We start from the raw sequence: 57,435 nt of genomic DNA on the forward strand, positions 1-57,435 counted from the left end.
CTCAGGTGATCCGCTGCCCAGACCGGCTCCCACGGTGTCAGGTAATCCTTTGAAGCCCGCCGCAATGCGCACCAGGTATTGAAATCGGAATGTACAGGCGGGCGCATGCTGAGCCGCGCGGTTTCGAGTTTCAGCTTGCGTCTGCCCAACAGCATCACGCCGCCCGCCTCTCCTGCAGTTCGGTCAAGCTCGGCGCGCCAGCCACAGGCCCATAAAGCGCCAGAGCTGCCGGAGCCTGTACAGCCATGGTTTCTGCAAATGCTTTCACATCTTCGGTGCCGACCGCATCAATCTTGGCAACGGTATCCTCTAGCGAAGGCACCCTGCCCCAGATCTGCACCAGCCGCGCCAGACGTTCGGCCCGGTTTGAAGGGCTTTCCAATCCCATCAGCATCCCGGCCTTCATCTGAGCACGGGCGCGGGCAACCTCTTCCGCGCTCATGTCCTCGGCCGCGCGCTTCATCTCATCAATGGCGATTGTCGCCAACTCACCAACCTGATCCGCCGAGGTTCCCGCATAAATCGTGGTTGTACCAGTATCAGCGTAAGCACCGGTCTGAGCAAAGATTGTGTAGCACAGCCCGCGCGTTTCTCTCACCTCCTGGAACAAACGCGAGGACATGCCGCCGCCCAAAGCCGTCGAATAAATCTGCGCCGTATAAATCGCATCGTCGCGGTACCCGGGGCTTTCCAGCGCCAGGGCAAAGTGCGCCTGCTCCAACTCTTTCTCTTGCCGTGCCTCACCCCCGGTGAACCGTGCAGCGTCCGGGATCAGGCCCTTGCGCGGTTGCAGATGGCCAAACATCTCTTCGGCCATTTTCATCAGCGCATCGTGATCCACGGCACCGGCAGCCGACAGGATCATCTGCTCGGGGCCATAATGCTCGGCTACAAAGCCCGACAGATCCTCGCGTGAAAACGCACTGACCTTTTCAGTTGGCCCCAGAATAGTGCGGCCCAGGGGTTGGTCGTGATAGCTCTGCTCTTGCAGCCAGTCAAAGATCACGTCGTCCGGCGTGTCATAGGCCTGACCGATTTCTTGCAGGATCACCCCACGCTCGACCTCGATCTCACGCGGATCGAAAACCGGGTTCAGAACGATGTCGCCGATCACATCCATGGCCAGCGCGACGTCGTCTTTGAGAACACGCGCGTAGTAGGCCGTCACCTCGCGCGAAGTATAGGCGTTGATATAGCCGCCCACATCCTCGATCGCTTCAGCGATTTGCAGCGCAGAACGACGCTCGGTTCCCTTGAACGCCATATGTTCAAGGAAATGCGCGATGCCGTTTTGTTCGATCCGCTCATGCCGCCCACCGGCGGTCACCCAGATGCCGATGGCCGCTGATTGCAGCCCCGGCATATGTTCACTGACGATACGAAAGCCGTTCTTCAGTTGGTCTTGTCTGACTGTCACTCAGCGATATGCCTTCTGATATGATCCTCAAGGGTACCCAGTTCGTTTGCAATGCGGGTCACCCGTTCCGAACGTTCATACAGATCAGACATGCGGGATGGAAGAGGCGGATGTACGTCGCTTGCCTTCTCGACCGCCGCCGGGAACTTGGCGGGATGCGCCGTTGCCAAAGTGATCATAGGTGTATCGGCGGCGCGGTGGTCTTCCCCAACCTTGACCCCAATAGCGGTGTGGGGGCAAACCAGCTCCGCACTATGCGCCAGCGTATGCTTGATCGTTTCCAGCGTCTCGTCTTCGGACACGCGACCCGAATCGAAACTCTCGCGCAGTGCCTCCATCGCGCCCTGGCTGACGTTGAAGCCACCATTCTTGAGCTCGTCCATCAGCTGCGCCACAGCGCTACCGTCCTCGCCATAGGCGTAATACAGAGCCCGCTCAAAGTTCGAGCTGACCTGAATATCCATCGACGGGCTGATCGACGGGATGGTGTCGCCCTTGAAATATCCCTCGCCTGACAGACAACGATGCAGAATGTCATTCTGGTTGGTTGCCACCACCAAACGGTCGATGGGCAGGCCCATACGTTTGGCCAGATAGCCCGCGAAAATGTCACCGAAGTTCCCGGTCGGCACGGTGAAGCTGACCTTGCGATGCGGCGCGCCGAGACTGACGGCGGCAGAGAAATAATAGACAATCTGCGCCAGAACGCGGGCAAAGTTGATCGAGTTCACACCCGCCAATTTCACCCCATCGCGGAAATCAAAATCGTTGAACATATCCTTCAGCGCGGCCTGGCAATCGTCGAAGTCTCCGTCGACGGCCAGAGCGTGAACATTGCTGTCCGCAGGCGTTGTCATCTGACGGCGCTGCACCTCGGATACACGGCCATGCGGAAACAGGATAAACACGTCTACCGCATCCAGCCCCCGGAAAGCTTCGATAGCGGCAGAACCCGTATCACCGCTGGTCGCACCCACGATGGTTACACGGTCGCCACGGCGTTTCAGAGCCACCTGGAAAAGTTGGCCAATCAACTGCATGGCAAAATCCTTGAAGGCCAGTGTCGGGCCGTGGAACAGCTCTAGCAGAAAATGGTTTTCGTTGAGTTGCTTCAGAGGCGCGCGGGCGTCGTGGCCGAAACCCTCATAAGCGCGGGCGATGATCGCCTTGAACTCTTCCTCGGTAAAGGAGCCGCTGACATAGGGCCACATCACGCGAAAAGCGATCTCTTCATAGGGCAAGCCCGCCAGCGCCGCGATCTCGTCTTGCGACATCACCGGGATCTCGGCGGGCAAGTACAAGCCACCGTCTCGGGCCAAACCCGTCAGCATCGCCTCTTCAAAAGTCAGTTCGGGCGCCTGCCCACGGGTCGAGATGTATTTCATATCGTGTCACTCTCAGAATTGGCACGGCTGCGCCATAGGAAGTACCCGGTCATTGCGGCCCAGACCAGAGCCAGACCAAACCAGGTGATTGCATATTGTAGGTGATCGTTGGGAATGCCCGCCGTATCTACCGGCAAAGGCGTAATGTTTGGGTCCGTTTCCGACCGGGCGATCAGAAGCACAGGTTCGGCACCCAAAGCTGCGGCCAAGTTCGGCACGTCGCGAGCAAACCAGATATTGGCGTCAATGTCGGCTTCGGGCGTATAGCTGTCGATCTCGTCCGGCCAGTGCAAATTACCGGTGATCTTCATCGGGCCGGTCAATCGCTTTGCGTCTTTGGCAGTTGTTGGAACAAAGCCCCGATCCACCAATATTGTGCGGTCCCCGGCGGTGAAAGACTGAATGATGCGGTACCCTGCGCCAACCTGCTTTACGGAAACCAGAACGTGGATTTCCCCGGGCTCCATATCGCCCGAAATGGTGACTGGCAGGTATTTGTCAGTGTCTTCTGACACCCGCCCCGGCAAGTCCACAGGATCCGCCGAGATACGGCTTTCAATCTCGGCCAACACCTCTTGTTTCCATGACAGACGCTGCACCTGCCAAATGCCCAGCGACAGCAGCACACCCAAACCGGCGAGGCCGAAGATCAGCAGAAACAGAATGCGGCGCATGGCAAGATCAAACCTCGTTGCAGGAACCGGCGCCTTGTTAAGGGCGGAGCGGTCGAAAACGCAACCACACAATTGTATTGGGTGCAATCTTGCGCCGGGAAAAGCAAAAAGCCGCCCCCAGGGGCGGCTTTCGCAATCGGCTCATTTGACCGGTTTTACATCAGCGGAGCTTGGCCCCAGATGTAGACGGCAAAGAACAGGAACAGCCAGACTACGTCAACGAAGTGCCAGTACCAGGCCGCGGCTTCAAACCCGACGTGCTTCTCGGGTGTAAAGTCGCCCTTAAGCGCCCGTATCAGACAGACAGTCAGGAAGATGGTGCCGATGATCACGTGCGCGCCGTGGAAACCGGTTGCCATGAAGAAGTTCGAATAGAACTGATCACCACCGAACTCCCAGCCTTCATGGGCCAGCAGCTCGTAATATTCATAACCCTGCAGGAAGGTGAACAGCACGCCCAGAACGATACCGATGGCCAGACCGTTTATAAGCGCCTTGCGGTCATTGTCATGCACCAGCGCATGGTGGGCCCATGTGATCGCGCAGCCCGACAGCAGCAGGACCAGAGTGTTGATCAGCGGCAGGTGGAAAGGGTCAACCGCGTGGATGTCTGGCTGAATGTATTCGGTGCCCGCATAGTCATACATCGGGTACATGCGATGCTTGAAGAACGACCAGAACCAGGCAAAGAAGAACATCACCTCGGACATCACAAACAGGATAAAGCCGTAACGAAGACCGATGCGGACGACAGGTGTGTGATCGCCTTGACGGCTTTCAACAACCACTTCAGACCACCACGCGAACATGGTGTACAGCACCGCGACCAATCCAGCCCAGAACATCCACGGCGTAATGCCATGCATCCAAAGGACGGCTCCGAGCAGCATCACAAAGCCACCGACGGCTCCGATCAGAGGCCAGATCGACGGGGCCAGAATGTGATAATCGTGGTTTTTAGCGTGTGCCATCAGCGTCCCTCACCTACAGGCGTTAGTTCGTGTTTGTGTCTGCCTGCGTTTCAAGGGCGGCATAGCCCTCGGGCAGGTCGATTTCGTAGAATGTATACGACAGAGTGATCGTATGAACATACTTTGCTTCAAGATCCTCGACCAGTTCCGGGTCGACGAAGAAAGTTACTGGCATTTCAACCCGTTCGCCGGGTTGCAGCACCTGCTCTTCAAAGCAGAAACAGGCGATTTTCTGAAAATACCCACCGGCCGAATATGGGGCAACGTTGTACGAGGCCTGCCCCGCGATGGGCCGGTCGGTTGGGTTATATGCTTCGTAGAATGCCAGACCGGTCTCGCCGATGCGCACTTCCATCTCGCGTTCAATCGGCTTGAACTCCCACGCCATGCCTTTGGCCTTGGACGCGTCGAACCGAACGGTGATGGTGCGGTCCAGAATGTCTTCGGGCGCTGCTTCGGCTACACCCGTGGTGCCGCCAAACCCCGTCACCCGACAGAACCAATCATAAAATGGCACAGCCGCCCAGGCCAAGCTGCCCATCAGAACAACCACACCCACAGTCTGAACAACCGTTTTCTGGGGACCAGTCAATGCCATCAGTTCTGAACCTCCTGTGTTGCCATACCGAAATCCGTGCCCGACACCTTTACGACCGTCAGCCCAAAAATGATCACGATAAAGGCGGCCAGTGTCAGGCCAACCCCCAGATTGCGGCTGAATCGCCGTTGGTGCAGCTCGTGGTTCTTTCGAAGGCTCATGACCAGCCTCCCAACCCATAGGGTTTCAGCAACGCCTCAACCAGAATGGCGCCGAAATGCAGGAAGAGGTAGAGCAGCGAAAGCTTGAAAAAGCTGCGCTCGACCTTGAAATTGTCGGCTTCCGAGTCCTCCTCGGTCCGGCGTGAAATCCGCCATGCTCCGTGTAGGAACAGCGCGTTCAACACCAAAGCAACGGTCAGGTAAACTGGGCCACCGATACCAGAGAATGCGGTTCCCAATGCCAAAATGGCCAGCAGTGCCGTGTAAACCAGAATATGTACCCGCGTCGCACGGCGACCATGCGTCACGGTCAGCATCGGGACACCCGCATCGTCGTAATCTGAGCGCATGAACAGAGCCAGCGCCCAGAAATGCGGCGGCGTCCACATGAAGGTCAGGGCGAACATCAGCCAAGGTTCAACTGACATCGATCCGGTTGCCGCAACCCAACCAATGACGGGCGGGAAAGCACCTGCGGCGCCACCGATCACGATGTTCTGCGGCGTCGAACGCTTCAGCCACATCGTGTAAACGACAACGTAGAAGAAAATGGTGAAGCCCAAAAACGCGCCTGCAAACCAGTTGGTTGCGAGACCCAGCATGATCACCGAAAGGCCCGAAAGCGCCAGCCCAAGCGCCAGCGCCTCACCCTCTTCCACTTTGCCGGAAGGGATCGGACGACCCTTGGTGCGTTTCATAACGCGGTCGATATCCGCGTCCCACCACATGTTCAAAGCGCCAGAGGCACCGCCTCCAATGGCAATGAACAGAATGGCGCAAAAACCCACAAACGGATGCACGGAAACAGGTGCCGCCAGCAAACCCACCAGCGCCGTGAAAACAACCAGAGACATCACGCGAGGCTTCAGCAGGGCGAAGTAATCGCCAAAGCTGGCCTCGTCCGCCTGAGCGGTCGCAGTGCTGGCATTGATACTTGCGTCGGTCATTTCCGGTCCCTTTGGGCGAAAGCTGCGCGATCACGCGCGCAGCCTGCGTCATGTCTTAGGCTGGGTCTACCCCGCCCATGTCGCTTCGATTAGTTCGAGGCAACCTGATAGTTTTGCGGCAGACCCGCATATTCATCGATCGCGCCCTGCAGCCATTCGTCGTAGGCTTCCTGGCTGACCACTTTGACAGTGATCGGCATATAAGCGTGGTCTTTGCCGCAAAGTTCAGAACACTGACCGAAGTAGACGCCCTCTTTCTCGGCTTCGAACCACAGTTCGGCCAGACGTCCGGGCACACCGTCCTGCTTCACGCCAAAGGACGGAATGGTCCAGGAATGGATCACGTCAGAGGCGGTAACCTGCATCACGATGACCTTGCCGACAGGTACGACAACCGCGGTGTCGGTGGCCAACAGCCATTCGTCATCGCTGTACCCGGCATCGGCCAGCTTGGCACGCATGGCGTCATCCAGAACAAACGGGGTCACGTCCGCATCTGCTGGGCGCGCACCTTCATCCAGAGTTGCCGGGTGGCCCAGAAGATAGCTGTCGAAGGCAAAATCGTGATCAACATATTCGTAAGTCCAGTACCACTGGTTGCCGACGACTTTGATGGTGATGTCACCTTCTGGAATTTCCTGTTGCTTGAACAGAACCGGCAGCGAGAACGCACCAATGAAGACCAGAATCAGGATCGGACCGAGGGTCCAGGCAATCTCGACCGGGGTATAGTGCGAGAACCGAGCCGGTGTCGGGTTTGCGCGCTGGTTGTAACGCACGATGCAGTAAAGCAGCAGGGCCGCAACAAACAGACAGATCACGGTGATGATCACCAGAATCATTGTGTCCAGCCGCTGAATTCCATCGGCCAAGCTTGTGGCCGCAGGCTGGAAGCCCATACCGCCGTCGACCGGCTTGCCAATAATCTCTAGCTCCTGAGCCATGGCGGGAAGGCTGGAGAGGGCTGTCATAAACCCTGAAAGCATCAAAGCATTCTTCATTTTCTGTCCTGATCGTTTGATCTTTGCGTCCCTGGCGAAAAGGTGTGAATCGGTCGCACCTCTCCCGTTGTCTTTGGCCGCGTTAAAAACCATATTCCGTCGGGTAGATAAAGCAAAATGCTTGCGTCAAACAGACGCTATTTTTGATCTGGATCAAACCCGAAAGGTCACAACTCATGTCCGACGCCCCATTTCGCCCCTTTGAAAGCGCTCTTGCGCATGACGAAGCGCTGTCTGTATTGCAATCGGCGACCGCTGGGGCCGAGGACGGAGAACTGTTTGTCGAACGTCGAAAATCCGAGTCACTGGTGTTTGATGACGGTCGGCTGCGCACCGCATCTTACGACGCTTCCGAAGGATTTGGCCTGCGCGCGGTTCAAGGGGAAGTCGCTGGTTATGCACATTCTACTGATGTTTCCATTCCCGCGCTGAAACGGGCAGCCGAGACCGCGCGGCTGGCCGTTGGGGATGGCGGCGGAACCCTTGCCGAAGCACCTCGATCCACCAACACACGTCTTTATACCGACGAAGATCCCATCGATTCTGCCGCGTTTCCTGTCAAGATCGAAACCCTGCGCGAGATTGATGCATTTGCCCGCGATCTGGATTCACGCGTTGTTCAGGTCAGCGCAATGATCTCGGCCGCCACTCAGGAGGTCGAAATACTGCGACCTGATGGAGTGATGGTGCGCGATGTTCGCCCGATGACACGCGTGAATGTTTCAGTGATCGTGGAACAAAATGGACGCCGCGAAAGCGGTTCGGCGGGTGGCGGCGGTCGCGTGGGCCTGAGCGGATTGATTGATCCGGCAGACTGGCAGGCCAAGGCCCGCGAAGCCTTGCGCATTGCGCTGGTCAATCTGGACGCGATCCCGGCTCCCGCGGGTGTGATGGAGGTGGCGCTTGGCCCCGGCTGGCCCGGGATTTTGCTCCACGAGGCCATCGGCCACGGGTTGGAAGGGGATTTCAACCGCAAAGGAAGTTCTGCCTTCGCCGGTCTGATGGGGCAACAGGTCGCTTCAAAAGGCGTAACCGTGGTCGATGATGGCACGATCGCTGACCGGCGCGGCTCGATCACTGTAGACGATGAGGGCACGCCCAGCTCACGTACGGTGCTGATAGAAGACGGCATCCTCACCGGATATATGCAAGACCGTCAGAACGCGCGTCTGATGGGCGTTGCGCCCACAGGCAACGGGCGGCGGCAAAGCTATGCGCACAAGCCGATGCCGCGCATGACCAATACAATCATGCTGGGTGGCGAGTCCGACCCAGCGGCCTTGGTCGCAGATATCAAAGACGGCATCTGGGCCGTGGGATTCGGCGGCGGTCAGGTGGACATCACCAATGGCAAGTTCGTCTTCTCCTGCACCGAAGCCTATCGCGTTGAAAACGGAAAAATCGGCGCCCCGGTCAAAGGCGCGACGCTGATTGGCGATGGGCCATCCGCTTTGAAACGGATCCGGGGGCTTGGCAACGACATGGCGCTGGATCCCGGTATGGGCACCTGCGGCAAGGACGGGCAATGGGTGCCGGTGGGCGTCGGACAACCCACCGTTCTGATGGATGGACTGACAGTTGGGGGGTCGGCAACCTGAGTCGCAAAAGACCAAGTTACACGGGCGCATGGTTAACCTTGCGCCCATGCGTAAAGCGCCCAAACAGTTGAAAATCCCTTTGCATCAAAAAGGCCGATTTTTATTTTTCCTTTTATTTCATAAGCATGCTTCTGCTGGATAGAACAAGTTCGAACAAAAACACATCTAATTTTCCACGATTTACAAGCTGTTAACCCGCCCGCCTGTAAACCAGTTTTGCAACAAGGCGGAGCAACGGATGACCGAAGAGCAGCTTTCTTCCAATCACCCCCCACTCCCACCCACCACGGAAGAGGACCGGTTTTCGTGGCTTCGCCTTTTGCGTTCTCGCAAGGTCGGTCCGGCGACGTTTCGTCGGCTTCTGCGGGAACATGGCTCGGCGCAGAACGCGCTGGCCGCGTTGCCGGAAATGGCACGCGCTGCCGGAATAGAAGGGTATGAAATCTGCCCCCCCGGCGTGATTGAGGCGGAGCTCAAGGCCGCAAAAGCCGCAAAAGCGCGGCTTTTGTGCCTTGGGTCCGCCGATTTCCCAGCAGCTCTGAGTGATCTGAATGATGCGCCCCCTATGCTTTGGGCAATCGGTGACGTGTCTCTCTTGCAAAAACCTGCGGTTGCAATGGTTGGTGCACGGAATTGTTCTTCGCTCGGTGCTCGAATGGCCCGGGGTTTGGCGACTGACTTGGGCAGCAAAGGCTATGTGATTGTCTCAGGCCTGGCGCGCGGCATTGATACGGCGGCACATATAGCGACCCTTACATCCGGCACCATTGCCGTCATGGCCGGCGGCGTGGATGTCGTCTATCCAGTCGAGAATACAGAGCTGGCTCATGACATCGCTTCCAACGGGTTGCGCGTGTCGGAACAGCCGATGGGCGTGACACCGCAGGCTCGGCACTTTCCCCGCCGAAATAGGATCATCTCTGGCCTTGCGCAAGCTGTTGTCGTGGTCGAAGCCGCAGCAAAATCTGGCAGCCTGATCACGGCACGCGATGCCTTGGATCAGGGGCGCGAGGTTCTGGCCGTACCCGGCCACCCCTTCGATGCGCGGGCCGCCGGGTGCAATCTGTTGATTCGGGATGGGGCTATCTTGGTCCGGTCCGCGGAGGACGTGGTTGAAGCCTTGCCCCACAAGGACAACCTGCCTTCACACCGCCCCCAGCAGCCACCTACCCCGGTCGCACACCCTGCCCAAGACTTACACATTCAAATCCTTGAACGACTTGGCCCCTCACCCATCGCGGAAGACCAGTTGCTGCGAGACATCGCGGCATCGGCTGGCGAGCTTGGCCCCGCATTGGTCGATCTGGAACTGGATGGACGAATCCAGCGCCAGCCCGGGGGTCTATTGTCCCTGGCAGGCTGATCGAACCACTTCCATGAAACATGGTGTCGGCCCTTCCAGAGACACGGCACCTTGAATAATGACCTGAAATTAAGGCGTTTTTCGACCTGCAAAAGGAACGCATTGACAATTCCCGCTTGCCCCACACATTTTGCACCACCATAGAAGGCGCCAAATTCGTCGAGCGAGGTTTCCCCTTAAATGCCTGTAGTTGTTGTAGAATCTCCGGCCAAAGCAAAAACTATCAATAAATATCTCGGCCCCGACTACACAGTTTTGGCCTCTTACGGCCATGTTCGGGACCTTCCACCAAAGGATGGGTCGGTCGATCCCGAGCATGAGTTTTCCATGAAATGGGAAGTTGGCAATGACAGCCGCAAACATGTCAAAGCCATCGCCGATGCCCTGAAAGAAGATAACGCACTGATCCTCGCCACTGACCCTGATCGTGAGGGCGAGGCGATCAGCTGGCACTTGCAAGAAGCTCTGACCAAGCGCCGTTCGATCAAGAAAGATACGCCGGTCAGCCGCGTAACGTTCAACGCCATCACCAAAGAAGCCGTCACCCAGGCGATGCAGAACCCGCGTCAGGTCGACATGCCGCTGGTCGAGGCCTATCTGGCCCGCCGTGCGCTGGACTATCTGGTGGGCTTCAACCTTTCTCCCGTCCTTTGGCGCAAGCTGCCCGGTGCAAAGTCCGCCGGTCGCGTGCAATCCGTCTGTCTGCGCCTGATCGTCGAACGCGAGATGGAGATCGAGGCGTTCAAGCCGGTCGAATACTGGTCGGTTAAGGCGCTTTTCGAAACACCGCGCGGCCAGACCTATGAGGCGCGGCTGGTTACTCTGGCCGGCAAGAAACTGGACAAGCACGATCTGGCCAACGCCACGCAGGCGGAGCTGGCGGTTCAGGCTATCACAAGTCGGGCGCTCAGCGTCACCTCGGTCGAGGCGAAACCGGCAGCACGCAACCCCAGCGCGCCGTTCATGACATCAACCTTGCAGCAAGAGGCCAGCCGCAAGTTCGGCATGGGTGCGCGCCACGCGATGCAGGTGGCGCAGCGGCTATATGAGGCTGGCTACATTACCTACATGCGGACCGACGGTATCGATATGGCCCCCGAGGCCGTGGCCACCACCCGCGATACAATCGCGGAGCGCTATGGCGCCGAATATGTGCCGGACAGCCCGCGCATGTACAAGAACAAGGCCAAGAACGCACAGGAAGCGCACGAATGTATCCGCCCAACGGATATGTCACGCGATGCCAAGGCCCTGAAAGTCACCGATGAGGATCAGCGCAAGCTTTATGACCTGATCTGGAAACGCACCATAGCTTGTCAGATGGCCGCCGCCCGACTGGAGCGGACCACCGTAGAGATCGGCAGCGATGACGGTCAGGTCGGCTTGCGCGCCACTGGTCAGGTAGTCATGTTTGACGGGTTCATGCGTGTTTATGAAGAAGGTCGCGACGATGTAGCCGACGACGACGAAAAGCGCTTGCCGCAGATCATGCAGGGCGATCCGGCGCGTTTTGCCAAAACCTCACTGAAAGGTCAGTTCGCGAAGGCCGAGGAAAAAGCCGCAATCCTGTCCGAAAACGAATCCGTTCTGGCGCAGCAGCACCACACGCAGCCTCCGCCCCGCTATACCGAAGCCACACTGGTCAAGCGCATGGAAGAACTTGGCATCGGTCGCCCCTCGACTTACGCCTCGATCGTGACCACGATTCAGGATCGGGAATATGTGCGCAAAGACAAAAACCGACTGATCCCCGAAGAAAAGGGCCGGATCGTCACGATCTTTCTGCTGAACTTCTTCCGTCAATATGTGGGTTATGAATTCACAGCCAATCTGGAAGAAGAACTGGACGACGTCAGCGCAGGGGACCGCGATTATAAGGACCTGCTGGGCAAGTTCTGGCGCGATTTCTCGGCCGCAATTGGCGAGACGTCCGAACTGCGAATTTCCGAAGTACTGGACAAGCTGGACGAAGCGCTCGCGCCGCAGCTGTACCCGCCGCGTGAGGATGGATCGGATCCGCGGATATGCCCGAAGTGCGGCACTGGGCAATTGCACCTGAAAACCTCGCGCACGGGCGGTTTCGTTGGTTGCGGCAACTACCCCGAATGCACCTATACGCGTCCCATCGCAGGTGAAGGTGCCGAAGGGGATGAACGCTTGTTGGGCGAAGATGCGGGTGATGAGATCTGGCTGAAGTCTGGTCGTTTCGGTCCTTACGTTCAGCGCGGCGAACCCACGCCCGAGAACAAGAAGCCACCGCGCGCCTCTTTGCCGCGCGGGTGGAGCAAAGATGACATGGACCTTGAGAAAGCTCTGACGCTGCTCTCTCTGCCACGTCAGATCGGCGAACACCCTGAGGGTGGCATGATCAGCTCGAATTTCGGGCGGTTTGGCCCCTACCTGATGCACCAACTGCCGGAAGAGGCAAAGCCGGTTTACGCCAATCTCAAAGACCCCAACGATGTGTTCGAGATCGGCATGAACCGCGCGGTCGAGTTGCTGGCTGAAAAACGCGCCAATCCAGGGCGCGGACGCCGCGCGGCTGCGAAACCGTTGAAGGAGTTGGGCGAACATCCTGACGGCGGCGCCATGCAAGTTCTGGATGGTCGCTATGGGCCATATGTCAAATGGGAAAAGGTCAATGCGACCATTCCCAAGGACATCAAGCCAGAAGACGTGACGCAGGAAATGGCCATCGAACTGGTGAATGAACGCGCCGCCAAGAAAGGCACCAAGAAAAAGGCGGCCCCAAAGAAGAAGGCCGCAGCCAAGAAGGCAACCAAGAAGGCGGCGGAATAGGTAGAAATACCAACACACCCTTGGTTTCATTGACTTCCCCATGACGTGGCGGCACAACCTGCCCATCACCATGTCATTGGGGGAGTTTTCCATGAAAAAAATCTATGCCAATGCCTCTGAAGCGCTCGATGGGGTTCTGACAGATGGTATGCTGATTGCCGCGGGCGGCTTTGGCCTGTGCGGCATTCCGGAACTATTGCTCGAAGCTATTAAAGAGTCTGGCGTCAAAGACCTGAGCTTTGCATCGAACAATGCCGGTGTGGACGATTTTGGAATCGGCATTTTGCTGCAAACAAAGCAGGTCAAAAAGATGATCAGCTCGTATGTCGGCGAAAATGCTGAATTCATGCGCCAGTATCTGAGCGGTGAATTGGAACTGGAATTCAACCCGCAGGGAACCCTGGCCGAGCGGATGCGCGCAGGTGGTGCCGGTATTCCCGGCTTTTATACCAAGACAGGCGTGGGCACGGTGATCGCCGATGGCAAGGAACATAAGGACTTCAATGGCGAGACCTACATCCTAGAAGAAGGGATCTTCGCCGATCTGGCCATCGTTAAGGCGTGGAAGGCGGATGACACCGGAAACCTCGTGTTCCGCAAGACCGCCCGTAATTTCAATGTGCCTGCGGCGACCTGCGGCAAAATTTGCGTAGCCGAAGTAGAAGAGATCGTTCCGCGCGGCTCACTTGACCCGGATTCGATTCACCTGCCCGGCATCTATGTGCATCGCATCATTCAGGGCGAGCACGAAAAGCGCATCGAACAACGCACCACCCGCAAGAAGGAGGAAGCATAATGCCCTGGGACCGCAATCAGATGGCCGCGCGCGCGGCAGAGGAACTGGAAGACGGCATGTATGTGAACCTCGGCATCGGCATTCCGACGCTGGTGGCGAACTATGTTGGCGACAAGGACATCACCCTGCAATCGGAAAACGGCATGCTGGGCATGGGGCCCTTCCCGTTTGAAGGCGAGGAAGACCCAGACCTGATCAATGCAGGCAAGCAGACGATCACAGAACTGTCCCGAACGGCCTATTTCGACAGCGCCACTTCTTTTGCCATGATCCGCGGCGGCAAAATCGCTGCGGCGATTCTGGGCGCCATGGAAGTGGATGAGAAAGGCGACCTGGCAAACTGGATGATTCCAGGCAAGCTGGTGAAAGGCATGGGTGGAGCAATGGATCTGGTCGCGGGTGTCGGCCGTGTCATCGTTGTGATGGATCACACCAACAAGCACGGCGACAGCAAGGTTCTGAAAGAATGCACCCTACCCCTGACAGGTAAAGGCGTGGTCGATCGCATCATCACCAATCTCGGTGTATTGGATGTGGTCGAAGGCGGCCTGAAGATCGTCGAACTGGCCGATGGTGTCAGCGAAGACGAGATGCGCGCAGCAACACAAGCGACACTTGTTTCTTAAAAGAACAAAGGCCCGCCGAATCGAGGCGGGCCTTATTTAGTTTGAGGTCTGGAACACGCAGCCGTCAGAAATCAGATCAGGCGGGGTGGCACACAAGGCCTTTGCGATCTGGAATGCAGCCAGAACTTTGGGCACATAGTCCCGGGTTTCCGTATAGGGTGGCACACCGCTGTGTTTACGCACTGCACCTTCACCTGCGTTGTATCCGGCCAATACCAGAATTGGATCGTTCCCGAACTCTTCCATCAGCCAGTTGAGGTATTTCACCCCTCCGGCGATGTTCTGTGCTGGCTGAAGGCTGTCTTTCACCCCGAAGCGTGCCGCCGTGGCAGGCATGAGTTGCATGAGCCCCTGCGCTCCGGCAGAGCTGATCGCATCCACCCGCCCGGCGGACTCGACCGAGATCACTGCCAAGACCAGCGCTGGTGAGACATTGGTACCGACAGTTGAGCGCAGAATCTCTTTACCCTGCTGCTGCGCAATGTTCTGCAGGGTTTGAAGTCGGGGAGACCGCACACTCGTGGCTGCAAGGGCCGAGATGGCGGCATCTAAACGTCCTGCACCACCCTGACCTATCTCGGGCGAGATCCTGTCCCAGAAAGCTTTATAAGACCCTTTGGGATTACGCTTGTTTTGTGCCTCTGGAGGAATCGGCTGGGCAACTTCTGTGCGCGCAATGACATCTGGCACCGATAGGTCGGCCCCTGTGCTGGGCGCAGAAGGTTGTGTTGCATGTTCCTCCGCAGTGATTTGTACGGTCACGCGGGGGCGTTCACCCGGCTGGGGTGCTTTGATCCGTTTGTACACGCCGCGCGGTTCTACTTCGGTTGCGTCTGCATATGTGACACTCGAAACTAGAAACGCGAGTACACCGGCGCATTGGAGTGCGGTCCGGAGATTCATTTGCCTGCCTCATGTTTTCTTTTTAGGCGATTTGAACCTCGAATCTTCGCGCAAAGCCAGAAAAACAAAGCGAAATGGGGCAATTTCGCCTCATTTGACGCAATTTTGCACCGTCCAAACAGGTATGATCTGACCATTGCATTTTTTTAATCGTTTTATTTCAGTTGCTTATGCATTTTCTAACTAAAAAGTTAAGCTGCACGAAAAAAAATCTGTGTTTGGCCCAATTCCTGCCACGCACCACAGGCAAACATAGATGCATACCGAGACGGACGGGAGCGGACTGAGAGAGGAAGCTCTGGAAGACGCCGAGGTTCATTAGACTTATTTAGATCCTTTAGGAGGGACGTAACATGATCAAGTTCATCAAGAACTTCCGCAAAGACGAAGACGGCGCAGTAACAGTTGACTGGGTTGTTCTGACCGCAGCAGTCATCGGCCTGGCCGCAGTTGCTTACCAGCAGATCGAAACCGGCGCCACTGGCCTGGCAACCGGCGTGAACGAAGCGCTGAACGGCGCGGCACTGAGCACCGGCAGCAACACCACTTCGGGCGGTATCACCACCGAAGGCACAAGCAACTAAGTTGTTGACATAGAGAATTTTCGAGGCCGCGCCAGTCTGGCGCGGCCTTTTTTGTCCAGGGCGACCTGCAAACTAACTTAATGCTCACATCAAGACTAAGCAGGCAACGTCTTGGATTAGAACTTGGAAACACCCGACACCACGCGCAACCTGGCTTTGTTCCCAAAGCTTCTTAAATCTCGCGCGAAAACAGCGTTTGTCCAAGTTCAATCCTAAAAAGCCTATTATTGCCCAATTTCCGCCATTCCCGCGCAATCTTTTGAATAAAAGCTGCCAGCAATATGGTTAAAATCAATTGGAGTAGAGAACATGGTCAAGTTCCTAAAACGCTTCAAATCGGAAGAAGCGGGCGCGGTGACAGTCGACTGGGTAGTGCTGACGGCTGTTGTCATTGGCCTGTCCGGTGCGACATACCTCGTCATCAGTTCCAGCGTTGACAGCTTAGGCGGAAATGCAAACGAAGCCATGAATGCTGCCGTAGTCAGCACCGGCTCAAACAGCGCTCCTGGCGGGATCGTCACCGAGGGTACCGCGGGTGGCGGCGGTTAAATCACGCAGCTTGGTGCTTTTGGCGGCCTGAGCAAAGCAATTCCCCAAATTAAAAAACGCGACGTCCATTGGGATGTGGCGTTTTTTGCGTCAAACCCAAATGTCGGGTGAAGCTCGATAGATCATGTGCAGAATTGTGTGGATTTTGGCAGAGAAACTGACAATCAGACATATTTGTCCCACATTTCGACACAATTTGCATTTAAGGATTAGGCTGTTTCAAAGCGCCCTTGCGGCAGCTTAGTATTCGACCAAACTAAATAAAGAGGTACTCGCATGCGAGCGGTATTCGGACTTGTCCTAATTGTCGGCGTAGCTCTGGCCGGAGGCGCAGTCTATATGGCGCGCAACTATATCTCGGCTTACCAAAACGAGCTGGCCCGTCAAAGGCTTGCCGCAGAAGAGGCTCTGGCCAACGCACAGGTCGAGGTAATTCCTACGGTAACAGTATATGTGTCGAATCGCGCACTTAAGTACGGCGAGCGTCTAACGCAGGAAGACATCCGCGCTGTGGACTGGCCGGAAAACGCGATTCCGGAAGGCACCTTCACTGAACTCACAGCTCTGTTCCCTGAAAACGGTCCTACAGAACGTTTTGTTCTGAGAACGATGGAAAAAGACGAAGCGATCATGGGCGTCAAGATTACCGAGCCTGGTGAAAAAGCTGGCCTGACCTCGCGTCTTGAAAAAGGGATGCGCGCCTTTGCAATCAGTGTTGATGTTGCGTCGGGCGTTTCAGGCTTTTTGCGCCCTGGTGATAATGTGGACATCTACTGGACAGGCTCCAGCGGCACTCTTGAAGGCACTGGCAACGGGGGCATTACCCGCCTGATCGAAACCAATGTACAATTGATCGCCGTTGACCAAACAGCGGGGTCCGACGTCACCAACACAACGATCGCACGGACCGTCACAGTTGCGGTAACTCCGCAACAGGTCGCCGCTCTGGCACAAGCTCAAAATTCCGGCCGACTGTCACTGGCACTGGTTGGTGTAGCAGATGAATCTGTCGCATCTACGATTGAAGTTGACCAGCGCAAGCTGCTTGGCATTCAAGCTGCAGCACCGGAACCGGAACAGAAAGTAGAAGAAGTTTGCACGACCCGCATCAGACGCGGCGGCGAGATTGTCAACGTGCCTATCCCTTGCACAAATTGACGCTAATTCAGAACCTTACAAGATCAGAGCCGCGCCTAGGGTGCGGCTCTTTTTTTGTGGTTGTTGCCAATTCTCCACATAAGGAACATTCCGGAAACCATTGATTATTGCAATAAATTTGGAATTCGCGCAGTCTGCTTTGGTATAGGGCATAAGACCCAAAAAACGAGGCGTGATCGGAGAGGCAGGTCACATGACAATACGTTCCTGGATCAGCGCAACCCTGCTGGGGTTGTCGCTTGTTATTAGTCCGGTTGGCGACGCCGCCTGGGCTGAAACTTTGCGCGTGGTTAAAAAGGGTACGGTGGAAACACTGGATGTCCCTATGAACCGCGCAATCGTCGTTGAAAGCGAGCAACCGTTTGCTGAACTCAGCATTGCCAACGCAGGCATTGCGGACATCTCGTCGTTGTCGGACCGGACCATTTATGTTCTGGGTAAGGCTCCGGGCTTAACGACACTGACCCTGTTTGACGGGGCCGGCAACCTGTTAGCCAACGTCCGCGTACGCGTTTCACCCGATGTTTCGGAGTTCAAGGAGCGTCTGCGTCAGATTCTGCCTGAAGAACCCATTGAAGTTCGCACCGCCAATGATGGCATCGTGCTGTCCGGTACGGTTTCCAGCTCGGCCAAACTGTCGCGTGCACTGGAGTTAGCCGAACGCTATGCGCCTGATCGCGTCTCGAACCTCATGTCAGTTGGTGGCGTTCAGCAGGTGATGTTGAAAGTGCGCTTTGCCGAGATGAATCGGTCCGTTGCCAAGAGCTTGACCGCTTCACTGGGTTTCGGCGGCAGTGATGTGACAGGTGGTTTCAACACTCTCAACAACCAGCTTTCACTTAATAATGCCCTCAACAACAACATACCTGCGATTCAAACAAACACAGGCGCGATCCTTTTCGGGTTTGGTGCCGGTTCAACTCAGGTTCGCTTGTTGCTGGAGGCGCTTGAAAGCAAGGGGCTGGCCCGCAGCTTGGCTGAACCGAACTTGTCAGCCCTATCTGGTCAGCAAGCAACATTTTTGGCCGGTGGCGAAGTTCCGATTCCAGTACCACAGGATGAAGGCGTCATAACCATTGAATACAAAGCGTTCGGTGTCGAGATCGATTTCATCCCTCGCGTCGTAGATGGAGACCTGATCAACCTTGAAATGGCAACAGCGGTTTCAAGCATTGATCAAAGCTCTGACTTCACGCTTAACGGTGACCCCGTTCCCAGCTTCATCACGCGCCGGGCAACTACGACGATTGAACTGCGTGACGGCGAAAGCTTTGCTATAGCGGGATTGATCCAGGATGATTTTGCAGACCTGAGCAACCAAGTTCCATGGCTGGGCGACGTTCCGGTTCTTGGGGCCCTGTTCCGCAGCGCCAACTACCAGCGTGAGCAAAGCGAACTCGTTGTTATCATTACTGCGCACCTGGTCTCGCCAACGCGCGGCGAAGCGCTGGCCCTTCCAACCGACCGGGTCAAGCCGCCCAGCGAATTTGATCTGTTCGTGAATGGGCAGGTCGCACGCACTCAGCGTGCCGGTTCCGGTGGAGCATCCGAAGTTGCCAAACAAGATTTCGGCAGCTCGTACGGCTACGTCCTAGATTGATCAGGAGGATAGGACCAATGCAAAAGTGGATCATCACATTGGGTCTTACGGTCGCAGTTGCCGCATGTACGCGCGAGGCCGGATACGAGATCGATGCTGGAACTTTCGGCAACGCAACGTTGAACAACATTCAGGTACAAAACGGTGAACTGACTTACGCTCAGATCCTCGGCCAACGCTTTGCGGCGGATGTACCAAGCCAGGTGAACTTTGCCTTTAACAGTTCACAGTTGGACGCGTCGGCACAGCGAATCCTGTTGCAGCAAGCAGACTGGATCAAACAGTTCCCTGAAGCGCGCTTCCGGGTATACGGCCATACCGACGCTGTGGGTTCGACCAGCTACAACAAAAGCCTCGGCTTGCGCCGTGCCCAGTCGGTTGTGGCCTTCCTTGAGCGCCAAGGAATCTCGCGTTCGCGACTTGAAGCAGTTGTGTCCTTTGGCAAATCGCAGCCTTTGATTGCCACACAGCAGCGCGACCGCCGGAACCGCCGGACTGTGACCGAGGTTTCAGGCTTTGTTGACGGCAACCGGCAGCTTCTGGACGGCAAATACGCAAATGTGATCTACCGGGAATATGTGGAAAGTGCGACATTCAAGAGCACGGTCCAAGAAGTGACCGCGTCAGAAGGCGATGATGGATAATACATCCGAAATGGGCGGCATCGTCGCCCATTTCCCTACAATTGGTTCTTTTGCGCCCAATTCTTGCCCAACTTCAAAGCAACATTGTGAACAATAGGGTGACCTGCGGCCAAATTTGACCGTATTGGGGCGACAGCACATCAATCTGGCGGATTTCGTTCATATGACATGCTGAGCCCTCACGACGAGGATAGTGTTTATGACCAGCGCGACGCCGCAAGATGACAATACAGCAATTTTGGCCTGCACCATCAGCCGGGATGTCCAAAATTTCGATCTTTTGATCGAAGACATGGAGGCCATTCTGGGTGAACGCTGGGGAGATCTGGGCTTTGCCGAGGCGCTGGCCTTTTTCAGCCAGCCAGAAGCTGAATCTCTTGAATTTGTGGCGTTGGCAATTGATGGAGAGGACGAAGACAACCTTTCTTTGATGGGTGAGATCATCACCCAGGCCAAAGAAAAGAAAATCAAAGTTGTCCTGATCGCTGAAGACGTCACACCAGCCTCACTGCATCAGCTATTGCGCAAAGGCGCAGACGAATTCGTCCCCTACCCTCTTCCGGAAGGCGAACTGCAAGAAGCGATCGAGCGCATGAAGCAGCCCGATCCTGTCGCAGTGGCTCAGGCCGCCGCCGTTCCTTTGACAAGCGGTGAGGCAAAGGAAGGGGCTTTGTTCGTTGTACAAGGGCTGGCTGGCGGTGTGGGTGCGACCACAATGGCCGTCAACCTGGCTTGGGAGTTGGCCTGTGCGTCGGAAAAAGATGCCCCTTCGGTCTGCCTGATCGATCTGGATCTTCAATACGGTACGGTTTCCACCTATCTGGACCTGCCGCGGCGCGAAACGGTTTTTGAAATGTTGTCAGATACCGAATCGATGGATAACGAGGTTTTCTCGCAAGCGCTTCAAACTTATGAAGAAAAGCTTCAGGTTCTGACGGCACCATCGGATATGGTGCCGCTGGATCTGATTACACCAGATGATATTCAGCGCGTTATCGACATGGCCCGCACACATTTCGACTATGTGATCGTCGATATGCCCAAGACGCTGGTTCTGTGGTCTGAAACGGTCTTGCAAGCGGCACATGTGTATTTCGCGATGATCGAATTGGACATGCGCTCTGCGCAGAACGCGCTGCGCCTGAAGCGCGCCTTACAGGCCGAGGAGTTGCCCTTCAATAAACTGCGTTTTGCTCTGAACCGAGCGCCCAAGTTTACTGATCTCAACGGAAAGAGCCGAGTAAAGCGTATGGGTGAAAGCCTTGGGATCTCGATCGACTTGCAATTGCCCGACGGGGGTAAGCCGGTCATGCAGAGCGGTGACCACGGTCTGCCACTGGCAAATTCGGCCGCCAAGAACCCGTTGCGCCGGGAAATCGCGAAACTGGCAAAATCGCTTCACAGCCTTGGTAGCGGCAGCGCCGAAGAAGCTGCGTAACATCTTTGCAAAGGGGTACCTGCCGTGTTTTCAAGATATAAGAAACCGTCCGCTGCACAGCCGGTAAAAGCGCCGGCACAAGCCACCGAACCGGCAGCGCCCGTTGCACAGGCCGCTGCCACAACGACAGCGGTTGCACGCAAACCCCAAAAAAAGAAGCCCGGCGAGGTCGTTGGATCCGATCGTGATCGCAAGCGAAAGGAACGACTGGGCGAAATCAAGATCGAGCTGCACAAGGAATTGTTGGAAAACCTGAACCTTGCGGCTTTGGAAAACGCGGGCGAAGCCGAATTGCGCGCAGAAATCAGCGCAATTGCCAGCGAGGTTCTGGAAACCAAGAACATCGTTCTGAACCGCGAAGACCGGTCTCAACTGAACAAAGAACTGTATGATGAGGTGACAGGTCTCGGCCCGCTTGAGACCCTGCTACAAGACGACACGGTCAACGATATTCTGGTCAACGGCCCGCAACAGATTTTTGTTGAACGCGCGGGTAAGCTGGAACTCAGCGACATCACGTTCAAGGATGAAAAACACCTGATGCGGATCATCGACAAGATCGTGTCCGCTGTGGGTCGTCGTGTTGATGAATCAAACCCTTATGTTGACGCCCGTCTGGCCGACGGCTCGCGTTTCAACGCCATGGTCCCGCCAATTGCGGTGGATGGATCGCTGGTCTCGATCCGTAAATTCAAAAAGGACAAGCTGGGCATTGACGATCTGGTCAATTTCGGCGCTTTCACGGAAGAAATGGCTGCCTACCTGCAGGCGGCGGTATCAACGCGCCTGAACATAATCGTTTCGGGCGGTACCGGTTCCGGTAAAACAACCACTTTGAACGCACTGTCCAGTTTTATCGACGATGCCGAGCGCATCCTGACCATCGAGGATACGGCGGAACTTCAGTTGCAGCAGACCCATGTGGGACGAATGGAAAGCCGCCCGCCCAACGTGGAAGGCAAAGGCGAAGTCAGCCCGCGCGACTGTTTGAAAAACGCCCTGCGTATGCGGCCTGATCGCATCATCGTGGGTGAGACGCGAGGCGCCGAAGTGATCGACATGTTGCAGGCCATGAACACCGGCCACGATGGGTCGATGACCACGATCCACGCCAACTCGGCGCGTGACGGTATTTCGCGACTAGAGAACATGATTGCCATGGCAGGGATCGAGATGCCGATCAAGGCGGTCCGCAGCCAGATCTCATCTGCTGTGAACCTGATTGTGCAGGCCAGCCGCTTACAGGACGGTTCACGCCGGATGACCTCGATCACCGAGATCACAGGGATGGAAGGCGATGTGATCTCGATGCAGGAAATTTTTCGTTTTCAACGCGTTGGACTAACACCCGACAACAAGATCATCGGTCATTTCACCGCAACCGGCGTGCGCAGCCACTATTCGGAACGCTTCCGTCTGTGGGGCTTTGATCTACCAGCGTCGATCTACGACCCAACCACGATGTAGGAGAAACACGCATGAATGTGCCTATGGAGGCGATTATCTATGTCGCCATCTTTGTGGGGGTTCTTGCCCTGGTCGAGGGCATCTATCTTGTCGCCTTCGGCAAATCCATCAGCCTGAACAGCCGGGTTAACCGCCGTCTGGACATGCTGGAAAAGGGTGCCGGGCGCGAACAGGTGCTTGAGCAGCTGCGCAAGGAAATGCAGCAGCATATGAAATCGCAGAGCATCCCTCTGTATTCACTGCTTGCTGACAAGGCTCAGAAGGCGGCGATTGCGTTTTCCCCGCGTCAGTTGATCATGATCATGGCTTTGGTGTCCAGCGTGGCGTTTGTCGGGCTCAGCATTGGCACTGCCACAGATACCGCACTGCGCGCCGTAATCTCTATCGCGATTGGCATCGGAGGCGTTTACGCATGGGTCAATCACAAGGCCAAGAAACGCATGGGTATGATTGAGGAACAACTGCCCGACGCGGTTGAATTGATGGTGCGTTCGCTGCGTGTGGGTAACCCGTTCGTGTCGACCATTCAGGTGGTTTCAAACGAAGTTCAGGATCCGCTGGGCACTGAATTTGGCGTCATTGCGGATGAATGTGCCTATGGCCGCGATGTCGGTGAGGCCTTGAAAGATATGGCCGAGCGGCTGGACATGCAGGACTTGCGTTTTTTGGCCGTCGCTGTGGGTATCCAACAGCAATCCGGTGGTAACCTCGCTGAAATTCTGGCCGGTCTGGCTCAGGTCATCCGGGCCCGATTCCGCCTGTTCCGCCGGGTAAAAGCCATCACCGCCGAAGCGCAGTGGTCAGGAAAGTTCCTGTCTGGCTTTCCGATTGCCTGTCTGGTTTTCATCCTGGTTAAAGACCCAGGCTATTATGACGAGGTGTTGGACCATCCCTGGTTCATCCCCGCCTGTTTCGTTGTCGCCATCATGCTGACACTGAACCTGATCGTCATGAAGATCATCACCAACATTAAGGTCTGAGGGCGCATCATGGAATTTCTGACCAGCATCAATGACCTTTTGACACAACACCTGGGTGAATTCGGACCGCTTATCGTTGTCGGCATTCTGGGTCTGATAATGATTCTTGTGGCCGTCTCGCTGATGATGAATCAGCCCGAAGACCCGCTGAAAAAACTGCAAAGATCAAACTCAGCCCCTAAAAAGCAAACAAAAGACAAAAAAGAACGGCTTCGCAACTCAAGCCGTAACGAGCAGCTTGAGAAATTTGCAACGTTCCTTGAGCCTAAGAACGAAGAAGAATATTCGGCGGTCGAACTGAAACTGCGGCAGGCCGGGTATCGGTCGAAAGACTCGGTTCGGTTCTTCCATTTCGCTCAGTTTTCGCTGGGTATTCTTGGGATTCTCGTCGGAGTCCTGTTGATCACCGTCTTTTCCGGTGGACAGGAATTCACCGGTCAGCAGATGATCATCCGGGTTTTTGTTCCGGGCGCGATCGGCTACTTCGCCCCCAAATACTGGATCTCACGTCGAGTGGAAGAGCGAAAAGAAGCCATTACCGCAGGATTTCCCGACACGCTTGACCTGATGCTAGTATGCGTCGAAGCCGGGCAATCCCTGGATCAGGCAATCGTCCGTGTGGCCAGCGAAATGAGTGCCTCCTACCCTGACATCGCGCAAGAATTTGAAATCGTCGCCTACGAAATGAAGGCCGGTAAGGACAAAGATACGGTTCTGCGCGACTTCGGTACGCGGTGCGGTGTGCAGGATGTGAATTCATTCGTGACCGTGATGATCCAATCGGCGTCATTTGGTACATCCATTGCCGAAGCTCTGCGGGTGTATGCCGGTGAGATGCGAGACAAACGCGTCATGCGCGCCGAAGAGGCCGCGAACAAGTTGCCGACAAAGATGACTCTTGTCACAATGGCGCTGACAGTGCCGCCATTGCTGATCATTCTGATCGGTCCGTCGGTAAGGGTCATTTCGAGTTTTGGACGCGCGGGCGGATAGAACCCTATGAAAGCTGAAAACAGGTGCTTCCCTTTCGGGTTTCGCCGAATACTTTGGGCCACCACAGTTTGCGCTGTGGTGGCTTCCTGCACGGAAGAGTCGTCGTCAAACGGCTTGGACGCGCCGGGGTTTGATCCCAAAGGTGAGGCTGAAGACAACATAACGGTCGGAAACAGATTGATGGCCGCTGGCGAATACGAGCTGGCATTAGAGTCGTTTTCCCGCGCCGCGCTGGATCAAGGTATGACCACACAGGTGCTGACGTCACTGGGAACAGCCAATCTTGGCTTAAGAAGGGTGGGCCAGGCTGAGACACTTTTGCGCCGCGCTGTTGAGAACGAGCCCGACTGGCCCGTCGCCTGGAACAATCTTGGTGTCCTTCTGATGGAAAAACAGGAATATCCCGAGGCCGCACAGGTGTTTCAGCGAGCGTTTGCATTGGACAATGGCGAAAGTGACGCAATCCGCGACAATCTGCGCTTAGCACTCGCAAAAATGGAAAATCCTGTTAATACTACTACTCAAGAACAAGAATACACACTGGAACAGCGTGGCGACGGGCAATTTACGCTCCGCAAGATCCAGTAATTGAGGCAAGAGCAGTAAAGGACGCAAAAATGCGCCAGCAATTCTTGATTCCGACTGTCATTATCAGCGGTCTGATCCTTTCGGCCTGTGCAAAGGAAACCGAAGAGGAAAAAGTCGAACGCACGTTTCAAGAAGTGAACGTGATTGACGAAACAAACTTGAACGATGTGCTTCTGAACGCGGCTGACCCAAACGAAGCTGTTACCTATTTTCAGGGTGCCGCGCTAAAAAATCCCGACCGGATCGACCTTCAACGCGGATTGGCCATTTCTCTGGGACGTGCCAAGCGCACGACTGAAGCCGCAGCCGCGTGGAAGCGCGTGACGACAATGAAGGGCACGAACGCCGCGGACAGGGTCGAGTACGCGGATGCATTGGTCAGGAGCGGCGACTGGGCAAAGGCCAAATCAGTTCTGGATACAGTTCCCCCAACCTTTGAGACCTTCAAGAGGTATCGACTTGAAGCAGTGGTCGCGGATTCGCGCAAAGAATGGAAGCGTGCTGACCACTTTTATGAAACCGCAGTCGGCCTGACCACCCGGCCCGGCAGCGTCATGAACAACTGGGGATATTCGAAACTGACCCGCGGTGAATATGCCGAAGCTGAGCGCCTGTTCACTGACGCCATCCGTCAGGATAGCTCATTGTTCACCGCCAAGAACAATCTGGTATTGGCCCGTTCGGCACAGGGCAACTATAGCCTACCAGTCGTTCCGATGACCCAGATCGAGCGGGCGCGGCTGCTGAACACAATGGCAATTTCAGCTGTTAAACAAGGCGACGTCACAACCGCAAAGAACCTGTTCCGCGAAGCAATCGCTACCCATCCACAGCATTTCGACGAAGCGGTCCGCTCGCTTCGTGCGCTTGAAGGGGCCTGATACATGCACATTCCAGCAGCCGCTGCGGCCTGGTTTCTGCCGTTTGTGCTGCCGATCTGTTTTTATGTCGCCTTCACCGATATGCGTGACATGCGGATCAAGAACCATGCCGTTTACGCGCTGACGCTGGTCTTTGTTGTAATCGGCCTGATCGCAATACCACCCTGGTCGACAGACTGGCTAAGCGGCAATCTGGGTCCTTTGTCGGTGTCGTTGCCGATTTATGCATGGCAACTGCTCCATATCGTGGTGATCTTGCTTCTGGGTATCATCCTGAACGCTGCAGGGGTCATGGGTGCGGGCGACGCCAAGTTCATGGCTGCGGCATCTGCTTTTATCTGGTTGGGTGATCTCAGGGTGATGATGCTGATCCTTATGGCCTGTATTCTGGCCGCTGTTGTGACACACCGGCTTGCTAAACATACACCGCTGCGGGCCATTGCGCCGCATTGGGAAAGCTGGGATCGCGGCAAACAGTTTCCAATGGGCCTTGCTCTGGCTGGTTCCCTGGCCATGTACTTGATTTTGGGTACTGTTCTCGGATCGTAAACTATCATCAGCACGCCTTGTCATTGCCTTTGTCCCGCCACAAAGCTGGGTCATTTTTCCTCCAAACCGCCCTCATTCGGGTATTTGGCGTGACACTTTGACAAACGAGCAACGCGCATGAATATGCAGACTTCCGCAGTTATGGCCCCCCCTGCCCCAAAAGGCCTGGGCGAAATGAAACTTCCGCTGGTGATGATGCGGGATATTCTGCTGAAAACCGTCTTCCGCAAAAATGCCAGCACCGTTTCCGAAATCGCAGCGGCCATTTGTCTGCCCGGTTCGGTAACGCAGGAACTAGTGGACATCGCACGCGATCAGAAACTGCTGGAGGCGACCGGGACCCTGAATGCTAACAGCGGCAACGAGATGGGCTATCAGCTGACCGATGCAGGCAAGGCCCGCGCCTTGGACGCGCTGAGCCAGTCAGAATACTTCGGTGCCATGCCCGTGCCGCTGGACGTTTACCGCGAGCAGGTTAAACGCCAGTCAATCCGCAACATTCAGGTCACACGAGAACAACTGGTTGGCGCAATGGGCCATCTGGTGCTGCCCGACAGCCTGCTGGATCATCTGGGCCCCGCGGTCAGCGCCGGTCGTTCAATCCTGATGTATGGCCCTCCGGGCAACGGTAAATCCTCAATTTCGAACGGTATACGCGACGCGCTTGGGGACAATGTATATGTGCCTTACGCCATCGAATATGCCGGTCAGGTGATCACCGTCTATGACCCGATCGTACACACTGCGATCGAGCAAGAGCCTGACGACCCCAACAGCCTGCGTCGCCGCAAACGGTTTGATTCGCGCTATGTGCAATGCGAACGACCCACGGTTGTGACCGGTGGTGAACTGTCGCTGAGCATGCTGGATCTGGTCTACAACCCGACCGCGCGGACCTATCAGGCTCCGTTGCAGCTGAAATCGACCGGCGGCATCTTCATCGTGGACGACCTTGGCCGTCAGGCTGAACCGCCGCAGGCGCTGGTCAACCGTTGGATTGTTCCGTTGGAAGAGAACAAGGATATCCTGGGCCTGCAATCGGGTGAGAAATTCGAAGTGCCGTTTGACACGTTGGTCATCTTCTCGACCAACTTCCACCCGAATGAGATCTTCGACCAAGCGGCCCTGCGCCGGATCTTCTTCAAAATCAAAATCGACGGTCCGAACCAGGAAAACTTCCTGAAAATCTTTGCCATGGTGGCCCGCAAACGCGGCATGCCACTGGATGAGGCGGCACTGGTGCATCTGCTGAAGGTTAAATACCCGACCATCAACAACATCTACGCCAATTATCAGCCGATCTTCCTGATCGATCAGATGATCTCGATCTGCGAGTTTGAGGGCATCCCCTATCAGATGAGCCCCGATCTGATCGACCGCGCCTGGGCCAACATGTTCGTAAAAGACGAGAAAATCGTCAAATAACGCTGTGCCAATTCCTCTGCCGCGCGGGTAATCTGTGTTCATGACGCAGATTCCCGCTCGGATCGGTACGTGGTTTTCCACCAAAGGCTGGTCCATCCACCCGCATCAGCATGAGATGTTCGACCGGGCGCAAGACCCCGCAACCTTGCTGATCGCGCCCACTGGTGGTGGCAAGACCATGGCCGGCTTTCTGCCAACACTGGCCGAGCTGGCCGACGGTGCCCATACCGGTTTGCACACGATCTATGTTTCACCGCTCAAGGCACTGGCGGCCGATATCAAACGTAACCTGCGCACCCCGGTGGACGAGATCAACCTGCCCATACGGATCGAAGATCGCACCGGCGACACATCGGCCACACAAAAGAAACGTCAACGCGCCGATCCGCCCCATATCCTGCTAACCACACCCGAAAGCCTGGCACTGCTGACCTCTTACGAAGATGCGCCACGTATGTTCGATGGTGTGCAACGGATCATCGTCGATGAAATCCACGCGCTGGCAGAAAGCAAGCGGGGTGATCAGCTGATGCTGGCGCTGGCACGACTGCAACGCCTCAACCCTGCCCTGCGTCGCGTCGGCTTGTCAGCCACCGTTGAAGACCCCGCAGCAATAGCCCGCTTTCTGGCCCGCCACCCAGACCCCTGCCAGATCGTGCAGGCAGATCCGGGGCCGGACCCGGATATCCAAATGCTGGAAACAACCGAGATGCCGCCCTGGTCCGGTGGTGGCGCAGCCTATGCGATTCCGGCGGTGCTGGATCAAATCCGGCAGCATAAAACCACACTGATCTTTCATAACACGCGCGCTCAGGCCGAAATCTTCTTTCACAACCTGTGGCTGGCCAATGAAGACGGCCTGCCCATCGGCATTCATCACGGCAGCCTTGACCGGCAACAACGCGAGAGGGTTGAGGCTGCGATGGTCCGGGGGGATCTGCGCGCCATCGTTTGCACTGGTTCTTTGGATCTGGGCATCGACTGGGGCGATGTGGATCTGGTGATCCAGATCGGTGCACCCAAGAATGTCAAACGTCTTGTTCAACGGATCGGGAGGGCCAATCACCGTTATAACGCGCCCTCAAAGGCGCTGCTGGTGCCTGCCAACCGGTTTGAAGTGGTCGAATGCGTCGCTGCGCTGGAGGCGGTAAAAGCCCATGATCTGGATGGCGAACCCCGCGGCCCTGGCCCCCGCGATGTCTTGTGCCAGCATATTCTGATTGCCGCCTGCGCCGGACCGTTTGAGGCTGGTGATCTGTACAAGGAAATGACGGCTGCGGGGCCTTACGCGCACCTGAACCGTGCCGAGTTTGACGCCTGTCTCGATTTCTGCGCCACCGGTGGTTACGCCTTGAAGGCATATGATCGCTGGCAACGGCTGCAACAACGTGCTGACGGGAAATGGCAGCTGCGTGATCCCCGCGCAGCGTCGCGCATTCGCATGAATTTGGGCACAATTCAGGACACTGACACGCTCAAGGTCCGTCTAAAGCGCAGCCGGGGCGGCAAGCCGTTGGGAGAGGTTGAGGAAGCCTTTGCCGCCTCTCTGACGCCTGGCGACACTTTTTTGATAGGTGGACAAATTGTGCGGTATGAGGGCCTGCGCGAAATGGTGGTCGAGGTCAGCCGTCGTGCTGATCGCAAACCCAAGATCGCGACCTTCTCGGGTACGAAATTTGCAACCTCCACCCAGCTCAGCGACCGCATTCTGCGCATGTTTGCCCAAGAAGATTGGCCGCAACTGCCCTCTCATACCGAGGAATGGCTGGCCTTGCAGCGGCAGATCTCGCGCCTGCCTCAGCGCGACCGCTTGCTGATCGAAAGTTTTCCAAGCGACGGTCGGGAACATCTATGTGTTTACGGATTCGCCGGTCGTAACGCGCAGCAAACACTGGGTCTGCTGCTGACGAAACGGATGGAAGATACTGGCCTGGCCCCGATGGGCTTTGTTGCAACGGATTACGCCACGCTGATCTGGGGGCTGGATGCAGTTACAGATCCCAAACCGTTGTTTCAACGCGACGCGCTACGTGACGGTCTGGACACCTGGTTGGCTGGCAATGCCGTGATGAAACGCACCTTTCGCGCCTCTGCCACCATAGCGGGCCTGATCGAACGCAACACGGTTGGCCAACGCAAAAGCGGGCGGCAGGCAACGTTTTCGTCGGACATTCTCTATGACACTCTGTGGAAATACGACCCGGACCACCTGTTGATGCAGATCACCCGTGAAGAAGCAATGCGCGGGTTGGTCGATTTTGGCCGGATTGAAGCCATGCTGGAGCGGATAGGCGACCGTATGGATCTGCTGCGGCTGGATCGCATATCGCCGCTGTCAGCCCCACTTTTCCTTGAGGTCGGAAAAGTGCCCGTGAAAGGCGCTGCAGAGGAACGCCTGCTGGCGGAAGAAAGCGAGCGTTTATTGCAGTCAGCCGGGCTTGATCAGCTTTGATCCCCTTGCGTCGGGCAACGAAACACGCCAAGAACGTATCATGAACGTGTGCGAATTTTCCTTTGCAGGTCAGCGCCTCGGCGCTCTGCCTTCGGGTGCTCTGTGGTGGCCCGAACGGAAAATGCTGTGTGTCTCGGACCTGCATTTGGGCAAATCCGAACGATTGGCGCGGCGCAACGGGCTTGCATTGCCCCCTTATGACACCCGCGAGACACTGGATCGATTGGCGGATGATTTGGAGCGCACCAACGCGGAAACTGTTCTATGCTTGGGTGACAGCTTTGACGACCTTGAAGCCGCCCAAGCGCTGCCTTCAGCCGAAAGACTTCGGATCGCAGCATTGCAAGCTGGGCGCAAATGGATATGGATCGAAGGAAACCATGATCCCGGCCCAATTGAGCTAGGTGGAACTCACCTGTTCGAATGGCGCAACGGCCCGCTTGTCTTTCGCCATATCGCAGAGGACCAGGCGCAAGGAGAAGTTTCCGGCCATTACCACCCAAAAGCGCGGATCAGGGTAAGAGGGCGGCACATTTCGCGACCCGCTTTTCTATTGGATCAAAAACGCCTGATCCTACCGGCTTACGGTACCTTCACAGGCGGGCTGCGCAGTTCGGATCAAGTTCTGGCAGACCTCATGGATCAAAGCGCCATGGCTATTCTAACCGGCCCGCACCCGCAGATGATGCCGATGCCGCGCTAACGTCAGATCAAACCGTCCTGTTCCAACATCGGTTTGTACTTTCGGCTGACTGGCACCAGATCGCCGTTGACCAGCTTTAAGAACGTTTTGCCATTTGTCTTTTTAACACCGGCGATAGAAGCATCCGTCACCCAATGTGAGCGATGCAAGCAATGGCCGGGAACCGGTTCCATCTCGGCAATGGCGTCCGTGAAACGCGACCGGAGCGTGAAAACACCTTCCGAAGTCACAACATCCACATTGTGATCCCTTACGGTCAGGCGGTAAATTTGACCATTGAAGCCAGCAGGTAAGCGTTTGGCAAGACGCGGCTTTTCAATTTCTGGCGACAACGCCACTGCAGCTTGCAAGTCGTTGCGTTGCACAAAAACCAGCCCTGCCACCAACAACACCCCATAAACAGCAACTGTTTGCGCACCTGGTGCCATATGACCACCGATAGTGAACAAAATCCACGCCAGCAACCAAAGCGACGGTGTGAAAAAGGACAGGATCAGACCGGCGTAAGCTAGATCCCGGGCTGGAATGTTCAAAAGCAATGGGCTGTTGAGCATCAGCTTTCGCACTAAACCGGTCACTGAAAGTGCCAAGACCATGACACCGACCCAAAACAGAAGGCGCAAACCAAAGCTGAGTTCGGCAACCAGAAATGGTGGGAACGCATAGGCAAGCAAAGGAAGAAAAACGACGCCCGCTGACACCCTTTGCAGGGTGCAAGCTTTTCGAATTGAATTTAACTTAGACGACATACTGCTTTTGCGCGTGCATAGCCCGAGCGCGATAGGCACAAGGGAAAATAGACCTGTAAACAACTGGAAATACAGGCTTATCAAGATAATTCAAGCTGGGAAACCCACTCATGAGTACGTCGCTCATGTTGTCTTGGGTGTAGTCCTGGCGTGTCACGCAGTCAGGTTAGGCGACGGGCCGTCTGTAACGGCCCGACCCAAGTTGGTTTAGGCTGTCAGACCTTCCGGTTCTGGCAATCCGTTGGACCGGCAGCAGGCGGTCAGCGTGTTGGCCAGCAAACACGCGATAGTCATCGGGCCTACGCCGCCCGGAACCGGAGTGATTGCGCCCGCACGTTCAGCCGCGCTGGCGTAATCTACGTCTCCAACCAGCTTGTTCTTGCCGTCACGCTCGATCCGGTTGATGCCTACGTCGATGACGGTGGCACCTTCCTTGATCCAGTCGCCCGGCACCATCTCAGGACGGCCAACAGCGGCGACAACAATGTCTGCGCGACGCACGACGTCAGGCAGGTCTTTGGTGCGCGAATGCGCAATCGTTACGGTGCAGCTGTCGCCCAGCAACAGCTGTGCCATAGGTTTACCAACGATGTTTGAACGGCCAATCACAACCGCATCCATGCCCGACAGCGAGCCGTGATAGTCGCGCAGCATCATCAGGCACCCAAGCGGCGTGCAGGGAACCATCGATTTCTGCCCGGTGCCCAGCAGGCCCACGTTCGAGATGTGAAAACCATCGACATCCTTGGCAGGATCAATCGAGTTGATCACAAGATCTTCGTTCAGATGCTTTGGCAGAGGCAGCTGAACCAGAATGCCATGGACGGCGGGATCGTTGTTCAGCTTATCGATCAGAGCCAGCAGGTCCTCTTCCGAGGTGTCGACGTCCAGCTTGTGTTCATACGAGTTCATGCCGACCTCGACGGTCTGCTTGCCCTTCGAGCGGACATAAACCTGGCTGGCGGGGTCTTCGCCTACCAGAACCACGGCAAGGCCGGGGGTGATGCCGTTTTCTTCTTTCAGCTTGCCAACCTGATCGGCCACTTGCGCGCGCACTTTTGCCGCGAATGCCTTACCGTCGATAACCTGCGCTACCATCCTTTGATCCCTTCTTTCAAAAAACGGATCGGGCGCAAGATGCGCCCGGTCAGTCAGTCAGTCAGAGCCGAGCACACGCTCTTCGCGGGCAATCGACCAATCTATCAAAATACGCCAGAGTTCTTCAGCAAGTTCAGGGTCCATACCCAGTTCATCGGAACTCTTGCGCACGCGCTGCACCACCTCTTCAACACGATCCGGGATTCGGGCGGGCAGCCCCTCGCCGGGTTTCAGCTGGGACGCACGGTCGATGTAACTGGCACGGTTCACCAGCATTTCGATCAGTTGGCGGTCCAGCCTGTCGATCTGAACCCGCAATTCCTGCATAGTGTCACAGTCTTGCGGCGGTGTCAGAGTGGGCATCGCGGTCTCCTCATGGCCCGGGGAAATCCCCGGACCACGAGATGGTTCAAAAAACGGCTTAGAACAAGCCCTCGATCTCACCTGCGTCGTTAAGGCAGATGGTTTCTGCAGCCGGTTTGCGGGGCAGACCAGGCATGGTCATGATCTCACCGCAGACAACTACGATGAAACCGGCACCTGCGGACAGGCGAACCTCACGCACCGGAACCGAGTGGCCGGTGGGCGCACCGCGCAGGGTCGGATCGGTCGAGAACGAGTACTGAGTTTTCGCCATGCAGACCGGCAGGTTGCCATAGCCCGCGTCTTCCCACTCGCGCAGTTGGTTGCGGATCTTGTTGTCGGCCAGAACTTCGTCAGCGCGGTAGATGCGCTTGGCGATGGTTTCGATCTTTTCGAACAGCGGCATTTCGTCGGGGTAGATCGGCGCGAAGTTTGCGGTGCCACCTTCAACGATTTCGACCACTTTCTCGGCCAGCGGAGCCGAGCCTTCCGAGCCCAGTTCCCAGTGACGCGACAGAACTGCTTCGACACCGTGATCGGCGCAGTAGTTCTTGACGGCCTCGACTTCGGCATCGGTGTCGGTGACGAAGTGGTTGATGGCGACAACAACCGGCACACCGAACGATTTCACGTTCTCGATGTGGCGGCCCAGGTTGGCGCAGCCCGACTTAACAGCGTCAACGTTTTCAGCACCCAGATCAGCCTTGGCCACGCCACCGTTCATCTTCATCGCGCGTACAGTGGCAACCAGTACAACAGCCGACGGGGCGATGCCCGCTTTACGGCATTTGATGTTCATGAACTTTTCGGCGCCAAGGTCCGCACCAAAGCCAGCCTCGGTAACAACATAGTCAGCGACTTTCAGCGCGGTCTTGGTCGCGATGACCGAGTTACAGCCGTGCGCGATGTTCGCGAACGGGCCACCGTGAACAAAGGCCGGGTTGTTTTCCAGCGTTTGCACCAGGTTCGGCTGCATGGCGTCCTTCAGCAGAACGGTCATTGCGCCTTCGGCCTTGATGTCGCGGCAATAAACCGGGGTTTTATCGCGGCGGTAAGCAACGATGATGTCGCCCAGACGCTTTTCAAGGTCTTTCAGATCGTTGGCCAGGCACAGGATCGCCATGACTTCGGATGCCACGGTGATGTCAAAGCCTGCTTCGCGCGGGAAGCCGTTCGAAACACCTCCCAAGCTGGCGGTGATCTGACGCAGGGCACGGTCGTTCATGTCGACCACACGACGCCATGCAACACGGCGCGTGTCGATTTCGGCTTCATTGCCCCAGTAAATGTGGTTGTCGATCATCGCCGACAGCAGCGAGTGCGCCGAGGTGATGGCGTGGAAGTCGCCGGTGAAGTGCAGGTTCATCTCTTCCATCGGAACAACCTGCGCGTAACCGCCACCTGCAGCACCGCCCTTCATGCCGAAGTTCGGGCCCAGCGAGGCTTCGCGGATACAGATCATCGCATTCTTGCCGATGCGGTTCAGGCCGTCACCCAGACCAACGGTGGTGGTGGTCTTGCCTTCGCCTGCCGGGGTCGGGTTAATCGCGGTCACCAAAATCAGCTTGCCGTCTTCGCGGTCCTGAACCGAGTTGATGAAGTCCTGACTGACTTTAGCTTTGTCATGGCCGTAAGGCAGCAGATCCGCTGAGTCGATGCCGATCTTGGCACCGATTTCCTGAATCGGCTTTTTGTTCGCTTCACGAGCGATTTCGATATCGGATTTGTAGCTCATTGGCCGGGGTCCCTAATTGAATGCCGTGCAATACCGACGCGATACGTCGGCGCTGCGCATTCCATACCCTTGTGTACAATCTCAATAGCCATGGATTCCGACATTCTGGTGTCGCGAAGCGTCGTAAGGTCATTTCATCGGTTTCTAATCGGAAACCTGACGCGTTTAAGGAGCCCAGGCGGGCTGGTCCGGAACAAACAACGTCAGATGATCCCCAAGCTGAATACGCCCCGGGCGTTCGACCCATCCGGTTATGCCGCGACGCCCCACCGCTGCCGGTTTGAACGCGGCACCATACCCGGGCTGATCCGCCTCGACCTCGCGCCCCGGTAACACGCAGGGAGCGTTTTCCATGTCGACGGTGATTGTTGCACCTAACGCGGCCTGCAAGCGTGATGATGGCGGAATGTGCGAGAAATCGGGAATGCCTTTCAGGACAATTGATGCGCCAAGATATGCGGGGTCTAGCGCCTCCAAACCCATACCCTGCGCGATCTGGTCAAGCTCTTCCACTGACAGAACCGACAACTGACGTACATTGCGGATCTCTGTTCCAGTGGAGTAAAGGTTCTTGACCCGCACACAGGATGCCCGATTGAGCCCTTCGTGCCGTTCCCCAGCCACACCATCAAATGCCAGGTCCAACTCTTGCACGGCTGTCGCACGAAGCGACTTCCCAGCAGGAACATGGCCCAACCAAACCACTTCGCCTACATATTCAGTTTCACGCAAAAACGGCATAATGGCATCCCTTTTCCGCTGGAGTTCGAAAGGCATATTGCCCAGCAAACGTCAGATGAAAAGAGAAAAGACCCGAGCGTTCGCCCGGGTCTTTGTGATTTATGCGGTAGGTTCTGGCTCCATCCCACCCTCAGGAGGGGATTTCTTGGCCTTCGTCTTAGGAATGGCCGTAACGCTGGGTGCGCTGCCCTGATCCGGGCTGTCCCCTTCGTCATCGCCTTCGGTCGGCGATTCACCATTCATGACACGCTTGATCTCGTCCCCGGTCAGGGTCTCGTATTCCAGCAGGCCTTGGGCCAAACGCTCCCATTCTTCGTTCTTGTCGGTCAGAATCTTGTGAGCGCGCTCATAGCCTTGCTGGATCAGGCGCTTTACCTCTTCCTCGATCAGCTCTTTGGTATGCGCCGACACTGAGAAACCAGCAGTGTTGCCTGAATATCCCTCATGCGCCTCGGCATAATCGATATTGCCGACTTTATCGGACATACCCCAGCGCATCACCATGGCGCGGGCCAACTGGCTGGCCTGCATGATGTCACCGGCGGGGCCGTTCGAGACGTGGTCTTCACCGTATTTGATCACCTCGGCCGCTTTGCCCGCCATGGTCATCGCCAGCTTCTGCTCACACTCGTCCCTGTGATAGTTCAGCTGATCCATTTCGGGCAGGCTGACAACCATGCCAAGCGCACCGCCACGCGGGATGATCGTCGCCTTATAGACCGGATCACACAGCGGCAGGGTCATGCCAACGACGGCGTGGCCCGATTCGTGATAGGCGGTCTTTTCTTTCTGATCCTGAGTCAGCACCATCGACCGGCGCTCGGCCCCCATCATCACCTTGTCCTTGGCGTTCTCAAAATCTTCCATGGTGACAAAGCGACGACCCACACGCGCTGCCATCAGCGCAGCCTCGTTCACTAGGTTCGCCAGATCAGCGCCCGAGAAACCCGGAGTACCACGCGCGATGATGCGCAGATCGACATCGGGGCCCAAAGGTGTCTTGCGGGCGTGCACGCCCAGAATCTTCTCGCGGCCTTTGATGTCGGGGTTGCCAACTGTCACGTTGCGGTCAAACCGGCCCGGACGCAGCAGCGCAGGGTCCAGAACATCCTTACGGTTGGTCGCCGCCAGTATGATCACGCCTTCGTTGGCCTCGAACCCGTCCATCTCAACCAGCAGCTGGTTGAGCGTCTGTTCGCGTTCATCATTACCACCACCGTAGCCGGCACCACGGTGACGGCCCACGGCATCGATCTCGTCGATAAACACGATGCACGGCGCGTTCTTCTTGGCCTGTTCGAACATGTCGCGCACGCGGGATGCACCAACACCCACGAACATCTCAACGAAGTCCGAACCGGAAATGGTGAAGAACGGTACACCTGCCTCACCTGCAATCGCACGGGCCAGCAGTGTTTTACCGGTACCCGGAGGGCCAACCAAAAGCGCGCCTTTTGGAATTTTTCCACCAAGCCGCGAAAACTTCTGCGGGTTGCGCAGGAATTCCACGATCTCTTCCAGCTCTTCCTTAGCCTCATCAATGCCAGCAACATCATCGAAGGTCACACGGCCATGCTTTTCGGTCAGCATCTTGGCCTTGGACTTGCCAAAGCCCATCGCACCGCCTTTGCCGCCGCCCTGCATGCGGTTCATGAAGTAAACCCATACGCCGATCAGCAGCAAGAAAGGCAGCAGCGTGATCAGGAAGGACTGGAACCCAGACTGCTGTTGCTTGACCGCTTGAACCGGGATGTTCTCATCGATCAGCAGCTTGGTGACCTCGGCGTCGCCTGGTTTGATCGTGACATAGGTCGCGCCGTTTTCAGTGGTATAGCGAATCTGCTCTCCATCCAGCGTCACGTTTTTGACTTCACCGCTTTGGACGGCACCGACAAAGTCGGAATATGTTCTCTCATTGCTCTGAAGCGTTCCACCCGGTCCACTGAACAGATTGAACAGTGCCAGAATAAGCAGGAACAGAACGACCCAAAACGCGATATTGCGAGCGTTGCCCAAGGAAAATCTCCCAAAAGTTTCGGCAGGTGAGGAACTGCCAAGTTGTCTCTTAAAATAGAGAGGATTGTTCTATGTTCAATGCGATAAAAAAGATGCGTGAAATGCAGGCCAATCCGAGACCGGTTCCGCACGCCATCCATTGGCAAATCCCGCAAGCGGAGCCGCAACAACCGTTTCGCCCGCCCAAACCGCAGGGGTTGCAGTCAAAGCAAGCCTGGGACGCCCTGTGTTTCGCCAATTTACGACCTGGTGCAGCCCTTTTTCGCCCAGCGCTCGAATTTCCGCGCCTTCCGTTTCTGGGCCGGTCAGCACCCATTTGCTGTCCCAGGCGGTGCCAGATGCGGCAATTTGGCCCTCTACGGACTTAAATTCCCTGCAAATCCAAACACTCGCGCCTTTCGGCACCAGCAGACACCCGGCAATTGACCCGGCTTGACCGCAGGCAATAGCATCCATTGCCTGCTCTACAGTCGCCTGACGCGGGGGATAGCCCTGCCCGGCAATCCATTCGAGAATTCCCAGCAGAACACGCCTTTGAATCTCTTTCGGCAGTGCAGCAAACCCAGCCCGGTCCACCCTCACATCGCTTTGATCGACCCGTGTCACTTTCCGCGCGGATTCCTGCGCAAAAACACCCAAAGCCTCATGCGCCTGCGCCAGATTATTTGCTACGCGTGACAAAGACAGTGCATCGATTCCCAAGGGTTCAAGACCGTGAAGAGCTTCACGAGCCTTGATCCGGTCAAATTGCGCGTCCTGATTCGATGGGTCCTCGACCCAACTCGCCTCGATTTCTGTTAGGTAAGTGCGCAGCCTGTCTCGGGTGATACCCAGCATTGGTCGCAACAACGTCACCCCATCCTGTTGCCTCATGGGCGACATACCTGACAGGCCTGTGACGCCAGAGGACCGCCCCAGTCGCATGAGCAAAGTTTCGGCCTGATCGTCTGCGGTATGCCCCAAAGCGATTGCACCAATACCATTGTCCTTTGCCCAATTGGTCATCAGGTTGTATCGCGCCTGACGCGCTTGATCTTGCAGGTTGCCCACACCGTCCCAGCCCGACCATCGCAGAATGTCGTGCTGCAAGCCCAGGGTCGCAGCCTGACGGGCAACGGCCTCGGCCTCCTGCGCCGCCTCGGGGCGCAACCCGTGGTCGACTGTGACAGCATAGAGTGTGATCGCTTCTGTTTGGGCGACAGTGTGCAACAGATGCATCAGGGCGACGGAATCTCCGCCACCTGATACAGCAACCCCCAGCTTGAGGGGCAGATTGTCCGGCAACCTTTTGCGAAGATCGGAAATCAGGCTGTCTGGCTGAGTGCTCAAGAACACCCCAGCGCGGTCATCTCTTGCGTGGCGTTTGCCAGCGCAGGCGCAGAGGGGAATCGCACCCCGACCTCATTCAGTGTGATGCAAGCCTGATCGGTTTGTCCCAATCGGCCCAGAGCCGCGCCCAGCTCGTACAGGGCTTCGGGGGCAAAGGCACCTTCGGAATCGCCGGTGAAGCTGGCCAAAAAGGCGCGAGCCGCTTCGCGAGTGTCACCCAGTCCCTCAAGGGCGTGACCCCGTTTCAGGTTCGCTTCAGGGGCCAGTGGGCTACCGGGATAGTTTGCCTCTAACTGCGCGAACATGGTGGCGGCCGTTTGGAAATCACCATCGACCAAAGCTTGCGACGCCGTATCGAAATCCGCGCGTTCGCCTACGGCAAGCTCGGTTTGATCCGTTACCGGTGGAGTTGCAACGCTTACGGTGCCCGTGTCAGACGCCGTATCACCGCCCAATGTCGACGTTTCCTCAAGCGCCGACAGGTCTCCGCCTTCAAGTTCGACCAGTCGAAACTCCAGATCGCCTATGCGGTTTGTACCGTCGGTGACTATGTTCTGGACCCGTTGGTTCAATTGCTCGGTCTGGCGCGTCAGGCGCTGCAACTCAGCCTCGATCGCGTCAACACGCTCAAGCACTGAACTGCCGGACAGGTTGGGTGCAGGCGACCCGGTGGTGGAAAACTCGCGCTTCAGGCGCTGTATCTCGACATGCAGTACCGTCAGCTCCTGACGAATATCCGCCAGGGTCTGCTGGTCCTGTGCCTTTGCGACACCCGCCGTCGCCACGACGGCCGCCAAAACCCATCCTGCAATACGCATCATCTTACCCCAGAGTTGACCCTGTCAGCACCGTCACCGCACGGCGGTTCTTGGCGTAGCAGTCCTCGGTGCTGCAAATCTCGATCGGGCGTTCCTTGCCGTAGCTGACTGTTTTAAGACGGTTGCCCGCCACCCCGCGGGAAATCAGGTACTCGCGCGCGGCATTTGCGCGCTTTGCGCCCAAACCAAGGTTGTACTCCCGCGTACCCTGTTCATCCGCGTGCCCTTCTATCGTGGCGACAAAATCGGGGTTAGCCAACAACCACTCTGCCTGCCCCTGCAGAACGGTTTGTGCCTGCGGTGTAAGGGTCGACTGATCAACAGCGAAAAGGACACGGTCGCCAACTGTTTGCTGGAAATACGCCGGCGAACGTGGGTCGCTTGGCGAACCCGGCACGATAGCGCCAGTGCCACCTGCGCCACCGCCCCCCAAAGCGGAAGGGTCATTATTTGAACAGGCGGCAATCATACTCAGCGCGCCCAGCGCCAGAACTTTGCTCAATACGTTCATTTCAAGTGCCTCGTGTTTTGTTTATTGCCGCCTGTCTACCACAGGCGCGATTCGTTGTGAACTTTGCTGCGATCAATTCTGCAACGGGCCCCATGACGGGTCGCTGCCACCATCCGGAGTGCGCACCGGGCGCAGATTTCGGCCCGATATATCCACTGAATATAGCGAGGCCCGACCGCTTGCCCCCTGCGTTTCGCGGGTGAACATGATAACGCGTCCATTGGGCGACCAGGTGGGACCTTCATCCAGGAACGAAGCAGTCAGCAACCGTTCTTCCGACCCGTCCGTGCGCATGACGCCAATGTGGAACCGGCCTTTGTTTTGCTTGGTAAAGGCGATTAAATCGCCGCGCGGCGACCAAACCGGGGTGCCATAACGCCCCGCGCCAAAGCTGATCCGCGTTGCCTCACCCCCATTTGCAGGCATCACATAAAGCTGCGGTGTGCCCGACCGGTCGCTTTCAAAAACGATGCGGCTGCCATCCGGAGAATAGCTGGGCGCTGTTTCAATCGCGGGCGTGTTGGTCAGGCGTGTACTTTGACCCGAGGCCAGATCCATCTTCCACAAATCCGTGTTACCGCCCTGAATCAGCGAATACACAATGGACCGACCATCGGGCGAGAAACGGGGTGAGAAGCTCATGGTGCCGTCCTGAGTCTTGAGTTCTTGCCGTTTCACGCGCCCCACATCCAGAACATAGATGCGCGGGCTGCCGCTTTCGTAGCTGGTATACAGCAACCGGTCGCCCGTGGGCGAAAAGCGCGGCGCCAAAACGATGGCGGAACTGTCGGTCAGGTATTGTACATTTGCGCCGTCGTAATCCATGATCGCCAACCGCTTGAGGCGTTGATCCTTGGGTCCGCTTTCCGACACAAAGGCCACGCGACTGTCGAAATACCCTCCTTCACCTGTGATCCGGCTATAGACCTGATCGGCAACCTTGTGCGCCATGCGGCGCCAGCCCTCGGTTGTACCTGCCAGTTGCAGGCCGGTGCCCAGTTCCTGACCCGAGAACACATCCCAGACACGGAACCGGACCGTCAATCGTTTCCCCGAAACATTGACTGCCCCAGTAACCAACGCATCAGCATTAATCGCTTTCCAGTCAGCGAACTGAACCGGCGCTTCAAAACTGCTAACCCGACTGATGAACGCATCCGACGAGATTTCGCGAAACAGACCTGTTCCGGTCAGATCCGCTGCCACCACGCGCGAAATATCCTGCGCATATTGCGCGGCCGAAGGGCCATCGGGCACGAAATTGGGAACCGCAAAGGGCAAGGGCTCGATTATGCCTTGGTCCAATTCCAGCCGCAGGGGGCCGTTTTGTGCGTAAACCGGCGCGGACATCAATGTCAGGCCGACAAAGAGGCTGGTCAGAAGTTTCATCATTTGATCCGCATCCTCTCGGGATTGAATGTAATCTCAACATCCTGCCACTGAGCGTATTTGTCAGCAGGCAAGTCATATCCTTTGGCTCCACAGCGCAAAATCGCGCGTCGCGCGGCCTGGTATGCCTGATTGGCGGCACCGGCAGACCCGCCAGAGCTGTCCAGCATCCGAATACTGCCGCCTACAACTGTACCATCACGGTTCAGCGAAAACGCAACCACGACCACCGTTTTCAGCGCATCCGTAGACAGTGAACCTACGTTCCAACACCTGGATACAGCCAGTCGCATTGCATCTTTCTCACCGCTGGTGAGCGGCGGGCCCGAGGGCTCGGTGCCAGCACCCAGAGCTTCAGCCAAGGCATCGTTTATCGCAGTCTCGTCTGTCTGCGTTTCGGGTTCCGGGGTCGTCTCGGGCGTTTCAGCAACTTCCGGTTCCGGCGGCGGGCTGGGCCGATTGGGGCGTGTGCGCGGGCGGGGTGAACTGAGCAGGGGTTCCTTGGTTTCTTCCGCCTCGGTCACAATCTCTGGCGCGGCCTCTTCCGGGGCGGTTTGATCTTGCTGTTCCTGCTGCACCTCAGCGCCCTCATCCAAGGACACCGGAGGCGTTTCAAACTCATCCGGCGTTGCCTCGGGCGGTGGCGGCGCAATCGCCTCGGGCGCAACGCGATCGGCAGGGCGCGGCTGCGCTTCTGGTTCGGGCTGCACGGGCTGTGCAACGGTTTCAACCTCAGGCTCGGCCAATGAAGGCGGCTCCTCCGGAAGCTCGGGCTCGGGCGGGGCTTCAACGATAACGGGCGCGGGTTCAGGGTCGGGTTCAGCAGGCGCCACGGGTTCGGGGCGCGGCTGTTGCTCAACCACCGGTTCCGGCGGGCTGGTTTCCGCCTGCTCAGGGTCGGGCGGTTGTTGCAAAGCGGCAGGCACTTCGGAGACGTCGGGCGCGTCGCGCTGCGCGGTCATAGCCGCGAATTGTTCAGCGGTGATCACGGAAACATCCTGGACAGCCATCGGCAACGGCTCGGACCGAAAGGTGCCGCCAAAAAGTGCGACGCCAATCAGGCTGACATGCGCAATCGCCGAAATCTTGGTGCCGGTATCCACCGTGCGACCTCACTCTCCACCTTCATCCAGCGTTGGCCCGCCCGTATCGGTTACAAGGCCAACGTTAGAAAACCCGCCCGCATTCAGCGCGCCCATGACCTGCATCACCTGTGCATATGGAATCGCACCATCAGCGCGCAGGAACACACGGTCACTGCTCCGCTCTGCCGCAATCGCGCGCAGCTTGCCAATCAACTCTTCGCGCAAGACATCAGTCGTCTGGATTTGCACGCGCCCATCTGCGGTGAGCGTCACGGTCAATGGTTCCTCGTTGTCACCGGGCAAAGCGCTTGCCGCGGTCTTAGGCAGATCGACAGGAACACCCACGGTCAGCAGCGGTGCCGCGACCATGAATATGATCAGCAACACCAGCATCACGTCCACAAACGGCGTCACGTTGATCTCGGCCATGGGTTGAGCGCGCCCGCGACGCCGTCCGCGTCTGCGCCCGTTACCACCCGAAGATTGCTGAACCGCCGCGCCCATGGTCAGCTGTCCAACTGACGCGACAGAATGGTGGCGAACTCATCGGCAAAAGCTTCGTAGCCACCAACAATCCGGTCACTATCCGCGCTAAGCTTGTTATAGAAAATAACCGCAGGGATCGCGGCCAACAAACCCAGGCCCGTCGCCAACAGCGCTTCGGCGATACCGGGGGCGACAACGGCCAGATTGGTGTTCTGCTGCTCGGCAATCTCGATAAAGGCATTCATGATGCCCCATACGGTACCGAACAGGCCAATAAACGGCGCGGTTGATCCCACCGTGGCCAAAATGGGCAACCCTTTCTGCAAGGTCTCTGCCTCTTTTGCGATGGCAACATCCATCGATCGGTCGATCCGCGCAGTTGCACCGGCGATCAGCCCACCATCATTTCGGTGCGACCTTCGCCATTCGATCATGCCTGCGGCAAAGATCTTTTCAGAACTGCCGTCCGGTTGCGCTCCGATCTGCTCAAACAGCTCATCCAAAGGGTTGCCCGACCAAAAGCTTTCATCAAACACCTGCGCCTCACGACGTGCGGCCCGATAGTTGATCAGCTTTTGGATGATAATGCCCCAGGACCAGATCGATGCACCGATCAGCATCAACATCACCAATTTGACGATAAAGGTCGCGCGGGCATACAGCCCCCACATGGAGAAATCGATCTCCTGCGCCAGCGCCAGCGTTTCAGCTTCCATGAACCTGCTCTTTGTTTTTGCCTGACGGCCGTTTGTTTGGCCTTGTTTTGCCAAACGCTAACGCAATTGGGGTTGAAAAGCCAATAGAACCACCCTTGGCCCGCAAATTGTTACATCAATGCGCGAATCTCTGCCGGAAGGCGGATCGGCTTGCCTTCCTTGTTGATGCACACAGCCGTAACTGAAGCGCGAAAAATCTCGGTTTCCCCCCGCCGAACCAACTGCGCCATCGTCAGGCGCACGCCGGAAATCTCAGTCACTTCGGTTTCAACGATCAACTCGTCATCAAACTTGGCAGGCGAAAGGTAATCGGCCTCAACGCGCCGCACGACCCAAACAATGCCCTCGTCCCGCATGGCATTCTGATCATTGCCCAGATTGCGCACCCAGTCCGAGCGGGCACGCTCAATGTACCGCAGATAATTCGCGTGATAGACGACACCGCCCATGTCGGTGTCTTCATAGTAAACGCGAACCGGGTACACGTGTTTCATTGTGGCAGCTCCAGCCGGGCAAACAGCCTGAGTGCATGAGACGCATCCTGCGCCGCCCCGGGCAGGACCGGATCATAGGCGGCCCGGATCAATGCAGCAATGTCAGGGCGCAGGATCGTTGCCTCACCGGCGACAGCCAGCGGCGATTGCGTCCGAAACGCAGTATCGGACCAAAGCAAGACAGTCTGCACCACCTGGCTAAGGGCAAGCGTTTCCGCCGGAACCTTGGACAATTCCTTGTCCATACGCAGGAACACAAACGCCGCACGGATTGCGCCATCTTCTTCGAACCGGAATATTCGATACTGATTGGCATCCGCAGCCACCAGGCGTTCCACCAAAGGCCCAAGGTCCGGGACCAGCCGATCAAGATCAGGCACTTCCAGCAGTTCTTGCCAGTCGCGAAAAAAGAAGACCATGCAATTGGCACCAAGCTCGGGATCGGTCTCGGCCATCTTATGCCCAGCCAAAGTTACAACGGCTTCGAACGCGCCCTTGACGGTCACCAGCGTCTCGTCTTCGACACCAAACACGATTGGCACGATGGGACGTCCCCAACGCGCAAACAGGAACTCACCGCTTTCGCGTGTAAACAGCGCCTCAATTTCTTCTGGTGTCACACCCAGTCCTTCTTCTTGTTTCAAATACGGCCGCCGGAGGCACAAAACCCTGATCGCACCGCTTCAACCAAACAGATCGCTCTGCCGCTTCGGCGCAGTCATGCCCAAATGAGTCCACGCCTTCTGCGCCAACATCCGTCCACGCGGGGTTCGTTGAATCAAACCTTGCTGCAACAAGAAGGGTTCGATCACTTCTTCCAGCGAGTCGCGGCTTTCTGACAAGGCTGCCGACATTGTTTCAATACCGACCGGGCCGCCCCCATAGTTTTCGGCGATCAGTTTTAGATACCGGCGGTCCGCCCCATCAAGCCCCAGGTGGTCCACACCCAGCCGCGTTAAGGCTCCGTCCGCCAGTTCGCGTGTTATCCGACCGTCGCCTTCAACGATGGCAAAATCCACAACCCGCCGCAGCAACCGCCCCGCAATCCGAGGGGTGCCACGTGACCTGCGCGCAATCTCGCGCGCGCCGTCATCATCTGCCGGAGCCCCCAGCTTTCGCGCGTTGCGCGTAACGATCTCGTGCAATTCATCGACTGTGTAGAACTGCAATCGCGTCGGGATACCGAAACGGTCGCGCAAAGGGGTTGTCAGCAAACCCATTCGGGTCGTGGCCCCCACCAGCGTGAACGGCTGCAATTCGATCCGCACGGTTCTGGCCGCAGGTCCTTCGCCGATCACCAGATCCAGCTCAAAATCTTCCATCGCGGGATACAGCACCTCTTCCACCGCCGGATTCAAACGGTGGATTTCATCGATGAACAGAACATCGCGCGCTTCCAGATTGGTCAGGATCGCCGCCAGATCGCCAGCTTTGGCCAGAACCGGGCCGGAGGTCATACGAAAGTTGACACCCAACTCACGCGCCATGATTTGTGCCAGGGTTGTTTTCCCCAATCCCGGCGGGCCATGGAACAAGGTATGATCCATCGCCTCGCCCCGTTGCTTGGCGGATTGAATAAAAATACGCAGGTTGGCCCGCGCCTCGGCCTGACCGATGAACTCGTTCAGCCCTTGCGGACGCAATGCACGATCGTTGTCCTCGGGCAGAGGATCCGGGCGCAGGGTGGGATCAGCATCTACCATTTAACTACCCTTTCGGAGCCAACAATCTGAGCGCGGCACGGATCAGATCAGCCTCGCCCGCTTCAGGTTGGCTTGCCGCCGCCTCGGCCACGGCTGCTGCCGCGTCAGACGGTCCATATCCAAGATTGGCCAGTGCCGACAATGCACCGGCGGATGCCGCAGCAGCCCCCGATGGCGGTTTCGATGACCGTTTTGGAGCGGGCGCGGGTTCGGCCAGTTCCACTACCTCAAGCGCGGGCCCATCCAGCGCCTCGGCGACCGTCCCGCCCATGGCCATGACCCCCGGCGCTTTATCCTTGAGGTCCAGCACAATCCGCTGCGCCGTTTTCGGCCCTACGCCTTTGGCCGCTTTGACGGCGCCCCAATCGCCCAATGCAATAGCGCGGCTCACGCCATCCGGCCCTAAGGCGCTGAGGATGGCCAAAGACACTTTTGCGCCAACGCCCTGAACCGAACACAAAAGGCGATGCCATTCCTTCTCGACCAACGAGAGAAACCCGTAAAGCTGCATCAGATCTTCGCGCACGACCATGTCGGTATAGATCGAGACTGCCTCGCCGACGCCCGGCAACGCCGCCAAAGTCCGGTCGGAACAATAGACGATATAGCCAACGCCTCGCACATCGATCAGAACGTGATCTGCTGCGCGATAGTCCAGCCGCCCTGTCAGTTTGCCAATCATGCCCGCACCTCTTTCACACGCGCCTGTTGTGTCTTTCCGTAATAGGCGTGGCAGATGGCAATCGCCAGCGCATCTGCAGCGTCAGCTCCTTTTGGCAAACATCCCGGCAGTTGCAACTTGACCATGTGGATGACCTGCTCTTTCTCGGCATGGCCCACGCCAACCACCGTCTTCTTGACCCGATTGGGAGCATATTCGCCCACCGGCAATCCAGCCTGCGCCAATGTCAGCAACGCAACGCCCCGCGCCTGACCCAGCTTAAGCGTCCCTGCCCCATCCTTGTTCACAAATGTCTGTTCGATGGCGGCCTGATCCGGGCGGTGATCGGCAATCACTTCGACAATCTGGTTGTGCAGCGACAACAGGCGCTCACCCAGATCGTCCCCATCTGATTTGCATAACCCATTGGCTACATGGCTCAGACGGCTGCCATTTGATTCGATGACGCCCCATCCCAGGGTCCTAAGCCCCGGATCAATGCCTAGAATTCGCATGTTGTGCCTCGGCCTGCTCGGGTTTTGTGATCTTTTTTCAACGCCTAGCACGAAGCGTGAACATTTTCCAAGCGAATTGGCCCAAAGTCTGAAAACGACACCTATATCTCAGCCGCGACCCAGAGGCAGATTTACGACCCGAAAAAGGTCTGAAAACGGCACCTTTGTTAACGCAAATTTACCAATAAATTAAGGGGGTTTCAGCATTTCAGAGCATTGCAAAAAATGCATAGGACACATGCAAAAACTGAACTTGTGCACGCGAATTGGCAGCACTAGATGCCGCTCAGATCGCAAGATTGAAAAGTGAACACAAACCAGAAGGAAACAGGATATGGCTGCACTGGACACTACCCGCATCGCCACCACTGGCTCGTTCGGCCTCGTTGGCCGTATCGGCGTATTTTTCGTATCGGCCGTGAACGCCGCAATCGAATGGAATGACGCCCGCGTAACCCGCAACGCGCTGATCGTTCTGAGCGACCGCGAACTGGAAGACATCGGCCTGTGCCGTGGCGACATTGACGCCATCGCCGAGGGCCGTCGGTAACTCCGGCAACCACTCACGCGCCCCAATCTCCTCCCTCGAGTGGGGCAAAGACAAACACCGCGCGCATTACGGCACGCGGTGTTTATTTTTTTCATGTTTCGAGATCAGAAGAGAATCTTGTTCATTTGCTGAGACAGCGCCTGCGACACAGGATCAATTTGCATCACCCATGCCCCTGCCTGTTCGACCTTGGTGCCTTCGTTCAAGCTGTCTATTCTATATTGGTATCCGGAGGGGCCAAGGTGTGACAGAAGGAACGCCTTGAACACAAAGAACGCGACAAGCGTGAACAGCAGGACCCTTACCGGCACGGCCGAACTGATTCGTTGCGGTCTCATGACAACCAGGCCATCTTTGCGCATCGTTGCGCGATAGCCCCGGCTCATCTTCTGATGCTTCTTGTTCAGGCGATTAACGCGCTGAGTGAACTCCAGTTGTTTACCCGTCATGGCAGCCTCCAAAAAACCGCCCCCCTCGACTTTGATCAGAAAACGGTAATTAGAGATTGCGACAAAAGCGTGGCAAAATTCCACAAAACTCCTGCAAATGGCCTAATTCGCGCCCTGTTTGGTTAAGATTAGGGTCGTCCATTCACCAATCTCACCTCTATGAGCAAGATTGAACGCGTTTTGTGAATAAACTGAAACCACATCATCGGCCTGTTCGTTAAGGATTCCCGACAGGATCGCATACCCTCCTGGGCGCAGATTCGCGGAGATTTCAGGCGATAACGCCACCAGCGGACCCTTCAGAATATTGGCAAAGATCAGATCATACGGGGCGTGTGCCTTTAGGTCAGGATGATCGAAGCCAGCGGCTTCCACGCATTTCACCGCATCGGACATACCGTTTGCCTTCAGGTTCGCCTCGGCCACGTCAACGGCGACTTCGTCGATATCGCTGGCAATGATTTCGCCATCCCAGACCCGAGCGGCAGCCATGGCCAAAACGGCCGTACCGCAGCCAATATCGGCCACTTTTGACGCAGCAAATCCTTCGTCCAACAAGCGATCCAGCGCTTTCAAGCAACCCAATGTTGTGCCGTGATGCCCAGTGCCAAAGGCCATTGCAGCTTCGATAAGCAACGGAATGCGGCCTTCGGGCAGCTTGTCGGCATCATGGCTGCCGTAGACGAAAAACCGACCGGCTTCGACTGGTGCAAGTTCGCGACGCACATGTGCGACCCAATCTGTTTCAGGCAATTCCGAGACGACAAACGGCTTCGCTTCAAACGCCGCTGCCAGTACCGCCAATGCAGTCTCGTCCGGGGCTTCGGTGAAATAGCCGCCCACTTCCCACAGGCCCGAACCGTCCTCGACCTCGAACACACCAACACCCGTGGGTTCCGGCTCCAAACGCTCCATCGCTTCGCCCAGACCCTCGGCGGCCTTCTTACCTGTCAGCGTAGTCAGCGCGGTGAATGTGGGCATCTGGGCCTCCTGTCTCAGTTGGCACAGCGCCTAGGACGCCGTGCCGCCAAGGTCAAGCCGTCCGGCCTATTCCGCAGGCGCCGGAGCGTATTTGGTCAAGATTGTCTCATTGCCCGGTTCGGGATGGCGCGGGATCAACAGCGACAACAGAAGTGAAACAATTGCCATAGCCGCCGCCAAACCAAACACTGCGCCCGGCGAAACCACCCACAAAAGCCCCAGCAATGCAGGCAAGAACACGGCGGCGATATGGTTGATCGTGAAAGCCACGGCCGCTGTCGGCGCAATGTCCGCTGGGTCCGCGATTTTCTGAAAATAGGTTTTCAGCGCCAGCGCCAGTGCGAATAGCACATGGTCGATCACATATAGGATCGCAGCCAGCAACACACCCCAGCCAAACCAGTAGATACCGCCATAAGCCGCAAACACGATGGCCAGTCCGGCATATTCGAAGATCAGGGTGCGCCGCTCGCCAAACTTTGCCACAGCTTTGCCCAGCAAAGGCGCGGCCATCATGTTGATCATCAGGTTGATCAGGTAAAGGCTGGTCAGTTCATGCACTTTGAAACCGAACTTTTCGACCATCATGAACCCGGCAAACACAATAAAGATCTGCCGCCGTGCGCCGGCCATGAATTGCAGCGCATAGTAGAGCCAGTACCGGCGACGCAGGATCAGCTTTTTGGTCTGCGGTGTTGGGGCGTCAAACTGAGGATAGGCGATCAGGCTGAACAGGGCCAACAAGACCGTCACGCCGCCTGCGGCCATGAAAACGAAGTTATAGGAAAGATCAAAGCGCTCCCAGGTCAGAACGATCAACCCATAGACCACCGCCGTCGCTGCCGACCCCATCGCAACCAGCCATCCCAGAATTTGCGGCGCGCGATCCTTGGGCAGCCATTGCAGCTGCAGCGACTGATTTACCGTTTCATAGTAGTGAAACCCGATCGAGCTGAACAGGGTCACAAACAACAACCCACCCAAGCTGGGGAACCAGGCAGTTACAGCCGTTGCCACCCCAAGCATCATCAGCGAAATCATCGCCAGAACCTGCTCGCGGATGAAAATGATGACGGCGATCACGCCAATCGCAAGAAAGCCCGGAATTTCACGTACCGTATGCAGCAGGCCAATATCGGCCCCATCAAAATTCGCCACCTCAATGACGAAATTGTTCAGCAGCGCGCTCCACGCATTGAACGCGATGGGCATGGTCATGGCCATCACAAACAAGAGCGTGACAGGACGACGCCAGAACGGAAGGCTCTGCGCCTCGTTAAGGGGCATGGGTTTCAGCATATTGGTCCTCTACGCCCATTTTGGCGCTTTGGCGAGAGGTAAGCCGTTCGCGCACAGCCGACCTGCGCTGATGCAGAAGTCAGTAAAAGCTCTGCGGGTCGATATCGACAGTCAGACGGATGTCCCCTTTCAGACGCAAAGGCGCGATCCAGCGAGCAATCGCGTCCTGAATGGGGGCACCTTTTGGGGCTTTGACCAGCAGGCGCACACGGTGCCGTCCGCGAATACGTGCAATCGGCGCTGGTGCAGGGCCAAAAACTTGCCCCCCCACATCGCGCACAGGGGCATCATTGCGCGCCATCGCGTTTCCGATATCGAAGACAGGGCCGACCTCTGGCCCCGACAGCACGATACCGGCCATGCGCCCATAAGGGGGAACCCCCGCCGCCTGCCGCCCTGCGGCTTCCGCTTTCCAGAACCCTTCTTCGTCGCCAGACAGGATGGCACGTATCACTGGATGTTCTGGTTGGAACGTCTGCAACAACGCCTGCCCCGGCTTATCCGCCCTGCCAGCACGCCCGGCAACCTGCCGCATCAATTGAAACGTCCGTTCCGCCGCGCGCAAATCGGCACCGTGCAGTGACAAGTCCGCATCAATCACACCAACCAATGTGAGTTTGGGAAAGTTATGTCCCTTGGCAACCAACTGAGTGCCGATGATGATATCGGCATCGCCCTCGGCGATCTCTTCGATCTTGGCCTTCAGTGCGCGTGCTGAACCGAAAAGGTCGGAACTCAGCATCGCAATCTTGGCGTCAGGAAAGGTCGCCTCGGCCTCTTCTGCCAGCCGCTCGATCCCCGGCCCAACCGGGGCCAGCTTGCCTTCTACCCCGCAGGACGGGCAGGCATCTGGCATGGGTTTGGTCTCACCGCATTGGTGGCACATAAGGCGTTTCAGGAACCGGTGCTCAACCATTCGCGCGTCACAATGATCGCAGGCGATCTGTTCTCCGCAGGCCCGGCACAGGGTCACGGGAGCATAACCACGTCGGTTGATGAACAGCAGCGATTGTTCACCCTTCTCGATCCGCTGCTGCACCGCCTGTCGCAGGGACGGAGAAATCCATGTCCCGGGCTGCATCTGTTCGACCCGCATGTCGATGGGCTTCATTTCGGGCAGGACCGCCGCGCCAAAGCGCGAGGTCAGATCCACCCGCTCATATTTGCCTGCTTCGGCATTGGCCCAGCTTTCCAACGAGGGCGTGGCGCTGGCCAGAATCACCCGCGCACCACAAATGGCCGCACGCAGAACTGCCATATCCCGCGCGCTGTAGTGCACGCCGTCTTCCTGCTTGTAAGAGGTATCGTGTTCCTCATCGACCACCACCAGCCCCAAATCGCGGAACGGTAAAAACAATGCAGATCGCGCGCCCACAACCAACTGCGCATTCCCCTGCCCGACCATTCTCCAGACCCGTCGGCGTTCCGTCATGGTCGCGCCCGAGTGCCACTCGGCAGGTCGTGCACCAAACCGCGCCTCGACACGGGTCAGGAATTCAGCGGTCAGCGCAATTTCCGGCAGCAAGACCAAAGCCTGTCGTCCCATGCGCAGGGCTTCGGCCACTGCCTCCAGATACACTTCGGTCTTGCCCGAACCTGTAACGCCTTTCAGCAATGTCGTGCCATAATCCCCCGTCCGCTGCCCGGCTTGCAATCGGGTCACAGCCGCCGCCTGATCTTCGGTCAGATCTTTCCCGGGCAGGTTCGGATCAAGATGCGGGTACGGCAGATCACGCGGACTGTCCTCCTCCCGGACGGCGCCTTGTTTAACCAACCCTTTGACAACAGACGAGGTTACACCTGCCTGCTCGGCAAGTTCTTTCAAGGTGAAGGCGAGACCACCATAGTCGCGCAAAACCTCCATCACACGGGATCGCGCATCGGTCATCCGGTCCGGTTCGCCACTGCCAGGACGATAGACCTTGCGCATTGACGGCGGGTCGCCCAACCCCGGCGCACGCGTCGCCAGCCTCAGCATGGCAGGCATCGGCGTCAGCGTGTAGTCGGCCACCTTACCTAGAAAAGCCCGCATTTCTTCACGCATCGGCGCGACTTCGAGTACCCGGATCACAGACCGCGCCTTGTTCAGATCAAACCCGCCCTGTCCCGGGCCCCAGACCACACCCAGAACCTTGCGTGGCCCCAAAGGCACTTCGACAAACGCACCCAGAAAGCACCCGCCTTCAGGCGCTTTGTAATCCAACGTCCGGTCCAGCGGCTGCGTTGTCAGTACCGCAATCAGCTCTCCTTGGTCGAAAAATCCGTTAGCGCTCACAGCATATCCTTAGCAGGGGGTTCCAGCATGGCTCACTTTGAGGTAAAGCCATCCGCGACCAAGGCCAACCCATCAAAGGACTGCCCTCATGAAATTCTTCGTAGACACCGCCGAGATCGACGCCATCGCCGAACTGAACGATCTGGGCATGGTGGACGGTGTGACCACCAACCCTTCGCTGATCCTAAAGTCGGGTCGCGACATTCTGGAAGTAACCAAAGAGATCTGTGATTTGGTCGACGGGCCGGTTTCGGCCGAAGTTGTCGCCACCGAAGCCGATGACATGATCGCCGAAGGCCGCAAGCTGGCCAAAATCGCTCCGAACATCGCAGTGAAAGTGCCGCTGACATGGGCTGGCCTGAAAACCTGCAAAACGCTCAGCGACGAAGGTCAGATGGTCAACGTGACGCTCTGTTTCTCGACCAATCAGGCCATTCTTGCTGCCAAAGCAGGTGCGACTTTCATCTCGCCTTTCATTGGTCGTCTCGACGACATCAACCTCGACGGCATGGATCTGATTGCCGACATCCGTCAGGTCTATGACAATTACGGGTTCGAGACTGAGATCCTTGCCGCCTCGATCCGCACCGTGAACCATGTGACCGACAGCGCCCGCATTGGTGCCGATGTCATCACTGCTCCACCAGCCGTGATCAAGAAGCTGGCCGATCATCCTCTGACCGACAAAGGCCTGGAAACCTTCCTGGCCGATTGGGCCAAGACCGGTCAAAAAATCCTCTGATCTTTAGAATAACTGCGCGGTGCTTTCAGGCACCGCGCCCGACCCAACGGCCCTATGCCTGATTTGTGATCAAGCATGAGGGGCGAGAGCCTCATCGCCACAGCACTCAAGGAAATCCACCTTTGCGTGCATTTTTCCCAAGGCAAAACCGGTCTGGTATGTTATAAGCCGCTCAACAAAAAAAGACCGGACGGGACATGAGCAGCAACCCCAAACTCGAGGATAACCTCCGCGCGGCGATTCTGGCTGAGCCTGACGTCGTGCTGGATGACAAGGACCTGATGCAGGCGCTGGTCAGCGCCAATGAACGCGCACGCGGCGACAATGTGATCGATCTGCGCGGCATCGCCATGCAACGTCTCGAAGCGCGGCTGGACCGGCTGGAAGACACCCACCGGTCTGTCATTGCGGCGGCTTATGAGAACCTGGCAGGCACCAATCAAGTGCATCGTGCGATTCTGCGCCTGTTGGAGCCCGTTGAATTCGAAGATTTCCTACGCGCGCTTGGTGCGGACGTGGCAGATATTTTGCGTGTTGATCACATCACTTTGGTTCTGGAAACAACAGTGGTTCAGGACGATCCAGCCGTCGACAAGCTGGGCGGCGTTCTGACAATTGCCGAACCCGGCTTCATCGACCAGTACCTGACCATTGATCGCGGCGGTCCCGCCCGCGACGTCACTCTGCGCGAGGTCCATCAACCCAACCGCCGCATTTTTGGCGCGCTTGCAGATCAATTGCGCTCCGAAGCCTGCCTGAAGCTTAACCTCGGTCCTGGCCGCCTGCCGGGAATGATTGTCATGGGTGCGCGTGACCCTCGGCATTTCACACCACAGCTCGGCACCGACCTTTTAAGCTTTTTCGCCGGCGTGTTCGAACGCTCGATGCGCCACTGGCTGTCGTGAGCCTGATTTCACCCGCCTGCCGCGATGCGCTGCAGCATTGGCTGGACGGCTTGGGTGCGCTGGCGGGACGGTCCGAGAATACGCAAACCGCCTATCGTGGCGATGTGACCGAGTTCCTGTCGTTCATGACGCTGCACCATGCCGAACGGCAAGGATTGAAAGCACTGGAACGGATCACCGTATCGGACATGCGCGCCTGGATGGCAGATCAACGCAGCGGTGATGTTGGTGCACGATCACTCGCTCGCAAACTCTCGGCCGTCAAAAGCTTTTACCGCTGGCTGGCCGAACGTGAAGGCTTTGAACCCACTGCTGTTTTGTCCACACGCGCACCAAAGTTCACCAAGAAACTGCCCCGCCCCCTTGCCGAAGACGCTGCCCGCGCCATGATCGACACGGTCGAGGTGCAATCCACTTCAGATTGGGTCGCCGCGCGGGACGTGGCAGTGATGACGTTGCTTTACGGGTGCGGGCTGCGCATATCCGAGGCGCTGTCATTGACCGGTGCTGACGCACCTTTACCTGCAAGCTTGCGTATCATCGGAAAGGGCGACAAAGAGAGGGTCGTTCCCGTTTTGCCCGCTGCTCAGGAAGCCGTCGACCGGTACGTGCAGCTGTGCCCTCACCCGCAGGCCCCTGACGCACCCTTGTTTCGCGGCGTCCGCGGCGGGGCGTTGAACCCACGTGCGATACAGAGCGTCATGGCGAAAGCCCGAATGCAACTGGGCCTGCCTGCAACCGCAACACCCCACGCCATGCGACACAGCTTTGCCACGCACCTTCTTTCGGCGGGAGGCGACTTGCGCGCCATTCAAGAACTTTTGGGACACGCGTCGCTTTCAACCACACAAGCCTATACTGCCGTGGACACAGCGCGATTGATGGAAGTCTACAACCGCGCGCACCCCAAAGCCTGACACACACATGCATCAAAACCGCGTGGCTTTTGGTTTGCATCTCAGGCGTGCATCAGTCATGACGCGTGCATGACACTCAGATTCAAAGCTCTTTCCGTCCATCTCTTCACTGCAACTGGCGCCGTTTTTGCCATGCTCGCCATGCTGGCTGCCGTCGAAGAGAAATGGAGCCTTATGTATCTTTGGCTGGTTGTCTCATTCATTGTGGACGGGATCGACGGCCCTCTGGCGCGTCATTATCATGTCAAAAAGAACGCGCCCGAATTTGACGGCGTGCTGCTGGATCTGATCATTGACTACCTGACCTATGTGTTCATCCCGGCCTTTGCCCTGTTCAAGTCCGGGCTGATGGACGGCTGGACCGGGTGGTTTGCGATCATCGTCATAACCTTTGCCAGCGCGATGTATTTCGCGGACACCCGGATGAAGACCAAGGACAACTCCTTTTCAGGTTTCCCCGGATGCTGGAACATGTTCGTTATCGTGATCTTCGCGCTCGAACCGAATTTCTGGATTATTCTGCTGTTGGTGACACTGCTGTCGCTTGCGATGTTCCTGCCCCTCAAGTTTGTCCATCCCGTGCGCACCGAGCGTTGGCGCGGCCTGACCCTGCCCATGGCTCTGGCCTGGACGTTCTTTGCCGGTTGGGCGGCCTGGGTCGATTTTCATCCCGAAAGCTGGGCGCATTGGGGGCTGGTGATCACCAGCCTGTATCTGACCTTTGCAGGCATCGCGCAACAAATCATACCGCAGCGCCACGCCTGACGCAGCGCTGCCGATAGTCGAGCTACATGACGTCCTGCACCTCGAACTCGGTGCCGTTATGGGTAAAGACATCACCCTCTTGCAGGCCCACCATGGCCAGATAAATCGGGCTTTGTGTTGAAATGCCCATATAGGTCTTTCCATCCACCTCGAACCGGGTGGTCGAAACGCATACAACAAATCTGCGATTGTTGAACTTGATCACTGCGCCGGGCTGAACCGTGTCGGTCAGACCGAAGTCGGTGTTTTCAATCACGTCAATCTTGGCGTGGTGTGCATGCACAGGAGCGTCAAACGCAGCCGCCAAGTCAGCGTTTTCGCGTGAAGCGGCGAGGTCATCCTTGTCGTGACCTTCCCGATCATCCAGTTGAGCGTCCTTCAAAAACGCATCGTAATGCGCCTGCGCCGTTGCAAGTTCTTGCGCTTCAAGTGACATCAACCTGTCAATTATGGCCTTCTTTCGGGCGGCGCGATCTTGATCCGTGGTCATGCAATGCGGTCCTTCAAATTCAACAACACGTATATGGTGTGCCCGCCGTTGACGGATTGCAACCGAATTTCACGGATCAGATCAAAAGCCCGGCTGCGCGCTCATGGCGCAACAGGGCCACTTTGGTCTCGACCCCGCCGGCGCCGGAAAAGCCACCAAGACCATTTGCTGAGAGCACCCTGTGGCAGGGAATGATCACCGGAATGGGGTTTGCACCGCAAGCCTGCCCTACAGGTTGCGCAGGCTGCCCAAGCTCTTTGGCGATATCTCCGTAAGTACGCGTTTCGCCCAGAGGAATCGCATACATCAGATCGCAGACCTGTCGCTGGAAGTCAGACCCTGCAACGCGGTAAGGAAGGTCAAACCGGTCCAATTCCCCGGCGTCATACGCTTTCAATTGCGC

59 protein-coding genes (2 of these 59 running past the window's edge) are annotated in these 57,435 nt (G+C 57.0%); 25 read left to right on the forward strand and 34 right to left on the reverse strand.

The features are described 5' to 3' along the window. From GS632_RS11690 to coxB, 9 genes are all read right to left on the reverse strand, one after another. Nucleotides 1-155 carry the 5' end (the start) of a GNAT family N-acetyltransferase gene (locus tag GS632_RS11690; RefSeq protein WP_171177874.1) on the reverse strand. It extends 430 nt beyond the left edge of the window, so only the first 155 of its 585 coding nucleotides appear in the window; the start codon lies at nt 153-155; its stop codon lies beyond the left edge, outside the window. Beyond that, a complete protein-coding gene (locus GS632_RS11695; protein ID WP_171721846.1) occupies nt 155-1,417 on the reverse strand; it encodes an insulinase family protein in 1,263 nt (420 codons plus the stop codon). The genes GS632_RS11690 and GS632_RS11695 overlap by 1 nt, the downstream gene beginning before the upstream one ends. Beyond that, nucleotides 1,414-2,802 carry a threonine synthase gene (thrC, locus tag GS632_RS11700; RefSeq protein WP_171238151.1) on the reverse strand — a complete coding sequence of 463 codons (1,389 nt, stop codon included), beginning with the start codon at nt 2,800-2,802 and terminating at the stop codon, nt 1,414-1,416. Before thrC ends, GS632_RS11695 begins: the two co-directional genes overlap by 4 nt. Further along, nucleotides 2,799-3,476: an SURF1 family protein gene (locus GS632_RS11705; RefSeq protein WP_171238150.1), complete on the reverse strand. Its 678-nt coding sequence runs from the start codon at nt 3,474-3,476 to the stop codon at nt 2,799-2,801. The genes thrC and GS632_RS11705 overlap by 4 nt, the downstream gene beginning before the upstream one ends. A gap of 155 nt (nt 3,477-3,631) precedes the next feature. After that, entirely contained in the window at nt 3,632-4,447 is an 816-nt protein-coding gene (locus GS632_RS11710; protein ID WP_171177882.1) for a cytochrome c oxidase subunit 3, read from the reverse strand. Between the two features lie 22 nt (nt 4,448-4,469). Then, the gene (locus tag GS632_RS11715; protein ID WP_171235290.1) at nt 4,470-5,045 is read right to left on the reverse strand and encodes a cytochrome c oxidase assembly protein; all 576 of its coding nucleotides are present in this window, start codon (nt 5,043-5,045) and stop codon (nt 4,470-4,472) included. Next, nucleotides 5,045-5,206, reverse strand: coding sequence for a hypothetical protein (locus GS632_RS11720; RefSeq protein WP_171177886.1), 162 nt, complete (start codon nt 5,204-5,206; stop codon nt 5,045-5,047). The genes GS632_RS11715 and GS632_RS11720 overlap by 1 nt, the downstream gene beginning before the upstream one ends. Continuing rightward, nucleotides 5,203-6,153, reverse strand: coding sequence for a heme o synthase (gene cyoE / locus GS632_RS11725; protein ID WP_171177888.1), 951 nt, complete (start codon nt 6,151-6,153; stop codon nt 5,203-5,205). Before cyoE ends, GS632_RS11720 begins: the two co-directional genes overlap by 4 nt. Before the next feature lie 89 nt (nt 6,154-6,242). Beyond that, nucleotides 6,243-7,154: a cytochrome c oxidase subunit II gene (coxB, locus tag GS632_RS11730; RefSeq protein ID WP_171177890.1), complete on the reverse strand. Its 912-nt coding sequence runs from the start codon at nt 7,152-7,154 to the stop codon at nt 6,243-6,245. A gap of 176 nt (nt 7,155-7,330) precedes the next feature. Here coxB and tldD point away from each other — a divergent pair, with 176 nt between their 5' ends. From tldD to GS632_RS11755, 5 genes are all read left to right on the forward strand, one after another. Beyond that, complete coding sequence (gene tldD, locus GS632_RS11735) at nt 7,331-8,752, forward strand: metalloprotease TldD (protein WP_171238149.1); 1,422 nt, start codon at nt 7,331-7,333, stop codon at nt 8,750-8,752. A gap of 238 nt (nt 8,753-8,990) precedes the next feature. Then, a complete protein-coding gene (dprA, locus tag GS632_RS11740; protein ID WP_171238148.1) occupies nt 8,991-10,115 on the forward strand; it encodes a DNA-processing protein DprA in 1,125 nt (374 codons plus the stop codon). 180 nt (nt 10,116-10,295) lie between these two features. Further along, the gene (gene topA, locus GS632_RS11745) at nt 10,296-12,914 is read left to right on the forward strand and encodes a type I DNA topoisomerase (RefSeq protein ID WP_171721845.1); all 2,619 of its coding nucleotides are present in this window, start codon (nt 10,296-10,298) and stop codon (nt 12,912-12,914) included. A gap of 91 nt (nt 12,915-13,005) precedes the next feature. Further along, complete coding sequence (locus tag GS632_RS11750) at nt 13,006-13,710, forward strand: CoA transferase subunit A (protein ID WP_171238266.1); 705 nt, start codon at nt 13,006-13,008, stop codon at nt 13,708-13,710. Then, the gene (locus GS632_RS11755) at nt 13,710-14,336 is read left to right on the forward strand and encodes a 3-oxoacid CoA-transferase subunit B (protein WP_050603192.1); all 627 of its coding nucleotides are present in this window, start codon (nt 13,710-13,712) and stop codon (nt 14,334-14,336) included. The genes GS632_RS11750 and GS632_RS11755 overlap by 1 nt, the downstream gene beginning before the upstream one ends. Before the next feature lie 36 nt (nt 14,337-14,372). Here the strand turns inward: GS632_RS11755 and GS632_RS11760 are convergent, their stop codons facing one another. Next, nucleotides 14,373-15,239: a lytic transglycosylase domain-containing protein gene (locus tag GS632_RS11760; protein ID WP_171235295.1), complete on the reverse strand. Its 867-nt coding sequence runs from the start codon at nt 15,237-15,239 to the stop codon at nt 14,373-14,375. 353 nt (nt 15,240-15,592) lie between these two features. On the opposite strand from GS632_RS11760, the gene GS632_RS11765 reads away from it, so the two are divergent. The 15 genes from GS632_RS11765 (at nt 15,593) to pdeM (ending at nt 31,250) form a co-directional block, all read left to right on the forward strand. Beyond that, nucleotides 15,593-15,823, forward strand: coding sequence for a Flp family type IVb pilin (locus tag GS632_RS11765; RefSeq protein ID WP_171177902.1), 231 nt, complete (start codon nt 15,593-15,595; stop codon nt 15,821-15,823). 309 nt (nt 15,824-16,132) lie between these two features. Next, on the forward strand, nt 16,133-16,372 hold the full coding sequence (locus GS632_RS11770) for a hypothetical protein (protein WP_171177904.1): 240 nt from the start codon (nt 16,133-16,135) through the stop codon (nt 16,370-16,372). A 276-nt stretch (nt 16,373-16,648) separates the two neighbouring features. Continuing rightward, the gene (gene cpaB / locus GS632_RS11775) at nt 16,649-17,530 is read left to right on the forward strand and encodes a Flp pilus assembly protein CpaB (protein WP_171235296.1); all 882 of its coding nucleotides are present in this window, start codon (nt 16,649-16,651) and stop codon (nt 17,528-17,530) included. 193 nt (nt 17,531-17,723) lie between these two features. Further along, nucleotides 17,724-19,130 carry a type II and III secretion system protein family protein gene (locus GS632_RS11780; protein ID WP_171177908.1) on the forward strand — a complete coding sequence of 469 codons (1,407 nt, stop codon included), beginning with the start codon at nt 17,724-17,726 and terminating at the stop codon, nt 19,128-19,130. Nucleotides 19,131-19,147: 17 nt separating this feature from the next. Further along, nucleotides 19,148-19,774: an OmpA family protein gene (locus GS632_RS11785; RefSeq protein ID WP_171238144.1), complete on the forward strand. Its 627-nt coding sequence runs from the start codon at nt 19,148-19,150 to the stop codon at nt 19,772-19,774. Nucleotides 19,775-19,973: 199 nt separating this feature from the next. Next, on the forward strand, nt 19,974-21,212 hold the full coding sequence (locus GS632_RS11790; protein ID WP_171238143.1) for an AAA family ATPase: 1,239 nt from the start codon (nt 19,974-19,976) through the stop codon (nt 21,210-21,212). A gap of 24 nt (nt 21,213-21,236) precedes the next feature. Then, nucleotides 21,237-22,679, forward strand: coding sequence for a CpaF family protein (locus GS632_RS11795; RefSeq protein WP_171235300.1), 1,443 nt, complete (start codon nt 21,237-21,239; stop codon nt 22,677-22,679). A gap of 11 nt (nt 22,680-22,690) precedes the next feature. Continuing rightward, on the forward strand, nt 22,691-23,659 hold the full coding sequence (locus GS632_RS11800) for a type II secretion system F family protein (protein ID WP_171238142.1): 969 nt from the start codon (nt 22,691-22,693) through the stop codon (nt 23,657-23,659). A 9-nt stretch (nt 23,660-23,668) separates the two neighbouring features. Next, complete coding sequence (locus tag GS632_RS11805) at nt 23,669-24,652, forward strand: type II secretion system F family protein (protein WP_171177924.1); 984 nt, start codon at nt 23,669-23,671, stop codon at nt 24,650-24,652. Nucleotides 24,653-24,832: 180 nt separating this feature from the next. Continuing rightward, a complete protein-coding gene (locus GS632_RS11810) occupies nt 24,833-25,240 on the forward strand; it encodes a tetratricopeptide repeat protein (protein ID WP_371809073.1) in 408 nt (135 codons plus the stop codon). Nucleotides 25,241-25,269: 29 nt separating this feature from the next. Beyond that, nucleotides 25,270-26,121, forward strand: a complete 852-nt coding sequence (locus GS632_RS11815; RefSeq protein WP_171238141.1) for a lipopolysaccharide assembly protein LapB — start codon at nt 25,270-25,272, stop codon at nt 26,119-26,121. 3 nt (nt 26,122-26,124) lie between these two features. After that, on the forward strand, nt 26,125-26,670 hold the full coding sequence (locus GS632_RS11820) for a prepilin peptidase (RefSeq protein ID WP_171177930.1): 546 nt from the start codon (nt 26,125-26,127) through the stop codon (nt 26,668-26,670). Nucleotides 26,671-26,787: 117 nt separating this feature from the next. Next, complete coding sequence (locus tag GS632_RS11825; RefSeq protein WP_171235303.1) at nt 26,788-28,095, forward strand: ATPase; 1,308 nt, start codon at nt 26,788-26,790, stop codon at nt 28,093-28,095. Nucleotides 28,096-28,135: 40 nt separating this feature from the next. Beyond that, a complete protein-coding gene (locus GS632_RS11830; RefSeq protein WP_171238139.1) occupies nt 28,136-30,547 on the forward strand; it encodes a ligase-associated DNA damage response DEXH box helicase in 2,412 nt (803 codons plus the stop codon). Nucleotides 30,548-30,587: 40 nt separating this feature from the next. Next, complete coding sequence (pdeM, locus tag GS632_RS11835) at nt 30,588-31,250, forward strand: ligase-associated DNA damage response endonuclease PdeM (RefSeq protein ID WP_171238138.1); 663 nt, start codon at nt 30,588-30,590, stop codon at nt 31,248-31,250. Between the two features lie 2 nt (nt 31,251-31,252). On the opposite strand, the gene GS632_RS11840 is transcribed toward pdeM, so the two are convergent. The 18 genes from GS632_RS11840 to ruvC all read right to left on the reverse strand — a co-directional run bounded on the left by GS632_RS11840 (nt 31,253) and on the right by ruvC (nt 47,659). Beyond that, the gene (locus GS632_RS11840; RefSeq protein WP_171238137.1) at nt 31,253-31,999 is read right to left on the reverse strand and encodes a LytTR family DNA-binding domain-containing protein; all 747 of its coding nucleotides are present in this window, start codon (nt 31,997-31,999) and stop codon (nt 31,253-31,255) included. 207 nt (nt 32,000-32,206) lie between these two features. Beyond that, on the reverse strand, nt 32,207-33,097 hold the full coding sequence (gene folD / locus GS632_RS11845) for a bifunctional methylenetetrahydrofolate dehydrogenase/methenyltetrahydrofolate cyclohydrolase FolD (RefSeq protein ID WP_171721844.1): 891 nt from the start codon (nt 33,095-33,097) through the stop codon (nt 32,207-32,209). A gap of 57 nt (nt 33,098-33,154) precedes the next feature. Beyond that, nucleotides 33,155-33,460: a chorismate mutase gene (locus tag GS632_RS11850; protein WP_171177942.1), complete on the reverse strand. Its 306-nt coding sequence runs from the start codon at nt 33,458-33,460 to the stop codon at nt 33,155-33,157. 58 nt (nt 33,461-33,518) lie between these two features. Next, nucleotides 33,519-35,195 carry a formate--tetrahydrofolate ligase gene (locus GS632_RS11855; RefSeq protein WP_171238135.1) on the reverse strand — a complete coding sequence of 559 codons (1,677 nt, stop codon included), beginning with the start codon at nt 35,193-35,195 and terminating at the stop codon, nt 33,519-33,521. Nucleotides 35,196-35,360: 165 nt separating this feature from the next. Continuing rightward, complete coding sequence (locus tag GS632_RS11860; RefSeq protein ID WP_171238134.1) at nt 35,361-35,936, reverse strand: MOSC domain-containing protein; 576 nt, start codon at nt 35,934-35,936, stop codon at nt 35,361-35,363. A gap of 99 nt (nt 35,937-36,035) precedes the next feature. Then, a complete protein-coding gene (gene ftsH, locus GS632_RS11865) occupies nt 36,036-37,952 on the reverse strand; it encodes an ATP-dependent zinc metalloprotease FtsH (RefSeq protein WP_171177949.1) in 1,917 nt (638 codons plus the stop codon). A 75-nt stretch (nt 37,953-38,027) separates the two neighbouring features. Then, complete coding sequence (gene tilS, locus GS632_RS11870) at nt 38,028-39,287, reverse strand: tRNA lysidine(34) synthetase TilS (protein ID WP_371810020.1); 1,260 nt, start codon at nt 39,285-39,287, stop codon at nt 38,028-38,030. Then, entirely contained in the window at nt 39,278-40,099 is an 822-nt protein-coding gene (gene ybgF, locus GS632_RS11875; RefSeq protein ID WP_171721871.1) for a tol-pal system protein YbgF, read from the reverse strand. The genes tilS and ybgF overlap by 10 nt, the downstream gene beginning before the upstream one ends. A 4-nt stretch (nt 40,100-40,103) precedes the next feature. Then, nucleotides 40,104-40,610: a peptidoglycan-associated lipoprotein Pal gene (pal, locus tag GS632_RS11880; protein ID WP_171238131.1), complete on the reverse strand. Its 507-nt coding sequence runs from the start codon at nt 40,608-40,610 to the stop codon at nt 40,104-40,106. A 72-nt stretch (nt 40,611-40,682) separates the two neighbouring features. Next, on the reverse strand, nt 40,683-42,002 hold the full coding sequence (gene tolB, locus GS632_RS11885; protein ID WP_171177964.1) for a Tol-Pal system beta propeller repeat protein TolB: 1,320 nt from the start codon (nt 42,000-42,002) through the stop codon (nt 40,683-40,685). After that, the gene (locus GS632_RS11890; protein ID WP_171177967.1) at nt 41,999-43,102 is read right to left on the reverse strand and encodes an energy transducer TonB; all 1,104 of its coding nucleotides are present in this window, start codon (nt 43,100-43,102) and stop codon (nt 41,999-42,001) included. The genes tolB and GS632_RS11890 overlap by 4 nt, the downstream gene beginning before the upstream one ends. A 9-nt stretch (nt 43,103-43,111) precedes the next feature. Next, nucleotides 43,112-43,588 carry a protein TolR gene (gene tolR / locus GS632_RS11895; protein WP_152457226.1) on the reverse strand — a complete coding sequence of 159 codons (477 nt, stop codon included), beginning with the start codon at nt 43,586-43,588 and terminating at the stop codon, nt 43,112-43,114. Between the two features lie 2 nt (nt 43,589-43,590). After that, complete coding sequence (gene tolQ, locus GS632_RS11900; RefSeq protein WP_171177972.1) at nt 43,591-44,286, reverse strand: protein TolQ; 696 nt, start codon at nt 44,284-44,286, stop codon at nt 43,591-43,593. A gap of 110 nt (nt 44,287-44,396) precedes the next feature. Beyond that, nucleotides 44,397-44,780, reverse strand: coding sequence for a tol-pal system-associated acyl-CoA thioesterase (gene ybgC / locus GS632_RS11905; RefSeq protein ID WP_171177974.1), 384 nt, complete (start codon nt 44,778-44,780; stop codon nt 44,397-44,399). Further along, the gene (locus tag GS632_RS11910) at nt 44,777-45,400 is read right to left on the reverse strand and encodes a hypothetical protein (RefSeq protein WP_171178103.1); all 624 of its coding nucleotides are present in this window, start codon (nt 45,398-45,400) and stop codon (nt 44,777-44,779) included. The genes ybgC and GS632_RS11910 overlap by 4 nt, the downstream gene beginning before the upstream one ends. A gap of 63 nt (nt 45,401-45,463) precedes the next feature. After that, entirely contained in the window at nt 45,464-46,483 is a 1,020-nt protein-coding gene (gene ruvB, locus GS632_RS11915) for a Holliday junction branch migration DNA helicase RuvB (RefSeq protein WP_171177976.1), read from the reverse strand. Nucleotides 46,484-46,487: 4 nt separating this feature from the next. Beyond that, entirely contained in the window at nt 46,488-47,165 is a 678-nt protein-coding gene (ruvA, locus tag GS632_RS11920; protein WP_171177978.1) for a Holliday junction branch migration protein RuvA, read from the reverse strand. Then, entirely contained in the window at nt 47,162-47,659 is a 498-nt protein-coding gene (gene ruvC, locus GS632_RS11925) for a crossover junction endodeoxyribonuclease RuvC (protein ID WP_171238128.1), read from the reverse strand. Before ruvC ends, ruvA begins: the two co-directional genes overlap by 4 nt. A gap of 334 nt (nt 47,660-47,993) precedes the next feature. Here ruvC and GS632_RS11930 point away from each other — a divergent pair, with 334 nt between their 5' ends. Next, nucleotides 47,994-48,209: a DUF1127 domain-containing protein gene (locus GS632_RS11930; protein ID WP_171238127.1), complete on the forward strand. Its 216-nt coding sequence runs from the start codon at nt 47,994-47,996 to the stop codon at nt 48,207-48,209. A 104-nt stretch (nt 48,210-48,313) separates the two neighbouring features. On the opposite strand, the gene GS632_RS11935 is transcribed toward GS632_RS11930, so the two are convergent. The 4 genes from GS632_RS11935 to GS632_RS11950 all read right to left on the reverse strand — a co-directional run bounded on the left by GS632_RS11935 (nt 48,314) and on the right by GS632_RS11950 (nt 53,213). Further along, nucleotides 48,314-48,670, reverse strand: a complete 357-nt coding sequence (locus GS632_RS11935; RefSeq protein WP_253282784.1) for a hypothetical protein — start codon at nt 48,668-48,670, stop codon at nt 48,314-48,316. Between the two features lie 90 nt (nt 48,671-48,760). Next, nucleotides 48,761-49,639 carry a 50S ribosomal protein L11 methyltransferase gene (locus GS632_RS11940; protein WP_171177988.1) on the reverse strand — a complete coding sequence of 293 codons (879 nt, stop codon included), beginning with the start codon at nt 49,637-49,639 and terminating at the stop codon, nt 48,761-48,763. A 66-nt stretch (nt 49,640-49,705) separates the two neighbouring features. Further along, nucleotides 49,706-50,938, reverse strand: a complete 1,233-nt coding sequence (locus GS632_RS11945) for an MFS transporter (RefSeq protein ID WP_171177990.1) — start codon at nt 50,936-50,938, stop codon at nt 49,706-49,708. 79 nt (nt 50,939-51,017) lie between these two features. After that, entirely contained in the window at nt 51,018-53,213 is a 2,196-nt protein-coding gene (locus tag GS632_RS11950) for a primosomal protein N' (protein WP_171721842.1), read from the reverse strand. 88 nt (nt 53,214-53,301) lie between these two features. On the opposite strand from GS632_RS11950, the gene fsa reads away from it, so the two are divergent. The 4 genes from fsa to GS632_RS11970 all read left to right on the forward strand — a co-directional run bounded on the left by fsa (nt 53,302) and on the right by GS632_RS11970 (nt 56,542). Then, the gene (fsa, locus tag GS632_RS11955) at nt 53,302-53,955 is read left to right on the forward strand and encodes a fructose-6-phosphate aldolase (protein WP_152457215.1); all 654 of its coding nucleotides are present in this window, start codon (nt 53,302-53,304) and stop codon (nt 53,953-53,955) included. A 197-nt stretch (nt 53,956-54,152) separates the two neighbouring features. After that, a complete protein-coding gene (locus GS632_RS11960; RefSeq protein WP_171238123.1) occupies nt 54,153-54,860 on the forward strand; it encodes a DUF484 family protein in 708 nt (235 codons plus the stop codon). After that, entirely contained in the window at nt 54,857-55,777 is a 921-nt protein-coding gene (locus GS632_RS11965; protein WP_171238122.1) for a tyrosine recombinase XerC, read from the forward strand. Before GS632_RS11960 ends, GS632_RS11965 begins: the two co-directional genes overlap by 4 nt. A gap of 69 nt (nt 55,778-55,846) precedes the next feature. Continuing rightward, nucleotides 55,847-56,542, forward strand: coding sequence for a phosphatidylcholine/phosphatidylserine synthase (locus GS632_RS11970; protein WP_171177998.1), 696 nt, complete (start codon nt 55,847-55,849; stop codon nt 56,540-56,542). A gap of 22 nt (nt 56,543-56,564) precedes the next feature. On the opposite strand, the gene GS632_RS11975 is transcribed toward GS632_RS11970, so the two are convergent. Together GS632_RS11975 and GS632_RS11980 are read right to left on the reverse strand one after the other, a co-directional pair. After that, nucleotides 56,565-57,032 (reverse strand): hypothetical protein, encoded by a 468-nt coding sequence (locus tag GS632_RS11975; protein ID WP_171094234.1) that lies wholly within the window; start codon nt 57,030-57,032, stop codon nt 56,565-56,567. A gap of 76 nt (nt 57,033-57,108) precedes the next feature. After that, nucleotides 57,109-57,435 carry the 3' portion of a methylated-DNA--[protein]-cysteine S-methyltransferase gene (locus GS632_RS11980; protein WP_171238120.1) on the reverse strand. The gene runs 129 nt beyond the window's last position, so the window shows 327 of its 456 coding nt (coding positions 130-456); its start codon lies beyond the right edge, outside the window; the stop codon is at nt 57,109-57,111.

It is taken from the genome of Ruegeria sp. HKCCD7296, assembly GCF_013110775.1.
Lineage (GTDB): Bacteria > Pseudomonadota > Alphaproteobacteria > Rhodobacterales > Rhodobacteraceae > Ruegeria.

Bases quoted from the DNA above. Each gene is read 5' to 3' on its own strand.
- thrC (WP_171238151.1), bottom strand. From the start codon at position 2,802: ATGAAATACATCTCGACCCGTGGGCAGGCGCCCGAACTGACTTTTGAA.
- GS632_RS11705 (WP_171238150.1), bottom strand. From the start codon at position 3,476: ATGCGCCGCATTCTGTTTCTGCTGATCTTCGGCCTCGCCGGTTTGGGT.
- GS632_RS11710 (WP_171177882.1), bottom strand. From the start codon at position 4,447: ATGGCACACGCTAAAAACCACGATTATCACATTCTGGCCCCGTCGATC.
- GS632_RS11715 (WP_171235290.1), bottom strand. From the start codon at position 5,045: ATGGCATTGACTGGTCCCCAGAAAACGGTTGTTCAGACTGTGGGTGTG.
- GS632_RS11720 (WP_171177886.1), bottom strand. From the start codon at position 5,206: ATGAGCCTTCGAAAGAACCACGAGCTGCACCAACGGCGATTCAGCCGC.
- cyoE (WP_171177888.1), bottom strand. From the start codon at position 6,153: ATGACCGACGCAAGTATCAATGCCAGCACTGCGACCGCTCAGGCGGAC.
- coxB (WP_171177890.1), bottom strand. From the start codon at position 7,154: ATGAAGAATGCTTTGATGCTTTCAGGGTTTATGACAGCCCTCTCCAGC.
- tldD (WP_171238149.1), top strand. From the start codon at position 7,331: ATGTCCGACGCCCCATTTCGCCCCTTTGAAAGCGCTCTTGCGCATGAC.
- dprA (WP_171238148.1), top strand. From the start codon at position 8,991: ATGACCGAAGAGCAGCTTTCTTCCAATCACCCCCCACTCCCACCCACC.
- topA (WP_171721845.1), top strand. From the start codon at position 10,296: ATGCCTGTAGTTGTTGTAGAATCTCCGGCCAAAGCAAAAACTATCAAT.
- GS632_RS11750 (WP_171238266.1), top strand. From the start codon at position 13,006: ATGAAAAAAATCTATGCCAATGCCTCTGAAGCGCTCGATGGGGTTCTG.
- GS632_RS11755 (WP_050603192.1), top strand. From the start codon at position 13,710: ATGCCCTGGGACCGCAATCAGATGGCCGCGCGCGCGGCAGAGGAACTG.
- GS632_RS11760 (WP_171235295.1), bottom strand. From the start codon at position 15,239: ATGAATCTCCGGACCGCACTCCAATGCGCCGGTGTACTCGCGTTTCTA.
- GS632_RS11765 (WP_171177902.1), top strand. From the start codon at position 15,593: ATGATCAAGTTCATCAAGAACTTCCGCAAAGACGAAGACGGCGCAGTA.
- GS632_RS11770 (WP_171177904.1), top strand. From the start codon at position 16,133: ATGGTCAAGTTCCTAAAACGCTTCAAATCGGAAGAAGCGGGCGCGGTG.
- cpaB (WP_171235296.1), top strand. From the start codon at position 16,649: ATGCGAGCGGTATTCGGACTTGTCCTAATTGTCGGCGTAGCTCTGGCC.
- GS632_RS11780 (WP_171177908.1), top strand. From the start codon at position 17,724: ATGACAATACGTTCCTGGATCAGCGCAACCCTGCTGGGGTTGTCGCTT.
- GS632_RS11785 (WP_171238144.1), top strand. From the start codon at position 19,148: ATGCAAAAGTGGATCATCACATTGGGTCTTACGGTCGCAGTTGCCGCA.
- GS632_RS11790 (WP_171238143.1), top strand. From the start codon at position 19,974: ATGACCAGCGCGACGCCGCAAGATGACAATACAGCAATTTTGGCCTGC.
- GS632_RS11800 (WP_171238142.1), top strand. From the start codon at position 22,691: ATGAATGTGCCTATGGAGGCGATTATCTATGTCGCCATCTTTGTGGGG.
- GS632_RS11805 (WP_171177924.1), top strand. From the start codon at position 23,669: ATGGAATTTCTGACCAGCATCAATGACCTTTTGACACAACACCTGGGT.
- GS632_RS11810 (WP_371809073.1), top strand. From the start codon at position 24,833: ATGGCCGCTGGCGAATACGAGCTGGCATTAGAGTCGTTTTCCCGCGCC.
- GS632_RS11815 (WP_171238141.1), top strand. From the start codon at position 25,270: ATGCGCCAGCAATTCTTGATTCCGACTGTCATTATCAGCGGTCTGATC.
- GS632_RS11820 (WP_171177930.1), top strand. From the start codon at position 26,125: ATGCACATTCCAGCAGCCGCTGCGGCCTGGTTTCTGCCGTTTGTGCTG.
- GS632_RS11825 (WP_171235303.1), top strand. From the start codon at position 26,788: ATGAATATGCAGACTTCCGCAGTTATGGCCCCCCCTGCCCCAAAAGGC.
- GS632_RS11830 (WP_171238139.1), top strand. From the start codon at position 28,136: ATGACGCAGATTCCCGCTCGGATCGGTACGTGGTTTTCCACCAAAGGC.
- pdeM (WP_171238138.1), top strand. From the start codon at position 30,588: ATGAACGTGTGCGAATTTTCCTTTGCAGGTCAGCGCCTCGGCGCTCTG.
- GS632_RS11840 (WP_171238137.1), bottom strand. From the start codon at position 31,999: ATGTCGTCTAAGTTAAATTCAATTCGAAAAGCTTGCACCCTGCAAAGG.
- folD (WP_171721844.1), bottom strand. From the start codon at position 33,097: ATGGTAGCGCAGGTTATCGACGGTAAGGCATTCGCGGCAAAAGTGCGC.
- GS632_RS11850 (WP_171177942.1), bottom strand. From the start codon at position 33,460: ATGCCCACTCTGACACCGCCGCAAGACTGTGACACTATGCAGGAATTG.
- GS632_RS11855 (WP_171238135.1), bottom strand. From the start codon at position 35,195: ATGAGCTACAAATCCGATATCGAAATCGCTCGTGAAGCGAACAAAAAG.
- GS632_RS11860 (WP_171238134.1), bottom strand. From the start codon at position 35,936: ATGCCGTTTTTGCGTGAAACTGAATATGTAGGCGAAGTGGTTTGGTTG.
- ybgF (WP_171721871.1), bottom strand. From the start codon at position 40,099: ATGCGTATTGCAGGATGGGTTTTGGCGGCCGTCGTGGCGACGGCGGGT.
- pal (WP_171238131.1), bottom strand. From the start codon at position 40,610: ATGAACGTATTGAGCAAAGTTCTGGCGCTGGGCGCGCTGAGTATGATT.
- tolB (WP_171177964.1), bottom strand. From the start codon at position 42,002: ATGATGAAACTTCTGACCAGCCTCTTTGTCGGCCTGACATTGATGTCC.
- tolR (WP_152457226.1), bottom strand. From the start codon at position 43,588: ATGGGCGCGGCGGTTCAGCAATCTTCGGGTGGTAACGGGCGCAGACGC.
- tolQ (WP_171177972.1), bottom strand. From the start codon at position 44,286: ATGGAAGCTGAAACGCTGGCGCTGGCGCAGGAGATCGATTTCTCCATG.
- ybgC (WP_171177974.1), bottom strand. From the start codon at position 44,780: ATGAAACACGTGTACCCGGTTCGCGTTTACTATGAAGACACCGACATG.
- ruvB (WP_171177976.1), bottom strand. From the start codon at position 46,483: ATGGTAGATGCTGATCCCACCCTGCGCCCGGATCCTCTGCCCGAGGAC.
- ruvA (WP_171177978.1), bottom strand. From the start codon at position 47,165: ATGATTGGCAAACTGACAGGGCGGCTGGACTATCGCGCAGCAGATCAC.
- ruvC (WP_171238128.1), bottom strand. From the start codon at position 47,659: ATGCGAATTCTAGGCATTGATCCGGGGCTTAGGACCCTGGGATGGGGC.
- GS632_RS11930 (WP_171238127.1), top strand. From the start codon at position 47,994: ATGGCTGCACTGGACACTACCCGCATCGCCACCACTGGCTCGTTCGGC.
- GS632_RS11940 (WP_171177988.1), bottom strand. From the start codon at position 49,639: ATGCCCACATTCACCGCGCTGACTACGCTGACAGGTAAGAAGGCCGCC.
- GS632_RS11945 (WP_171177990.1), bottom strand. From the start codon at position 50,938: ATGCTGAAACCCATGCCCCTTAACGAGGCGCAGAGCCTTCCGTTCTGG.
- fsa (WP_152457215.1), top strand. From the start codon at position 53,302: ATGAAATTCTTCGTAGACACCGCCGAGATCGACGCCATCGCCGAACTG.
- GS632_RS11960 (WP_171238123.1), top strand. From the start codon at position 54,153: ATGAGCAGCAACCCCAAACTCGAGGATAACCTCCGCGCGGCGATTCTG.
- GS632_RS11970 (WP_171177998.1), top strand. From the start codon at position 55,847: ATGACACTCAGATTCAAAGCTCTTTCCGTCCATCTCTTCACTGCAACT.
- GS632_RS11975 (WP_171094234.1), bottom strand. From the start codon at position 57,032: ATGACCACGGATCAAGATCGCGCCGCCCGAAAGAAGGCCATAATTGAC.